This is a genomic window from Nostoc sp. (genome assembly GCF_036919595.1).
Lineage (GTDB): Bacteria > Cyanobacteriota > Cyanobacteriia > Cyanobacteriales > Nostocaceae > Nostoc.
In genome coordinates this window covers 1-57,671 of sequence record NZ_JBALCO010000106.1, presented here as the reverse complement: position 1 = coordinate 57,671, position 57,671 = coordinate 1, and the positions used below count along the sequence as shown (strand labels likewise).

Annotated in this window: 51 protein-coding genes and 1 pseudogene (1 of these 52 running past the window's edge); 28 read left to right on the top strand and 24 right to left on the bottom strand. The window is 43.7% G+C overall.

The genetic code is table 11. The features are described 5' to 3' along the window. Positions 1-1,624 carry the final stretch of an NB-ARC domain-containing protein gene (locus V7K21_RS16560; protein ID WP_335176002.1) on the top strand. It extends 1,844 nt beyond the left edge of the window, so 1,624 of the gene's 3,468 nt are visible here — the last part of the coding sequence; the start codon falls outside the window, past its left edge; it ends in the stop codon at positions 1,622-1,624. A gap of 210 nt (positions 1,625-1,834) precedes the next feature. On the opposite strand, the gene V7K21_RS16555 is transcribed toward V7K21_RS16560, so the two are convergent. Beyond that, positions 1,835-2,062 carry an antitoxin gene (locus V7K21_RS16555; RefSeq protein ID WP_335176011.1) on the bottom strand — a complete coding sequence of 76 codons (228 nt, stop codon included), beginning with the start codon at positions 2,060-2,062 and terminating at the stop codon, positions 1,835-1,837. A gap of 115 nt (positions 2,063-2,177) precedes the next feature. Continuing rightward, positions 2,178-3,050, bottom strand: a complete 873-nt coding sequence (locus tag V7K21_RS16550; RefSeq protein WP_335176000.1) for an Rpn family recombination-promoting nuclease/putative transposase — start codon at positions 3,048-3,050, stop codon at positions 2,178-2,180. Between the two features lie 653 nt (positions 3,051-3,703). Here V7K21_RS16550 and V7K21_RS16545 point away from each other — a divergent pair. The 4 genes from V7K21_RS16545 to V7K21_RS16530 all read left to right on the top strand — a co-directional run bounded on the left by V7K21_RS16545 (position 3,704) and on the right by V7K21_RS16530 (position 6,734). Further along, complete coding sequence (locus V7K21_RS16545; protein ID WP_335175998.1) at positions 3,704-4,099, top strand: hypothetical protein; 396 nt, start codon at positions 3,704-3,706, stop codon at positions 4,097-4,099. A gap of 325 nt (positions 4,100-4,424) precedes the next feature. Further along, the gene (locus V7K21_RS16540) at positions 4,425-5,183 is read left to right on the top strand and encodes an ATP-binding cassette domain-containing protein (RefSeq protein WP_335175996.1); all 759 of its coding nucleotides are present in this window, start codon (positions 4,425-4,427) and stop codon (positions 5,181-5,183) included. Further along, on the top strand, positions 5,180-5,812 hold the full coding sequence (locus V7K21_RS16535; RefSeq protein ID WP_335175994.1) for an ABC transporter permease: 633 nt from the start codon (positions 5,180-5,182) through the stop codon (positions 5,810-5,812). The genes V7K21_RS16540 and V7K21_RS16535 overlap by 4 nt, the downstream gene beginning before the upstream one ends. Before the next feature lie 7 nt (positions 5,813-5,819). Beyond that, positions 5,820-6,734 (top strand): glycine betaine ABC transporter substrate-binding protein, encoded by a 915-nt coding sequence (locus V7K21_RS16530; RefSeq protein WP_335175992.1) that lies wholly within the window; start codon positions 5,820-5,822, stop codon positions 6,732-6,734. Positions 6,735-6,784: 50 nt separating this feature from the next. Here the strand turns inward: V7K21_RS16530 and V7K21_RS16525 are convergent, their stop codons facing one another. Together V7K21_RS16525 and V7K21_RS16520 are read right to left on the bottom strand one after the other, a co-directional pair. Continuing rightward, a complete protein-coding gene (locus V7K21_RS16525; RefSeq protein ID WP_335176009.1) occupies positions 6,785-7,411 on the bottom strand; it encodes a Uma2 family endonuclease in 627 nt (208 codons plus the stop codon). A gap of 92 nt (positions 7,412-7,503) precedes the next feature. Beyond that, on the bottom strand, positions 7,504-8,244 hold the full coding sequence (locus tag V7K21_RS16520) for a phytochelatin synthase family protein (protein ID WP_442948895.1): 741 nt from the start codon (positions 8,242-8,244) through the stop codon (positions 7,504-7,506). A gap of 105 nt (positions 8,245-8,349) precedes the next feature. Between V7K21_RS16520 and ggt the strand changes: the two genes are divergently transcribed. After that, complete coding sequence (ggt, locus tag V7K21_RS16515; protein WP_335175988.1) at positions 8,350-10,161, top strand: gamma-glutamyltransferase; 1,812 nt, start codon at positions 8,350-8,352, stop codon at positions 10,159-10,161. 92 nt (positions 10,162-10,253) lie between these two features. Here the strand turns inward: ggt and V7K21_RS16510 are convergent, their stop codons facing one another. Continuing rightward, positions 10,254-10,514 (bottom strand): hypothetical protein, encoded by a 261-nt coding sequence (locus V7K21_RS16510; RefSeq protein WP_335175985.1) that lies wholly within the window; start codon positions 10,512-10,514, stop codon positions 10,254-10,256. Positions 10,515-11,086: 572 nt separating this feature from the next. Further along, positions 11,087-11,683, bottom strand: coding sequence for a DUF1802 family protein (locus V7K21_RS16505; protein WP_335175983.1), 597 nt, complete (start codon positions 11,681-11,683; stop codon positions 11,087-11,089). Positions 11,684-11,762: 79 nt separating this feature from the next. Here V7K21_RS16505 and V7K21_RS16500 point away from each other — a divergent pair, with 79 nt between their 5' ends. The 8 genes from V7K21_RS16500 (at position 11,763) to V7K21_RS16465 (ending at position 20,698) form a co-directional block, all read left to right on the top strand. Beyond that, positions 11,763-12,719 carry an aldo/keto reductase gene (locus V7K21_RS16500; RefSeq protein ID WP_335175981.1) on the top strand — a complete coding sequence of 319 codons (957 nt, stop codon included), beginning with the start codon at positions 11,763-11,765 and terminating at the stop codon, positions 12,717-12,719. A gap of 292 nt (positions 12,720-13,011) precedes the next feature. After that, the gene (locus V7K21_RS16495; protein WP_335115022.1) at positions 13,012-13,230 is read left to right on the top strand and encodes a hypothetical protein; all 219 of its coding nucleotides are present in this window, start codon (positions 13,012-13,014) and stop codon (positions 13,228-13,230) included. A 147-nt stretch (positions 13,231-13,377) separates the two neighbouring features. Continuing rightward, complete coding sequence (locus tag V7K21_RS16490; RefSeq protein WP_335175979.1) at positions 13,378-14,547, top strand: pyridoxal phosphate-dependent aminotransferase; 1,170 nt, start codon at positions 13,378-13,380, stop codon at positions 14,545-14,547. A gap of 110 nt (positions 14,548-14,657) precedes the next feature. Continuing rightward, entirely contained in the window at positions 14,658-15,095 is a 438-nt protein-coding gene (locus tag V7K21_RS16485; RefSeq protein ID WP_335175977.1) for a secondary thiamine-phosphate synthase enzyme YjbQ, read from the top strand. 184 nt (positions 15,096-15,279) lie between these two features. Next, positions 15,280-16,332 (top strand): aromatic ring-hydroxylating dioxygenase subunit alpha, encoded by a 1,053-nt coding sequence (locus V7K21_RS16480; protein ID WP_335175976.1) that lies wholly within the window; start codon positions 15,280-15,282, stop codon positions 16,330-16,332. A gap of 549 nt (positions 16,333-16,881) precedes the next feature. Next, the gene (locus V7K21_RS16475; RefSeq protein ID WP_335175974.1) at positions 16,882-17,595 is read left to right on the top strand and encodes a 2Fe-2S iron-sulfur cluster-binding protein; all 714 of its coding nucleotides are present in this window, start codon (positions 16,882-16,884) and stop codon (positions 17,593-17,595) included. Beyond that, the gene (locus V7K21_RS16470; protein ID WP_335175972.1) at positions 17,592-18,587 is read left to right on the top strand and encodes an FAD binding domain-containing protein; all 996 of its coding nucleotides are present in this window, start codon (positions 17,592-17,594) and stop codon (positions 18,585-18,587) included. Before V7K21_RS16475 ends, V7K21_RS16470 begins: the two co-directional genes overlap by 4 nt. Continuing rightward, on the top strand, positions 18,584-20,698 hold the full coding sequence (locus V7K21_RS16465; RefSeq protein WP_335175970.1) for a xanthine dehydrogenase family protein molybdopterin-binding subunit: 2,115 nt from the start codon (positions 18,584-18,586) through the stop codon (positions 20,696-20,698). The genes V7K21_RS16470 and V7K21_RS16465 overlap by 4 nt, the downstream gene beginning before the upstream one ends. Before the next feature lie 35 nt (positions 20,699-20,733). On the opposite strand, the gene V7K21_RS16460 is transcribed toward V7K21_RS16465, so the two are convergent. Genes V7K21_RS16460 through V7K21_RS16450 form a run of 3 tightly spaced genes read right to left on the bottom strand, consistent with a single transcriptional unit; the run spans position 20,734 to position 21,838 of the window. Next, on the bottom strand, positions 20,734-21,411 hold the full coding sequence (locus tag V7K21_RS16460; protein WP_335175968.1) for an SDR family oxidoreductase: 678 nt from the start codon (positions 21,409-21,411) through the stop codon (positions 20,734-20,736). 11 nt (positions 21,412-21,422) lie between these two features. Next, positions 21,423-21,545, bottom strand: coding sequence for a hypothetical protein (locus V7K21_RS16455; RefSeq protein WP_335175966.1), 123 nt, complete (start codon positions 21,543-21,545; stop codon positions 21,423-21,425). A 35-nt stretch (positions 21,546-21,580) separates the two neighbouring features. Beyond that, on the bottom strand, positions 21,581-21,838 hold the full coding sequence (locus V7K21_RS16450; RefSeq protein WP_335175964.1) for a hypothetical protein: 258 nt from the start codon (positions 21,836-21,838) through the stop codon (positions 21,581-21,583). A gap of 214 nt (positions 21,839-22,052) precedes the next feature. Here V7K21_RS16450 and V7K21_RS16445 point away from each other — a divergent pair, with 214 nt between their 5' ends. From V7K21_RS16445 to V7K21_RS16415, 7 genes are all read left to right on the top strand, one after another. Next, positions 22,053-22,448: a hypothetical protein gene (locus V7K21_RS16445; RefSeq protein ID WP_335175962.1), complete on the top strand. Its 396-nt coding sequence runs from the start codon at positions 22,053-22,055 to the stop codon at positions 22,446-22,448. A 411-nt stretch (positions 22,449-22,859) separates the two neighbouring features. Further along, entirely contained in the window at positions 22,860-24,623 is a 1,764-nt protein-coding gene (locus V7K21_RS16440; RefSeq protein WP_335175960.1) for a WD40 repeat domain-containing protein, read from the top strand. Between the two features lie 76 nt (positions 24,624-24,699). Further along, positions 24,700-25,065 carry a hypothetical protein gene (locus V7K21_RS16435; protein ID WP_335175958.1) on the top strand — a complete coding sequence of 122 codons (366 nt, stop codon included), beginning with the start codon at positions 24,700-24,702 and terminating at the stop codon, positions 25,063-25,065. After that, positions 25,062-25,622 carry a Uma2 family endonuclease gene (locus V7K21_RS16430; protein ID WP_335175956.1) on the top strand — a complete coding sequence of 187 codons (561 nt, stop codon included), beginning with the start codon at positions 25,062-25,064 and terminating at the stop codon, positions 25,620-25,622. Before V7K21_RS16435 ends, V7K21_RS16430 begins: the two co-directional genes overlap by 4 nt. Positions 25,623-25,741: 119 nt before the next feature. Beyond that, positions 25,742-25,933, top strand: a complete 192-nt coding sequence (locus V7K21_RS16425) for a hypothetical protein (RefSeq protein ID WP_335175954.1) — start codon at positions 25,742-25,744, stop codon at positions 25,931-25,933. Positions 25,934-26,023: 90 nt separating this feature from the next. Then, a complete protein-coding gene (locus V7K21_RS16420; RefSeq protein WP_335175952.1) occupies positions 26,024-27,175 on the top strand; it encodes an AI-2E family transporter in 1,152 nt (383 codons plus the stop codon). Between the two features lie 223 nt (positions 27,176-27,398). Next, positions 27,399-27,530 carry a hypothetical protein gene (locus V7K21_RS16415; protein WP_335175950.1) on the top strand — a complete coding sequence of 44 codons (132 nt, stop codon included), beginning with the start codon at positions 27,399-27,401 and terminating at the stop codon, positions 27,528-27,530. A gap of 66 nt (positions 27,531-27,596) precedes the next feature. On the opposite strand, the gene V7K21_RS16410 is transcribed toward V7K21_RS16415, so the two are convergent. From V7K21_RS16410 to V7K21_RS16390, 5 genes are all read right to left on the bottom strand, one after another. Then, the gene (locus V7K21_RS16410; protein ID WP_335175948.1) at positions 27,597-28,403 is read right to left on the bottom strand and encodes a DUF928 domain-containing protein; all 807 of its coding nucleotides are present in this window, start codon (positions 28,401-28,403) and stop codon (positions 27,597-27,599) included. A gap of 77 nt (positions 28,404-28,480) precedes the next feature. Further along, the gene (locus tag V7K21_RS16405) at positions 28,481-30,811 is read right to left on the bottom strand and encodes a CHASE2 domain-containing protein (RefSeq protein WP_335175946.1); all 2,331 of its coding nucleotides are present in this window, start codon (positions 30,809-30,811) and stop codon (positions 28,481-28,483) included. Between the two features lie 184 nt (positions 30,812-30,995). After that, positions 30,996-31,964, bottom strand: a complete 969-nt coding sequence (locus V7K21_RS16400) for a DUF1822 family protein (RefSeq protein ID WP_335175944.1) — start codon at positions 31,962-31,964, stop codon at positions 30,996-30,998. Between the two features lie 216 nt (positions 31,965-32,180). Then, positions 32,181-34,904: a CHAT domain-containing protein gene (locus V7K21_RS16395; protein WP_335175942.1), complete on the bottom strand. Its 2,724-nt coding sequence runs from the start codon at positions 34,902-34,904 to the stop codon at positions 32,181-32,183. 162 nt (positions 34,905-35,066) lie between these two features. Then, positions 35,067-35,618 carry a GNAT family N-acetyltransferase gene (locus tag V7K21_RS16390; protein ID WP_335175940.1) on the bottom strand — a complete coding sequence of 184 codons (552 nt, stop codon included), beginning with the start codon at positions 35,616-35,618 and terminating at the stop codon, positions 35,067-35,069. Positions 35,619-35,696: 78 nt separating this feature from the next. Here V7K21_RS16390 and V7K21_RS16385 point away from each other — a divergent pair, with 78 nt between their 5' ends. After that, positions 35,697-37,577: an ABC transporter ATP-binding protein gene (locus V7K21_RS16385; RefSeq protein WP_335175938.1), complete on the top strand. Its 1,881-nt coding sequence runs from the start codon at positions 35,697-35,699 to the stop codon at positions 37,575-37,577. A gap of 57 nt (positions 37,578-37,634) precedes the next feature. After that, positions 37,635-37,871, top strand: coding sequence for a WD40 repeat domain-containing protein (locus tag V7K21_RS30780; protein WP_442948896.1), 237 nt, complete (start codon positions 37,635-37,637; stop codon positions 37,869-37,871). 73 nt (positions 37,872-37,944) lie between these two features. Here the strand turns inward: V7K21_RS30780 and V7K21_RS16375 are convergent, their stop codons facing one another. The 3 genes from V7K21_RS16375 to V7K21_RS16365 form a co-directional block, all read right to left on the bottom strand. Further along, a complete protein-coding gene (locus V7K21_RS16375) occupies positions 37,945-38,580 on the bottom strand; it encodes an acetoacetate decarboxylase family protein (protein ID WP_335175935.1) in 636 nt (211 codons plus the stop codon). A 318-nt stretch (positions 38,581-38,898) separates the two neighbouring features. After that, positions 38,899-40,803 carry a molecular chaperone DnaK gene (gene dnaK / locus V7K21_RS16370; protein ID WP_298908348.1) on the bottom strand — a complete coding sequence of 635 codons (1,905 nt, stop codon included), beginning with the start codon at positions 40,801-40,803 and terminating at the stop codon, positions 38,899-38,901. A gap of 598 nt (positions 40,804-41,401) precedes the next feature. Beyond that, positions 41,402-42,223 (bottom strand): SDR family oxidoreductase, encoded by an 822-nt coding sequence (locus tag V7K21_RS16365; protein WP_335175933.1) that lies wholly within the window; start codon positions 42,221-42,223, stop codon positions 41,402-41,404. 110 nt (positions 42,224-42,333) lie between these two features. On the opposite strand from V7K21_RS16365, the pseudogene V7K21_RS16360 reads away from it, so the two are divergent. Beyond that, a pseudogene (locus tag V7K21_RS16360) lies at positions 42,334-42,705 on the top strand (sensor histidine kinase); the annotation flags it as partial. A 253-nt stretch (positions 42,706-42,958) separates the two neighbouring features. Further along, positions 42,959-44,437 carry a sensor histidine kinase gene (locus V7K21_RS16355; protein ID WP_335175929.1) on the top strand — a complete coding sequence of 493 codons (1,479 nt, stop codon included), beginning with the start codon at positions 42,959-42,961 and terminating at the stop codon, positions 44,435-44,437. A gap of 349 nt (positions 44,438-44,786) precedes the next feature. On the opposite strand, the gene V7K21_RS16350 is transcribed toward V7K21_RS16355, so the two are convergent. The 3 genes from V7K21_RS16350 to V7K21_RS16340 form a co-directional block, all read right to left on the bottom strand. After that, the gene (locus tag V7K21_RS16350; RefSeq protein WP_335175927.1) at positions 44,787-46,220 is read right to left on the bottom strand and encodes a DICT sensory domain-containing protein; all 1,434 of its coding nucleotides are present in this window, start codon (positions 46,218-46,220) and stop codon (positions 44,787-44,789) included. Between the two features lie 174 nt (positions 46,221-46,394). Beyond that, the gene (locus V7K21_RS16345; RefSeq protein ID WP_335175925.1) at positions 46,395-47,894 is read right to left on the bottom strand and encodes a UDP-N-acetylmuramoyl-L-alanyl-D-glutamate--2,6-diaminopimelate ligase; all 1,500 of its coding nucleotides are present in this window, start codon (positions 47,892-47,894) and stop codon (positions 46,395-46,397) included. A 52-nt stretch (positions 47,895-47,946) separates the two neighbouring features. Next, positions 47,947-48,282, bottom strand: coding sequence for a glutaredoxin family protein (locus V7K21_RS16340; protein ID WP_335175924.1), 336 nt, complete (start codon positions 48,280-48,282; stop codon positions 47,947-47,949). A 297-nt stretch (positions 48,283-48,579) separates the two neighbouring features. On the opposite strand from V7K21_RS16340, the gene V7K21_RS16335 reads away from it, so the two are divergent. Both V7K21_RS16335 and V7K21_RS16330 read left to right on the top strand, forming a co-directional pair. Continuing rightward, positions 48,580-49,596, top strand: coding sequence for an alcohol dehydrogenase catalytic domain-containing protein (locus V7K21_RS16335; protein ID WP_335175922.1), 1,017 nt, complete (start codon positions 48,580-48,582; stop codon positions 49,594-49,596). Between the two features lie 336 nt (positions 49,597-49,932). Next, complete coding sequence (locus V7K21_RS16330) at positions 49,933-50,121, top strand: DUF4089 domain-containing protein (protein ID WP_335175920.1); 189 nt, start codon at positions 49,933-49,935, stop codon at positions 50,119-50,121. Between the two features lie 51 nt (positions 50,122-50,172). Here the strand turns inward: V7K21_RS16330 and V7K21_RS16325 are convergent, their stop codons facing one another. After that, the gene (locus V7K21_RS16325; RefSeq protein WP_335176007.1) at positions 50,173-52,044 is read right to left on the bottom strand and encodes a bifunctional serine/threonine-protein kinase/formylglycine-generating enzyme family protein; all 1,872 of its coding nucleotides are present in this window, start codon (positions 52,042-52,044) and stop codon (positions 50,173-50,175) included. A 158-nt stretch (positions 52,045-52,202) separates the two neighbouring features. On the opposite strand from V7K21_RS16325, the gene V7K21_RS16320 reads away from it, so the two are divergent. Further along, on the top strand, positions 52,203-53,603 hold the full coding sequence (locus V7K21_RS16320; protein WP_335175918.1) for an AtzE family amidohydrolase: 1,401 nt from the start codon (positions 52,203-52,205) through the stop codon (positions 53,601-53,603). Positions 53,604-53,668: 65 nt separating this feature from the next. On the opposite strand, the gene gntT is transcribed toward V7K21_RS16320, so the two are convergent. From gntT to V7K21_RS16305, 3 genes are all read right to left on the bottom strand, one after another. Continuing rightward, positions 53,669-55,030: a guanitoxin biosynthesis MATE family efflux transporter GntT gene (gene gntT, locus V7K21_RS16315; protein ID WP_335175916.1), complete on the bottom strand. Its 1,362-nt coding sequence runs from the start codon at positions 55,028-55,030 to the stop codon at positions 53,669-53,671. 647 nt (positions 55,031-55,677) lie between these two features. Next, positions 55,678-56,385 (bottom strand): SGNH/GDSL hydrolase family protein, encoded by a 708-nt coding sequence (locus V7K21_RS16310; RefSeq protein ID WP_335175914.1) that lies wholly within the window; start codon positions 56,383-56,385, stop codon positions 55,678-55,680. Between the two features lie 77 nt (positions 56,386-56,462). Then, complete coding sequence (locus V7K21_RS16305) at positions 56,463-57,113, bottom strand: hypothetical protein (RefSeq protein ID WP_335175912.1); 651 nt, start codon at positions 57,111-57,113, stop codon at positions 56,463-56,465. Between the last annotated feature and the right edge of the window lie 558 nt (positions 57,114-57,671).

Sequence of the window (57,671 nt, the reverse complement as noted above, 5' to 3'; positions counted from 1 at the left end):
ATTAGCGGAAGCGAATTGGAATGAATCAACTCTGCCTCAAGTGGTCGGTTTGCAGTGTCGTTATGCTTTGATTACGGCTTCTCTTAATAGTCTGGCAGCTAATGTATCAGTAGAACTGCTGATTGCATTAGTAAAAAACAATTTCTGGACTCCTGAACAAGGACTAGCTTACGCTCTACAAAACCCAGATCTCAATCAGAAAGTTAACTCGCTGACAGAACTAGTCAACTATTTGCCACCAAATCTTCAAGACTTAGCACTGCAAAAGGCACTCGAAGCCGCCAGGGCAATTCCGGATGAGATATCTCGCGCCTTAGCCCTGAGAGCATTAGCCGATAAACTGCCAGAGGTATTGCCAGAAGCACTCGAAGCCGCCAGGGCAATTGAGTCTAAGTATTATCGCGCCTTAGCCCTGAGAGCATTAGCCGATAAACTGCCAGAGGTATTGCCAGAAGCACTCGAAGCCGCCAGGGCAATTGAGTCTGAGTATTATTGCGCCTTAGCCCTGAGAGCATTAGCCGACAAACTGCCACCAGAGTTGTTGCCAGAAGCACTCGAAGCCGCCAGGGCAATTGAGTCTGAGTATTATCGCGCCTTAGCCCTGAGTGCATTAGCCGATAAACTGCCAGAGTTGTTGCCAGAAGCACTCGAAGCCGCCAGGGCAATTCCGGATGAGACATTTCGCGCCGATGCCCTCGACAAACTGCCACCAGAGTTGTTGCCAGAAGCACTCGAAGCCGCCAGGACAATTCCGGATGAGACATTTCGCGCCGATGCCCTCGACAAACTACCACCAGAGTTGTTGCCAGAAGCACTCGAAGCCGCCAGGGCAATTTCGGATGAGACATTTCGCACCGATGCCCTCAGAGCATTAGCCGACAAACTGCCAGAGGTATTGCCAGAAGCACTCGAAACCGCCACGGCAATTCAGCACAAGACATATCGCGCCTTAGCCGACAAACTATCACCAGAGTTATTGCCAGAAGCACTTGAAGCCGCCACGCCAATTCCGGATGAGATATCTCGCGCCCATGCCCTGAGAGCATTAGCCGACAAACAGCCAGAGTTGTTGCCAAAAGCACTCGAAGCCGCCACGGCAATTCCGGATGAGAGATTTCGCGCCAATGCCCTGAGAGCATTAGCCGACAAACTACCACCAGAGTTGTTGCTAAAAGCACTCTCCGCTGCTAAAGCAATTGAGTCTAAGTATTATCGCGCCTTAGCCCTGAGTGCATTAGCCGATAAACTGCCAGAGGTATTGCCAGAAGCGCTCGAAGCCGCCAAGGCAATTCCGGATGAGATACTTCGCGTCAATGCCCTGAGAGCATTAGCCGATAAACTGCCAGAGGTATTGCCAGAAGCCCTTGCTGCTGCCAGGGCGATTCAGGATGAGTTGAATCGTGCCGATGCCTTGAGTGCCTTAGCTGAGAGTTTGTCACAAATGCCATCTACGGAACTTTTCCCCCTTTGGCAAGATACACTTCATGAGCTATCTCTTCGCACTCGCCCTGATTTGCTGCAAGATATCAAAGCATTGTTTCCAGTTATCTTTGCATTAGGTGGCGAAACAGCAACGGTAGAAATTGCTCGTGCGATTGAGGATGTGGGGCGATGGTGGAAATAATTTGTAATGCTTCGGCGTCGCTCAGCACAGGTTCGTAATACTTCGGCTACGCTCAGTACAAGTTCGTAATTCGTAATTTAAGAGAGTTAGATTTAACTTGCATCTGTAGCCTGATTTTGACAAATTGGTATAAGGGGATGCAGGATCTATAGTTTTAAGCGAAGTGCGATCGCCTTTTACAGCTACTCAACCATCAAGCACGTATCGCATTTACAAACTCTCTCTGGTGTCCATGAGTGGGCGATCGCTATTAGTCATAAAATCATCACAGAAATTGTCTAAACTGTCGATGAGCGATCGCCAGGGGTTATCTTTGGCAATGAGAACGATCGCGTTACCAATTTTTTTGATATAAACTTCTGTGCCAGTAAGTTGAAAATCTTCGGGCAAAATAACAACTTGGTGAGTGCCATCAGTGCTGAGTTTGGCGGTGTTCATGATATTACTTTTCGGCATTGCAGTTGCTCATCGTTAAACTATAGATGTAAGCGACTATCTAAAAGTTAAGCAATGCGATCGCTTCTATCTCAGCAACACCTACATAAGAGCGGGCTTATCGCCCTGCTAACCACGACTGCAAATCAGCCACACTGGTAAAATCTAACAGTGCTTCACTCAAGTCTTCCAGAACAGGTAAAGGTAAACCAGTGATGGCGGAACGCATTTCTGGAGTCAGTTCACCAAATCGCTTTTTTAGCTGTCGGTTAACTAGATTAACTGTTGCTTCCTCGCGCCCTTCTTCGCGTCCTTCTTCGCGCCCTTCCTCGCGTCCTTCTTGCTTAATTTCCCGATAAACTCGCGTTTCCTTGAGTGTGATTCCCAGCATCGACTCTACCTCCCTTCTACTTAATTGCTCAAACTTGTACACCATAATCGTTGTGATCATCTCTATTATGGCGCGACTTGTGGGTGATGATAGTTCTTGCCGAGTTCTGGTTAATAAATACCTGGCTTGTTCTGGTGCTTGTTCTTCTGTTACTGTCGTTAATACCATCAGCGCTACCCATAAAGGTAAGGTACGAATATCCCCCAATTCATCTAAATATATTCGATGCACTTGTTCGCCATTGAGAAATGAGCGATGGGGATGAATCTGGCTTTGTTCCAGACTGCGAGATGGGTAAATTATGACTACTTGCCAATCGCTAAATCTTTCACGGTTGCGGTAAAAATATAGTGATGACTCAGCAAATACTCTTTCGTAAAGCTGTTCATCTTTCTGGAATTGCACTTCACAAAAATACACTACTCCTGCACCTGCATTTTCTGGTGGGAGAAATACGCCGTCTATTTCAAATTTGGGTTCTTTGACTGCTACTGAGTCAAATCGATAGGACTTAGCATTTGTCGGCGGATTGGTCAATAATTCAAATAATAACGTGGGAGATTGTTGAAATAGTTTGTAAAATATCGAGTCTCGCCGCATGAAGTATTCTTATTTTGCTGAACCGAGTCCACACTACCATAGAAATCTTGAGTGATTTTGAAAGTTCTAACTTCGTATGGTAATGGCGATCGCCCTTCCACAATAAACGATCACACCATCTCTCACAAATTGCGATCGCCTATATTGGTTTTTCCTACAGAATACTAAGCGATCACCCTTCTATAAACTGCGATCGCCTAAGTTGTTGCTCTGCCTACGCAGCGATATCTAACAAGAAATCGCTTTGCCTCTACGCACTCCCCAACAAACGCGAGCGGTCTGACTCGTGACGGGAGCGGTCTGCCTCGCGCCGGGAGCGGTCTGCCTCGCGCCGGGAGCGGTCTGCCTCGCGCCGGGAGCGGTCTGCCTCGCGCCGGGAGCGGTCTGACTCGCGCCGGGAGCGGTCTGACTCGCGCCGGGAGCGGTCTGCCTCGCGCCGGGAGCGGTCTGCCTCGCGCCGGGAGTGGTCTTCCTTAAAACTTTTATGAAACTTAGACAATTATTTGTACAAAAATCAACATCTGATGATTAAATACCGAAAAATTACTGGTATCACCTAAAAATATTATGAGAAAAATTGCGAGTTATGCTGAACCGGAATGCGGTTTCATTAAGGCAAGCTAGCTAGATAAGCATTTTAAAGGAATAAATTTATGTCTCGTCAAAAACGTACATCCCGCGTTTTAGAAAAAGCTCAGTTAAGATCCGCTGGACTGAAATCGATTGTTCCAAACATCAAATATGATGAAGATTATAGTCTAGAAAAACTGATTGAGTCAATTGACCAGTTACGTAACAAAATTGATGTTTATAATACCGCTCTGTCTGTGGTTGACTCTTCTATAACTGAAATTGAAGAGATGGAAAAAAACTTGAGTCAGCTTTCTGAGAAGATGCTAATGGTGGTTGCTATCAAGTATGGCAAAGACAGCCGCGAATATGAGATGGCGGGTGGTGTTCGCAATAGCGATCGCGCCCGCAAAATCAGGTCGAGCCGCTTGAAAAATGTTGCAGAACAAGTCTTAGATGAAAATGCTAAAACTGCATAGTAGGGTGTGTTATGCCAAAGGCTAACGCACCGTTTTTATGAGCTATTGTGGTGCGTTAGGCTAAGGCCATAACGCACTTTACATATATAAATTCTATCTGAGTTGTAAAAATTATTTTTTTAACGTAGACGCAAAGCGGCTTGCCGTAAGCTACTGCAAAGGGTGCAAAGTGTAAGAAGAGAAAATTTCACAAATGATTTAGGATTACTATATACTAAAATCCTCTAAACCAATTAGGAAAGACAAATTAGGCGTTAGCACGCTAGCAAAATCAGCACATAATACATATAGCCAGTAACAAGCTAGCGTCCACCGAAAGCTACTCATGCCGCAAAATAACCAAACTGCCGTCGAATTCCGTGATGTCACCTTTAGCCGCAATCATCGCCCCTTGGTGTCAAATCTCAATTTCACCATTCACCAAGGAGAAGCACTCGTATTACTCGGACGCAGTGGAAGTGGCAAAACCACAACAATGAAGTTAATTAATCGCCTATTTACACCCACACAAGGCGAAGTTTTCTTTAATGGCATTCCCACAACTGAATGGGATGAAATTAAACTGCGGCGAAAAATTGGTTACGTAATTCAAGAAATTGGTTTATTTCCCCATTTCACTGTAGAACGCAATGTGGGTTTAGTCCCGGCTTTGGAAGGTTGGCAACCGAAACAAATAAAAACGCGGGTTTATGAATTGTTGCAAATAGTAGGTTTAGAACCAGCACAATTCGCAGGGCGTTACCCGCACGAACTTTCGGGAGGACAAAGGCAAAGAGTCGGTGTAGCGAGGGCTTTAGCAGCAGATCCGCCAGTGTTGTTGATGGATGAACCCTTTGGCGCACTCGATCCAATTACGCGGCTAGAACTTCAACAAGAGTTTCGGCGTTTGCAGCAAGAGTTAGGCAAGACAGTTGTGTTTGTCACCCACGATATTCAAGAAGCCTTGGTTTTGGCATCGAGAATTGGTTTAATGTATGGGGGAGAATTGGTAGTATTGGGGACAACAGATGAATTTATGCGATCGCAACACCCAGAAAGCCTAGCTTTTCTTCAATGTCTGCGTTCCTTCCAAGACAACTTATGAAAAATTTCTTCCTCGTTAAGTATGCCCCAGAAATTCTTCAGCATACTCTAGAACACTTATTTTTGGTAGGAATAGCGATCGGAATTGCCATACTTGTAGGCATTCCTTTAGGTATTTTGATTACACGCAAAACCTATCTTCGCCAACCAATTCTCGGCATAGCAAATATTTTGCAAACTATTCCTAGTTTGGCACTGTTTGGCTTACTGATTCCGGTTCCTATAATTGGCGGAATTGGCGCAGTACCAGCAATTGTTGCCCTGATTGTATATTCCTTGCTGCCAATAATTCGTAATACTTACACAGGGATTACTGGCGTCGATCCAGCTATTCAAGAAGCTGGCAGAGGGATGGGGATGACAGATAGACAATTGTTATTGCAAGTTGAAATTCCCTTGGCAATGGGAGTGATTTTAGCAGGAGTACGGGTAGCAACGGTAATTGCCATTGGGATTGCAACCATTGCAGCAGCAATTGGTGCAGGTGGTTTAGGAGTGTTTATTTTCCGCGGCATATCAGTAGTGAATGATCAGTTAATTTTAGCTGGTGCAGTTCCGGCGGCGGGAATTGCATTACTGGCTGACTTTGCAATTGGCTGGTTAGAGAATAAATTAAAAATTAAAAATTAAGCTAATAATGAAAAGATTTTTAGCATTGTGCTTTTTAACTTTTGCTTTGTTACTGGTAATCACTAGCTGCACGCCGAATTTAAATAGTAGCAGCGATGGCAATATTATCATTGCTTCCAAAGATTTTACTGAACAAGATATTTTGGGTGAACTTCTAGCACAGCAAATTGAGACAACAACTAATTTAAAAGTAGCTCGTCGCCCCCGTCTGGGTGGTTCTTTTGTTTGTCATAGCGCTATTACTGCTGGCAAAATTGACGCATATATTGAGTATACAGGCACAGCTTTTACTGGAATTCTGAAGCAAAAAGCAGTTAATGATCCTAAAGAAGTTTATCAAAGATTAAAACAAGCATATGCCCAGCAATTCAATCTGGAAGTGATGCCAAGCTTGGGTTTTGAAAACACTTTTGCGATGATTGTCCGGGGTAATGATGCCAAACGCTACAATATTCAAACTCTCTCCCAAGCTACTGAATATACACCGCAGTGGCGTGGCGGTTTTGGCTACGAATTTTTAGAACGGGAAGATGGTTTTCCCGGATTAGCGAAAACTTACGATTTACGTTTTGCTAAACCACCCCAAATTATGGACTTGGGTTTAATATATCGTGCTTTGATTCAAAAACAGGTGGATATGGTAGCAGGTAATTCCACTGACGGACAGATTGCTCGCTTGGGTTTAGTTGTACTCAAGGACGATAAAAAATATTTTCCTCCTTATGAAGCTACACCAATTGTTCGACAAGAAACTTTAAAAAAATATCCCGAATTAAGAAAAGCGATCGCCTCACTTGCCGGAAAGATTTCGGCAGATGAAATGCGACAATTAAACTATTTAGTTGAGGGGGAATTACGTAATATTAAAGATGTTGTCCAAGAGTTTCGTAAGTCCAAGGGACTAGGTTCATCTCAAGGATAGACGAGGAGCGATCGCTTATACCAGTTTCCTGTTTCCCCATTAACGTCTGTCTACTGTTGTCCACGCAAAAAGTTCTTTAACCAGCTAATGATCTCACTTGTTGTTTGCTCGTTTGCAATTTGGAGGCATTGCTGCACAATTTCTCTGACATTAGGAAAGTAGCTGCTTTCTGTAAGCACATAACTTTCTAAGAGCAATCTATAAATTAATAACCGATTACTTTTTAATATCCACACCTCTGGCACTCGAGAAGGCAAGTAATCATTAATATTGGTGTAGCTTGTAACATCTATTTCAATTGCTAAATCTGGTGGTGCTGATTGCCAATCCATTCTTTTTTTGCCTACTACTGCTCTCCAATTTTCAATGTAAAAGCAATAGTCTGGTTCAATACCACTAATCTCTGGCAAGTTCATGGTAATGGGCGTAAATGAGTCATATCTTTGCTCCAAACGATCCAGCAAAACCTTGGCAATATCTGCTAGCAAGCTCGCATCTCTTCCATGCTCAGGTAGAGGTGCCATCAGCAAAATCTCTCCAGGTCGATATTTTATCCGAGGCGAGGAGCGATCGCCTAGTTGCTGACTCAATACTTGATAGTTTTGCCAGTCTCCCAACAGTTTCAACACCGCGCCAGGTGGCAACTCAATTCTTTCTGGGGTAATTACGGTATCCATATTAGCTGACATTTTAGATGTTGCCGATCGCATTGTTTACATGGAGGATGGGCGGTTAGAGAATTCATAAATTCAATGAACAGATTGTTATATCAAGGGCTTTTGCTTACAAATACAAAGCCACGGCTTTTATTTGATGAGGGATCATTTGTGAGCATTGCTTTCCATAAATCTGTTGTTTTTACCCAAACTGGTGGATACTTGTAACGAGAAACATCAAGAATTAAAAATCTATCTGTTTGCTCATTATATGCTGCTAAAGGAGAAATATGCCCACCTTTCTCTTGACCAATTTCTTTGCGTAAATAGTTTACTAAAATAAAATTCTGCGGTTGTTTTAAATTTTCTGCTGCTTGTTTGCGGAACTCCTCTAAACTAGTGTCAGCAGCGTGGTAAACATTAACTTTAACGCCGTAGCTGGCTAGTAATTTCCCTAACTGGTCTAGAGTCATACCTTGATGAGACACAGTTTCAGATGTTAACACTTTTTTTGTATTATCATTGCTAAAAAAGTTTTCTTGAGTAAATACTCGATATGGCTTGTACTGGGGTACTTCTGGTGCTGGAATTTGTAGACTATTCAGGATCATAACCATACTAGCAACACCACAATATGCTTGATTATTTTGAGTGGTGAACTGCATACTCAGTGGAAAGAAGTCTTCTTTTGATTTGCTCTGAAATAATAATTTTTCACCTTCAGGCGTATTAAAACCTACTAAGTTAGAGGAAAGCGGTAATGTCTGAGAGAGAACGCTTCCGCTAGAAATACATAATCCAATAGTTAAAGCTTTTAAAAATGTCTTACTTGTTTTGATTAACATAGCATTCATGAGGACTGTAGATTTCTTAAATCATATAAATAATCTCACACCAAGATGCTAAACAAGTATAATATTTTAGTAAAAAATTGTATCGCCTCAATAACTAAACTAAAAATGCTTACTGTCGTCAAACCAAAGCGAGTTGCGCTGGTAATATTTTCCTTCAGCGTCTTACTTTATAGCCAAGTTGCATCAGCCGCCTTAACTTTACCCCTACGCAGCAAAAAGGGAATGGTAGTTTCGGCCCATCCCCTAGCAAGTGAAGCGGGAATTTTGATGTTACGCAAAGGTGGTAATGCAGTAGATGCAGCTGTAGCCACAACCTTTGCAATCTCGGTAGTTGAGCCTTTTTCGGCAGGAATCGGCGGCGGCGGATTTTTGCTGATGCATTCTGAGAAAACTGGGGAGATGAAAGCGCTAGATTTTCGCGAACGCGCACCCCTGAAAGCTACAAAAAATATGTATCTGGATGCAGAAGGAAAGGTGCGTCCGAATGCAAGTATCAATGGTTATTTAGCAGTAGGCACACCAGGAACGGTAGCGGGACTTTATGAAGTGCATCGTCGCTATGGTAAGCTACCTTGGCAAGAGGTGGTGAAGCCTGCGATCGCACTCGCTGCATCTGGCTTTATTCTTCGTACTGGGGAAACTTGGCGTTCTCTGCAAACCAACGACTCTCGCAAGCAAGCAATTCTCAACAATCCAGCAGCGCGGGAAATTTTCACTCGCAACGGCGAATTTTACAAATCTGGGGACAAGCTAGTGCAGAGTGATTTGGCCCGCACCTTAACAGCAATTGCCCAAAATCCCCAAAGTTTTTACACCGGAAGTATTGCTCGGGCGATCGCTTCTGATATGAGAAAAAATGGTGGTTTAATTACTCTAGAAGACCTGAAAGCCTATAAACCAATCTGGCGCACTCCCGTTTGTGGCAATTTTCGTAAAGCTAAAATTTGCTCAATGCCACCACCATCATCGGGAGGTGTTCATCTATTGCAGATTTTAAATATTATCGGTGACACTGATTTAAAATCTTTAGGATGGCATCATCCCGATGCTATACATTTAATGGTAGAGGCAATGAAGATTGCTTACGCCGATCGCTCAGAATATTTAGGCGATCCAGATTTTGTCAAAGTCCCTGTACAAGAACTGCTTAGTCTAGCTTACGCCAAAAAACGCCGTCAAGAAATTAATATGCAAGTGGCTCGACCCTCGACCGAGGTCAAGCCAGTAGATAAAGAGACACTACAACGTTTTAGTCAAGCTAATAATCAGAGTTTAGGAGAAAATATCATTCCGTTATCTGCTCAATCTCTGAAAATGCACGCCACTCGGTATGAATCTCCCCAAACCACTCATCTTACTGTTGTGGATGAAGAACGCAACGCCGTGAGTCTGACTTTCACGGTTAATCTGATTTTTGGTGCTAGTGTGGTGACACCGGGAACTGGAATTGTCCTCAACAATGAGATGGATGATTTTGCTTCTGCGCCAGGAGTGCCTAATGCCTTTGGTTTGGTTGGTAACGATGCCAACAGCATTGCCCCCCGTAAAACTCCTCTATCCAGCATGACTCCCACAATTGTCACAGAAAATGGTCATTTCCGCATGGCAGCAGGTGCGCCTGGTGGTAGCACCATTATCACCCAGGTTTTACAAGTGATCCTGAATGTGCTGGAATACAACATGGATGTTGGTGCGGCTGTTTCTGTTCCACGCATACATCATCAATGGCTTCCCGATGAATTGCGCGTGGAATCTTGGGGTTTGGATGCTCTCACTGTGCAAGACTTACGCCGTCGAGGACACAAAATTAAGGAAACTACTCCTTGGGGTAATGGTAACGCGATCGCTGTTACAGCTGATGGAACTTTAGAAGGGGCGGCTGATCCTCGCGGTGAAGGTTCCCCAAAAGGATTGTGAGCCAGATAAGGAGAATAATGACTCCTTGTACAGACGCGATTAATCGCGTCTCTACTCTTAACTCCTGTACAGACGCGATTAATCGCGTCTCTCTATTGATTTTGAGCTGTTGACTCTGCGTAGCTGCCGCCAAACTCGTTTGCCCGTGTGCTAGGTACTAGTGTCCAACCTGCTTTGAGAAGTTTTTGATAAGTTGCCCAACCTTTAGAACCACCTGGTATTTGATAATCTGGGACTGCAAAATGTCCAAAAGCTGTGTAGGGACGCCAAGGCTGATTGGGTTCTGTCTGCAAATACAAAATTTTCTCTCCGTCACCACCAGACTTAGATAACCAGCACATTTGTCGATGCATTGCAAACTCCTTTGCTTTGAGCTAATAACTAACGCATAATGGCAGACTTTTGTCAAGCTAAATATCACCCTTGTGGAGTACTTTTTTGCCTAATACTTTAGACAAAGTGTAATTAAGTTCTATCCACTACAGGATAATTACTTAACAAGTCATACCCTGAGAAAGCTGCTGTAGGACACAAAGATCAACAGCTTTCTTTCACCTTTCTTCTAGGGGAGATTTTTCTAATGTTATCCGCGCTTTTAATGAGTGTGTGTAACAATAACTACTATTTTAGCTAGAGCTTACAATCCGACTATTTGTATTTCTGGTTACATAAGCGCAGATTTTAGAAATAATTTCTAAAATTCTGCTGATTAAACACTATGAGCAAACAATATAAAATCTAACAGCAATGCTTGTTGTTTGAATCGTCCGTTTGATGACCATACACAATCCCGTATTTATCTAGAAGCAAGATCATTTATCAAGTAAAAATCAAATTAACTGTAGGGTAGAATGGCGTTACTTAACCTAGATTTAGATCCCCGACTTCTTGAAGAAGTCGGGGATCTAGGCAGCAAGTTGGGTTATTAGAAAGATGGAGCATACAACTTATCGCCGATAATCTGGCGAATTGTCTCTACTAATTGGGTGTATGCAAAGTCAGACAAAACTGGTTTTGCTCCTTGCAAGTGAATTGGTTGATCTAAATCAATCCATGACTTGCAACCGCCGTATTTGGGGTGGTAGGGAATTTCTTGTTCAGGTAGTTGATATGTCCGCAGGAGGAGAATATAAAGCGGCTGGCGTGGTTTCCATTTGAGGCGATCGCTAATAAAATGCTCGTTCCAAATACGGAAGGGAAGCAAGGCGTTGACAAGAAATTCGTCACTAACTGGCAAAATATCTGTAATTTCAGCCCAACTGCCGATGCGAACTGTCTCTGGATGCCAACCTGATGTTACTGGATATACACTATTGGCATACTCTGCTTTGAGCATGAAAGCTTGTTGATGTTCATAAGTAGGGTAAAGCAAAATTTGCTTGTGGGCAACTTGGAAATGTCCATTTCGTTCATGGATACCGCCTTTGCGGAGCAACATAATTGTTTTGCCATTTTCCAAGGCATTTATGGCGACTGCCCATTCTTTGAGAGCATGAAAAGTTGTAGTCAATTCCATCAGCATCTACTGTAACTCTGATTTAATTTCAACCTAAAACCGATAAAGTGTGAAACTATCTAGGGAAATGAATTAGGAAGCAGTTATGGAAAAGCGAGCGCTAGGTACGACTGAAGTCCAAATTACACCTATCCTTATGGGAACTTGGCAAGCTGGTAAAAAAATGTGGGTGGGAATTGAGGATGCTGACTCGATTAAAACCATCCGAGCCGCATTTGAAGCTGGTATCACCACAATTGATACTGCTGAAGTTTATGGTGAAGGACACTCTGAGCGAATTGTCGCTGAAGCTTTATCTGATGTGCGAACTCGCGTGGAGTATGCCACGAAAGTTTTTGCTAACCATCTCAAGTATGAACAAGTGATTGAAGCTTGCGATCGTTCCCTAACTAACCTGAAAACTGATTACATTGATCTTTACCAAATACATTGGCCCTCCGGTGCTTTCAATAGTGAAATAGTACCTATCGAAGAAACTATGAGCGCTCTAAACTTCCTCAAACAGCAAGGTAAAATTCGAGCGATTGGTGTTTCCAATTTTTCCCACGCCCAATTAGCAGAAGCATCAAGTTATGGACGTATTGATAGTTTACAACCACCTTATTCTTTATTCTGGAGACAGGTAGAACAAGATGCATTACCCTATTGTATCGAAAACAATATTTCTATCCTTGCTTATTCGCCTTTAGCACAGGGGTTGTTAACAGGAAAATTTGCTCTCGGTCATAAATTTGACCCAACAGATAACCGTGCTAAAAATAAACTGTTTCAAGGCGAAAACTTTGAACATGCTCAACAAGCGCTAGAAAAACTGCGTCCTATAGCCCTTCTTCATAATTGTACCCTTGCTCAGTTAGCTTTAGCCTGGTTAATTGCTCAACCGCAAACAAATGCCATCGCCGGAGCGCGTTATCCCGAACAAGCACTAGACAACACATTAGCCGCCCAAATTCAACTTTCTGCTGCCCAATTGGCAGAGATTGATGCGATCGGCCGTATTGTCACCGACCATCTTGATAACAGTTCAATTATGTGGAATTGATCATAATGCAGTTTGGTAAGCCATGCTAATCTCTCTCTTTTGGAGACACTATACGTAGTTGACTTTGACTAAACAAAAATGTAATAATCAGCACATTAGTATCAAATACGAACCGTCGATTATTTGTGATCATTCAAAATCGATTCTAATATTTAGCTATTTCTTTCATCTTTACTCTCAGTTCATGGCAGACAAAATTTGTATCTTTCACTACCGCTAACCATATATTGCTCAACAGGTTACGATCAATTAAGAAGTAATAATTTTTTACGGCACCGCCAGGAGTCTTTTAATGTTCATTAATGAATTGTCACCTATATTCAGAGAATTTATCCAGCATCCAGTCTCATTTGTGGGTGGGTTATTCTCTGGTGTGCTTCGGCTGAATCTTGCAGACGATCCCGTTAAAAGCTGGCTGGATCAACAGATCCGCTCAAATAGTTACACCAGCACCACAATAGACGCACATAACGGCAAAGCAAGTGGCCCTCAACAGATTTCGATTGACTAAATTTTTGGGTAATCGCAAATCTGGTTAATCATTTTGGTGACAGACTCTCACACTGTATGCTTGCATCAATCTGGGAGTTTGTCACAGAGAAACTTTCCATGTCTTCCATATTAAGAGATACTAAAGCTAGGTAAGTAGTAAGGAAATATGGAATCCCTAACCTCTCGTATGCAGGCGGTACAGTCGCCAATTATTCCTGTGGTTGGGGAACTGATTAAAAACTCCCCTGGAACAATCTCTCTAGGACAAGGTGTTGTTTATTATAACCCACCACCGGAAGCCAGAGAATTTTTACCCAAATTCTTCGTCGAACCCACTAATAATTTATACAAATCAGTTGAAGGAATTCCGCCATTGTTGACAGCACTTGCAGGAAAATTGCAAGCTTTCAACAACATTGAAATCAATGGGGAAAACTGCATCGTCGTGACAGCGGGAAGCAACATGGGATTTATGAATGCCATTCTTGCTATCACTAACCCAGGCGATGAAATTATTCTGAATACGCCCTACTATTTCAACCACGAAATGGCGATCGCAATGGCTGGTTGTCGTGCAGTGTTAGTGGCGACGGATGAAAATTATCAATTGCGTCCAGAAACGACAGCGAAAGCAATTACTTCTAAAACGCGGGCTGTGGTCACAATTTCCCCGAATAATCCGACTGGAGTTGTCTATTCAGAAGCAGCATTGCGCCAAGTAAATCAAATTTGTGGCGATCGCGGCATTTACCATATCAGCGATGAAGCCTATGAATACTTTACCTATAACGGGGTAAAACACGTTTCCCCTGGTGCATTTGGGAATAGTAGCAAGTACACCATTTCTCTGTTTAGCCTTTCCAAAGCATACGGTTTTGCCAGTTGGCGCATTGGCTATATGGTGATTCCCAAACACTTATTTGTTGCTGTTAAAAAAGTCCAGGATACGATTTTGATTTGTCCGCCAGTAATTTCTCAATATGCAGCTTTAGGGGCATTACAAGCAAAAGCGGAGTATTTGCAGAGTAATATAGGTGCGATCGCTCAAGTGCGGCAATTAGTATTAGACTCCCTTAACCGCTTACAAGGTTTATATAGCATTACACCCGCTAATGGCGCTTTCTATTTTTTCCTCAAGGTTAATACTCAGATGGATGCTTTTGAGTTAGTTAAAAGACTAATCCAGGAACATAAAGTAGCAGTCATTCCAGGTACAACCTTTGGTATGGATGATGGATGCTACCTACGCGTTGCCTATGGGGCGCTACAAAAAGAGACGGCAAAAGAAGGTATAGAAAGATTAGTGCAAGGTTTGGAAACTATAGTTAGGAGTTAGGAGTAGAGACGCGATTAATCGCGTCTGTACAGGAGTTGATATTTAATTTATGAGGGCGTTAAACTGTGTTGGCGTACCTTTTTTGCAATTACAAATATAAAATTGAACAGATGCCAATTATTAATAAGTTAATTGAAATTGAAACTGAGCAAAAAATTAATATTTATAATGTTACACCACAAATTCAAGACTTTCTGGCTTCAACATCAATTAAAAATGGACAAATTTTAGTATTTTCTCGACACACAACAACAGCTTTAGCTATCAATGAAAATGAAGTCAGATTGTTAGAAGACATAAAAATGTTCTTGCGAAAATTAGCACCTGAATCAGACCGTTACTTGCATAATGACTTGCATTTAAGAGATGTCCCGGAAGATGAGCCGATTAATGCTCACTCTCACTTAATGGCAATGATGCTGACTACTAGTGAGATAATTCCCGTTGTGGATGGTAAATTAGCTTTGGGAACCTGGCAATCTGTGTTGTTTTTTGAGTTGGATGGGCCGCGCAAAAGAACGGTATTTGTGCAAATTTCTGGCGAATAATGCAACTTCACACCTGGAGCGGATCGCAGATTATCCCAAATCTGAGAGAATTACGAACACGACCAACAAGTGTATCAGTTGAATTTACTTACAGCAATTAAAAATCTGAAAGAATGTTTTCAAGCATAACCTTCCTTTCCACAAACCAGGACTTTCGTTGTGTCAAAGGCAGACGCAATTAGCTATGAAAAATAACGATAACTTTGTATTACGTAATACTTGGTACTATGCTCTGCCTAGTAATCAGATCAAGCCAGGTATGATGATCAGCCGCATTTTCTTGGGAGAACCGGTGCTGCTAGTCCGTGACCAGGATGGCAAAGTCTCTGCTATGCGGGACATATGTCCTCATCGGGCCGTGCCCTTAAGTTGTGGTAGATTCGATGGGCAGGAAGTGGAATGCTGCTACCACGGTTGGCGCTTTAACTCCGGTGGGCGCTGTACTGCGATCCCGTCTCTTGTAGAAGAACAGCAGATGGATTTGAGTCGCTTCGACGTCCAGTCCTATGCAATTCGGGAAGCCCAAGGGAATATCTGGATATATATGACTGATCCGGATAACCCTCAGCCTGCTTCTGAGATGGAGATTCCGGTAATTCCAGGATTTGATGAGCGATCGCCACAGTTTGTAGAGATCATGAAATTCCCCTGTTTTGTAGATCATGCAGTAGTAGGTCTGATGGACCCTGCTCATTCACCCTATGTTCATCGTGCTTGGTGGTGGCGAAATGAGCAACTGCACGAGGAAGTAAAGCAATTCGACGCTTCGCCCTACGGCTTCACGATGCGACGACACCGATTACCAGCGAATGGAGGTCGATTATATTGGCTGATTGGCGGTGGTATACCGGAAACGGAAATTTCTTTTCGTTTACCTGGAGTCAGAATTGAAGAAACTACCATTGGCAACCATCGAGTCGTTAATTTAACGGCAGTTACACCCATTTCAGACACAGAAACCGAGGTAACTTTTGCTCTTTACTGGACACTCCCTTGGGCAGGATTTTTCAAGCCATTGATGCACGTACTAACACAAACCTTTCTGGGTCAAGACCGAACGGTTGTGGAAAAGCAGCAGATTGGTCTGAAATATAATCCTGTGCTGCGACTGATTAAGGACTCAGATATGCAGGCGCAGTGGTACTACCAGTTAAAGCGGGAGTATGCTCGGTCTGTCACTGAAGGACGAGAATTTGTGAACCCTGTCAAGGGTCAAATACTCCGGTGGCGTGCTTAAAATTGAGATTTACGGCGTTGCATATTTGCGGGATGTAGCAGCAACTAAGGCTGATCTCTCCTGCTTGCCCAAATTCATCCCACTGTCTGCAACGCCAGATTTACTTCTGTTGCCACGTCAAGAATACTGATGAATGACGCTCTAATACTGGGTACTGCGTATTGGGAATATATTTTCCTAAAGAGGCAGTCCAACTGAAGTTCTAATGCGTAGGCGTAGCCCGTCGTAGACATCGCCTAAAAACCAAAACTGAGAATTTAGCCTCAAATAGACATTTTAACCCAATACAAAATATTTCGTTTTGTCAACAAATACTTAGTCAACTATCGCTCTAGTCAATAAAGGTGGGACAAACAGCAATATCATCCTAAATCCACGGCTGAGAAGATGAGTCGGCTATTTGGAGAAGCGTACTTTGTTTAATTTTTTCCTTATTTCCCCAGACTCTTCACCTGCACTCGACCTTAAATTATGTACACAATACTAAATAGCTATGCATATCCCTAAGTTCTCAAAATTACCGAATTATTCAATCTAGAAGTACGAATTATGGAACACAAAAAAGGGGTGGAAAAAACATCCCAAGGCGGTTTTTTGGGACAGGCACTGACTGCTGCCGGAACAGCTATAACCCCTCCCTCATTACTTAATCAGGCAACTATAGCAAAGGAAGCTAGCCAAAGTAACCCAGGTGAGATAAACGTGAAACTTACTGTTAACGGTGACCAGCAAACCCTCGACCTTGAGCCGCGTGTCACACTCTTAGATGCCCTGCGCGATCGCTTGGGGCTAGTGGGCAGCAAAAAGGGGTGTGATCATGGGCAGTGTGGGGCCTGTACTGTTCTGATCGATGGTGAGCGAGTTTATTCCTGCCTGGCTCTGGCAGTGATGCAGGAAGACAAGGCGATCGTCACCATTGAAGGGCTGGCAAAGGGCGATACTCTTCATCCAGTGCAGGCAGCATTCATTGATAACGATGGCTTCCAATGCGGCTATTGTACCCCAGGACAGATTTGTGCTTCTGTTGCCTTACTTGATGAAGTCAAACGCGGCTGTGCCAGCGTTGTCACACCAGATTTGGCTAGTCCCCCACAGTTGGCTGAACTCTCTGAAGCTGAAATCAAGGAGCGACTAAGTGGTAATCTCTGTCGATGTAGCGCTTACAACGGCATTGTGGCAGCAGTCCAGCAGGTAACGGGACAAAAACCGCCCTCTGCTGCCGCAGCTGTGATGGTCAATGAACCCCAAAAGATGCTCAGATGAACAACTTCGCTTACACCCGTGCTACCTCTGTGAAAGATGCAGTTCAACGGGCAACAAATGACCAAAATGCGATATTGATTGCAGGCGGTACGAATTTGGTTGACCGTCTCAAAGTCTTCCTAGATGAGCCATCGCAACTTATCGACATCTCTCGATTAGAGATGAAACGCATTGAACGCACAAGTGAAGGTGGTCTGAGCATTGGAGCGCTGGTAACTAACACAGCAGTGGCAGACCATCCTGATGTTCGCCGCGATTATCCAATCCTGTCCCGGGCGATTCTTTCTGGTGCGTCTCAGCAAATTCGCAATATGGCAACCGTAGGAGGCAACCTACTGCAACGCACTCGCTGTCCCTACTACTACGATACAGCCTTCCCTTGCAACAAACGGCAACCGGGAAGCGGCTGTCCGGCAGCAACGGGCATCAACCGGATGCACGCCATCCTTGGGGCCAGTGACCAATGCGTGGCAGTTCAACCCTCGGATATGTGTGTCCCTCTTGCGGCTCTGGATGCTGTTGTTGTTGTGGAAGGTCCTAAGGGTAAGCGGCAGATACCATTGACAGACTTTCACCGACTACCAGGGAACACACCCCAGCGAGATACAAACTTAGAGCCAGGTGAGTTGATTACCTCTGTGATTGTTCCGCCAGTGCCGTTTGCCAGATCAGGGGTTTACCTAAAGTTACGCGATCGCACTTCCTATGCCTTTGCGTTAGTCTCCGTCGCAGCTGCGATTGACTTAGCGGGTGAGCAGATTCAGAATGTACGCTTGGCAATGGGTGGCGTAGCCCATAAACCTTGGCGCTCAAAGGAAGCAGAAAAGTTTTTGCTCGGCAAGAGTGCCAATACTGCAACGTTTCAACAGGCGGCAGAAATTGCACTTCAAAAAGCGAAACCATTAACTCATAACAGTTTCAAAGTTGACTTGGCAAAGCGGGCAATTCGTCGCGCACTTGCGGTATCAGCCAAAGGAGGAGGCGTAGTATGAACAAAGTAATTGGGACTGCCGTCAACCGCAAGGATGGACGGGCAAAGGTTACGGGCACGGCAACCTACGCCGCAGAACATGAAATTCCAGGTCTGGTTCACGGTTATCTTGTCACCGCCAGCATTGCCAATGGGCAAATTAAAAGCATCGACACCAGGGCGGCAGAAAAGGCAGTAGGTGTCATAGATGTTTTCACGCATAAAAACTCGCCGAAAGTGTTTACGCCAGCCAACGACTTTATGACCTCGAAAATCTACGAGGCTCGTCTGCCGTTGTCAGATGGCAAAATTCACTACGCAGGACAAATTATCGGTTTGGTAGTAGCAGATACCTTCGAGCGGGCGCGTGATGCGGCGCATTTGCTCAAGGTAGAATACACAAGCCAAAAGCCAGTCGTGGAAGCTGCGAAAGCCACCTTCAAGGAGGCACCACCACAGATGGGTCAAGAGCTAAAGTTTGAAAAGGGGAATTTTGCGGCAGGGGTGGCAAATGCAACAACGAAACTTACAGCCACCTACAAGACTTCCACGGAACTGCACGCGCCGATGGAACCCCATGCGATCATTGCCCACTGGGAAGATGCAAACTCACTTACTGTTTACGAAGCGTCCCAGTGGGTGTTGGGAAGCCAGCGCACCTATGCAGAACTATTTGGAGTGCCAACTGAACAGGTTCGTGTCGTCACACCATTCCTGGGTGGAGGTTTCGGCTCTAAAGCCTTTCCCTGGCCCCACGGTATTCTGTGTGCTGCGGCTGCCCGTGAACTTCAGCGTCCTCTCAGAGTCGTCCTCAGCCGACGGCAAATGACAGCGAACGCCGGACACCGCTCCGAAACCGAGCAAACTATGCGCTTGGGAGCAACTGCTGATGGTAGTTTAACTGCGATCGCCCATGAGGTTAAATCCTGTACCTCACCAGTGGATATGTTTACAGAACCCTGTACCGCGGTCACGCCAGTTATGTACACAGCGCCGAATTTGCAACTGAAGCAGGAACTAGCGGTGCTGAACATCGGTACACCAACATTCATGCGCGGGCCAGGAGAGAATCCTGGAATGTGGGCGATGGAGTCGGCAATGGACGAGCTGGCCTGGATGCTAAAGATTGACCCGGTAGAACTGCGCCTGAAAAATGAAACTAAAGGACACCAACGCGAAGGTCAGCCATTCTCAGCCAAACATTTTGCTGACTGTTTGCTCTTGGGTGCGGAGCAATTTGGCTGGAAAGACAGACCAAAACAGCCCCGTTCTTTAACATCCGATGGTAAACTCCTTGGTTGGGGGATGGCGGCAGCAACCTACCCTGGCAGGCGGGGGAAAGCATCAGTCAAGGTACGGCTGCTACCAGATGGTACTGCCCATGTTCTCACCGCCGGGAATGACATGGGCACTGGCACATATACCGTTGTTGCAGCCACAGCAGCAGATGCATTGGGGCTACCCGTCGAACAGATATACGTAGAGTTAGGCGACTCCTTACTACCAGATGGAGGCATGGCGGGTGGTTCCATGATGACAGCATCTCTGGTTCCGGCGGTCATATCAGCTTGTGAGCAAGTTCTGAAAACTGCTAATGTTAAGACCGCACAGGAGGCGTTTGCAAATCTGAGTCAGTCCGGCCAAGTAGCAATTGAAGTCACAGCATCCTCTGCTCCTGGCGATGAAACCAAGAAATGGGCATTTCAATCTTGGGGCGCACATTTTTGCGAAGTCAGCGTGGATGAAGAAATCGGACGTTTGCGGGTGACGCGTTGGGTGTCAGTGATGGATATCGGGCGAATCATCAACTCTAAAACAGTAGCCAGTCAAGTCCGTGGTGGCGTGATCATGGGTATTGGGCAAGCCTTAATGGAGGATTGCCAAGTCGATCCAAACATCGGCTACCCCGTGGTTTATGACCTTGCTACCTATCACTTCCCAGCCCATGCAGATATTCCTCGCATTCAGGTGGCCTTCGTCGGCGAACCTGACTTCAACTTCAACCCAGCAGGTGTACGAGGTGTAGGTGAAATTGGGATCACAGGTGTTTCAGCTGCGATCGCCAATGCAGTTTACCATGCCACAGGTAAGCGCATCCGTGATTTACCCATTACACCTGACAAGTTGATCTAAAAGGCATTGGGCATTGAAAAGAAGTTCCAGGGGCACTAAGCCAAACTAAATTCTGCAAATTCTTTTTGCCCAAACAGCATATTTCGGTCTACCGCTGACAAAATTTTATTATTGGCACGTTGGCTATTTAAACAGCGACCAACTAACTGCGCGACATCTGCACGATTGATGCTACCAATAATCTGCGGATCTTCTGTCAAAACGCCATTACCCGTTGCTGGTTCTGACTTTAGTCCACCAGGACGGATGATTGTATAAGTGAGTCCACTGGCAATTAAGTGTTGTTCAGCTTTGTCTTTCTCAGCTAAAACTTTTCCCAGTACCTCTAAAACTTGGGGTGACGCAGCAACAACACTATTGCCAGCACCAATGGAAGATACAAGAATAAACTTTTGCACCCTAGCTTTAACTGCTGCATCGATCAGATTTCTATTACCAGGGTAATCTGGCCTTTCTACATCTGATGGTAAACCGCCAATTGTACTGATAACAGTGTCAATAGATTCATCTGTCAGCATGGCGCGTTCTACATCGCCAACATTCAAGGCATCTCCCTGAACTACCTCAATACCGATTCCTTCTAGTTGAGCAGCAACTGCTGATGTTCTCAGGAGTGCTTTGACCTTTAGCTGTTGTCCTGTGAGGGATTGGGCAATTTCTCGACCAACTCCACGACTTGCTCCAGCCAGAAAAATATAAGATGCACTTGTCATAATCAGCCTAACTACTTACGCTCAAAGGATTTTATCAGAGGATTGGCAGTATTTAATAATTGCTCAAGCAACTGAGATGCTTCTGGTTGATGGCGAACATAACTGTCAATAAATAGACTAATAATTTCGCTCATCAGCAAATGCAAGTTTTCTTGGGGTTGAGTAGCTTCTAAGTCGAGAGAGGGTCTAACTGTTCGCTGATTGGGATTTTATGTTCAGGACTTACGCACGGGTTATGAAAGAACGAACCACAGAGACACAGAGAAGCCAGTGCGCCCTTCTCCCAAGGGGAGACGCCAAGGGCGATAGCGAAGCGGTAGCGAGTCATCGAGCGAGCGTCTGCGGTTCCCCGACTTGTCCCTTGCGCGTCTCCCCGAATCACATTGGGAGAGGCTAGCGCCTGCCGTAGGATGCCCGTTCGCCGCAAGGCGTCCCGTTAGGGAAGGGCTGTAGGGAGAAGCAACTGGCGCAACACGGAGGAATGATTTGAGAGGTTTTTTGCGTAAGTCCTAACGTTGAATTCTGTTTACCTATTGGTAATTAAAAATATTAGTACAATAATTATACTTAACCCAATTGTAGGAAGTATTTTAGTAAACAATTGTGCCAATCTAGCAAATAACTTTTCAAGGGATTTACTTATGGCTAAAAAATATCAACCTAATCTAGAACAATATCAAGATGTCAGATTATCAGCCACCACAAGAATTTGGGTAATTACAGTCGCCATTCTGGGAGTTTGTGTCCCACTGTCAGCAGTTACCAGAAGCGGTGCTATTCTTCCTTTAGTTGCTATTGGTGGCGCAGCTGTTGGTACAGTTGCTGTTTGGCGTTCTGATGAGCAAAAATCTAAAACTAATTATTTGCAACAACAGCAAATAGAACTGTTAGAGCAAAGATTAGCGAATTTAGAAACAATTGTTAGCAGTGATGACTTAAACTTGCAAATGAAAATTAAACAGATCGAGGCAAAGGATGCTTTTGGCGACTCCTCTAATGTAAGTACTAGACCCAGACAACCAAAACGCAAAGGTTAAAATTAACCAATCTTCACCATTTATACTTATTTCAGATGATCTCCCCTAGAATCAGCGCTACTAGGTTATTTTTATGTAAATATTTATTGACTTAGCGTTACTGCAACCTTTGAAATCCCTCTCAGATTAAATTTTTTTTGCAGCTAGAACTGTTTCTAGGGAAACAGTATCTCGTTCTCCATCTCCGTTAGAATTAACTGACATCAACTAATTTTATATACTTCAGTTGCATCAGTTAATGAAATGTCTAAGTGCTATCCATCTATCTCTTTCCCGCAAACATCTGCCAATGGCTGTGTTTTATTAGACTGCTAACATTACTGAATTTTTAATTAACTAAGGTTATAAACTTGAGTAATTGCATTGGTATAGCTTACCTTAGGTATGCAATAGTTTGCCACAGGAATGCAGATGGATTGGATTAGCTTACTCAAAGCTCAACAAACTGACTTCCTTCAACGTGTGAAAAAACCTAAAACTTATGACTTATCTTTGCTGGAAAGTCAAGTTAAAGGTTCTCACACTGAAATAATCGGATTTCGGGGTGAGCCTTTGGCAAAACTCCAAGAACTTTCTCGCCAACAAGCAGAAGTTCTCGCCAAAAATCCGCCACCGACGCCGCCTGAATATCCTGAACCTCCCGACTGGACGATACCTTTTCCCAAATACTTCCAACGACAAGCGGAAGATTATTTTTTGCGGGAGCAAATCGTTGACAGGGTGATAACTGAACGCTTGGGGAAGTTATTAAAAAAGGTATCACAAGATACCTTGCAAAACATGATTTTAGATGATGAGGGAAATTTGTGTGGCGAAAGTAAATTTCCTTATGTCCTAAAAGATGATCCTCAGTTAAGTATTCAAGTTTATGTTGCTGATGGAGAAAGTTTTAATGGTATTAAGAAAGACAAAATTAAGTGGTCAGTTACTCAAGAAGATTTAAGAAGTCACCAAGGATTAATTTTTCTGTGTTTGTTTTATCCATCTATAGGTAAATTAGGTTACGAGAAGCAAAGTATAATAACAGGTTTTTTACCTACAAATATCCTTGAACTTACTGAACCAAAACTGGATATCAATCCGAGTAATTTGTTGTATGCGGGGGGGTTGAGTTGGTATTTAGAATCACTTATTGCTAAAAAAGACACGTCACCAGTAATTAATCAGAAAGCGATCGCAGAGACAATACAAACTCTACCATCAGAGCATTGCCTTAAGGGTATAGTCGGTGACTGGGAATGTTGGCAGACTTTGCAAGGGCACAACAGAGGGATTAATTGTCTAGCTTTCAGTTCAGCGTGTAATAATGGCAAAGCCTTACCGATATTGGCAAGTGGTAGTCGGGGAGAGACGAAGCTCTGGGATTTAAGCAAGGGTGAATTAATAGATACATTATCAGAGTATCCTTGGGTGATATCTGGGCTAGTGGATGAAGTGAATTCTCTGGCTTTTAGTTCAGATGGGCAGACTTTAGTGAGTTGCGGTGCAGATTCCACAATTAAGCTTTGGCACGTCGGCGCTTTAGACTTGATAGATATTTTGCACAAACATAATGGGGTAGTGCGGTGTGCTGCCTTCACCCCAGATGGCAGAATGTTAGCTACAGGCGGAGATGATCGGAAAATTCTGTTTTGGGATTTGATGCAACGTCAGGTTGCGATCGCCCTCTCTTTAGATGATACAGCTGCTCATTCCCTGGTTTTAAGTCGGGATGGGGAAACTCTGGTGACAGGTAGCTATCGCAAAATCAAAGTTTGGCGCACCTTACCCAAGACGGGGATAAAAAGTTTAAAGGACGCACAACCACTGCATACCCTCATGGGTCACTCTCACATCGTTCGTTCCTTGGCGATTAGTACAGATGGTAAAATACTCGTCAGTGGTAGCTGGGATCAAACGATTAAAATTTGGCATTTGGAGACTGTGGAATTACTTCATACTCTTAAAGGACATAGAGATAGAGTATATGCGATCGCTTTAAGTCCCGATGGTCAAATTATCGCTAGCGGTAGTGCTGATAAAACTATCAAATTGTGGCATCTACAAACCGGGGAATTGCTGGGTACGTTTACAGGTCATGGAAATATAGTCACAGCATTAGCTTTCACAGCTTCCGGGGAGATGTTAGTTAGCGGGAGTTTGGATAAGACTATTAAAATTTGGCAACGGAATTGAAGTTAAGACAGACGCGATTAATCGCGTTTGTTAATAAAACTCTGTTCATCCACCTTTAATACTCGTTAACGAGTCTTTGAACTGGATTCATCCACCTTTGAACTCCGTTAACGAGTCTTTGAACTGGATTCATCCACCTTTAATACTCGTTAATGAGTCTTTGAACTGGATTCATCCACCTCTGAACTCCGTTAACGAGTCTTTGAACTGGATTCATCCACCTTTAATACTCGTTAACGAGTCTTTGAACTGGATTCATCCACCTTTGAACTCCGTTAACGAGACTTTGAACTTTCCCCCTTCCCGACGCGAGAAGGGGGTTAGGTTTTTCGTGGGCTTTTTCAGATGCTGTGAAAAGTCAGTGCGAGACGTAGCAAGCTTTAAGAGTAGGCGATCGCTAACGCACATAATTAAATCATCCCCTCTATTTCACTCACTATGACTATTGCCAGTCAACCTCAACTAACTTTGGACGACTTCCTCAAACTGCCGGAAACTGAACCAGCATCAGACTTTATTAACAGGGAAATCATTCAAAAACCTATGCCTCAAGGTGAACATGGTCTGATCCAGACAATTCTATCTGAAGTGATTAACGGCGTAGCAAGAAATCAAAAAATTGCTGTAGCTATCACAGAACTGCGCTGTACCTTCGGCGGCGCTTCTATCGTCCCTGATGTGTCTCTGTTTCGCTGGGATAGAATTCCTAAAACTTCAACTGGCAGAATTGCCAATCGCTTTGAAATTCATCCCGACTGGGCAATTGAGATTCTTTCCCCAGATCAAAGGTTAAAAAAAGTATTGAGTAAATTATTGCATTGTTCACGCAATGGTACTGACCTCGGCTGGTTGCTAGACCCAGAGGATGAAACTATTTTGGCAGTATTTCCTGGACAGCGAGTGGAATTATACGAAGCTGCTGATAAATTACCCATCCTTGAAGGTATTCCGTTGGAACTAACCGTGGAACAAGTTTTTGGCTGGTTGAGTTTGACATAAAAAAGCGAACGCATTTCCTAGAGAAAGTTGCAAAGGATTGTATCTGTAGGTTTATTGTAGAAACTGGACGGTACAGCGCAAATTCGTATGTACCATAAAAATTTGTCTGCCGTGCTTTTATGGAAAATCAACTAGGATTTGTTCTGAAACTGCTTTTACTCTCGGCCTTGTTATCGTTGTTAATTAAATATGCAGGGCCAAGTCTATCAATTTTGCCGACAGCAACCAACGCGCTGATTATAGTATTGTTGCCAATTGTGATTATGGCGATCGCGCTACTGTGGCGATTCCAAGCACAGAAACAAAATTAACTCAAACCATTTACGTACAAGTGACTAAAATCAGCTAACCTAGCTGAATTACAACAAAATTGCATCTCGCCAACCGTTGGAAGTCAGCCTGTGAAACTCGGTCAATGGATCGGCTTAATCGCCATTGTTCTTTCTTTATACATCCTGTGGCAAATTCGGGAAGTACTTTTGCTCGTGTTTGCCGCAGTTGTGTTAGCCACCACCTTAAATCGGCTAGCGAAACGCTTCCAACGCTCAGGTATGAAGCGTGGATTCGCTGTCGTTCTCTCAGTAGCTATCTTTTTTGCCGGAATCGTGGGTTTTTTCTGGCTAATTGTGCCACCTTTTGCCCAGCAGTTTCAAGAACTAACCTATCGGGTTCCCCAAGGATTTGGACGCTTTAATAGTTGGCTTGACGGTCTGAGAAGCCGCATTCCTACTGAATTGATTCCTTACATCCCAGATTTAAACAGCCTGATCCAACAAGCACAGCCTATCGCCAATCGGGTATTAGGAAACTCCTTCGCCTTTGTATCTGGCTCGTTGGAAATTGTCCTCAAGGTTTTACTAGTGCTAGTTTTAACAGGAATGACATTAGCCAATCCTGTGGCTTACCGTAAAGTCTTTGTGCGGCTTTTCCCCTCATTTTATCGGCGACGAGTCGAAGGGATTTTAGATCAATGCGAAGTCTCCTTGGGGGGATGGGTAATAGGCGCTCTCATTGCTATGGGTGTAGTCGGGTTGATGAGTGTAATTGGCTTATCTATTTTGGCTGTAAAAGCAGCACTTGCTTTAGGGGTTTTGGCAGGATTTTTGAACTTAATTCCCAACCTCGGTCCAACGCTGAGTGTAGTACCAGCAATGGCGATCGCTCTGTTGGATGAACCCTGGAAAGCACTTGCTGTCTTGATTCTCTACTTTTTTATTCAACAGATTGAAAGTAATTTTATCACGCCGATTGTCATGGCGCATCAAGTTTCATTGCTACCTGCTGTAACTTTAATTTCCCAGTTATTTTTCGTGACTTTCTTTGGCTTTTTAGGATTATTTCTAGCACTACCTCTAACTGTCGTCGCTAAAATTTGGGTGCAAGAGGTATTAATTAAAGATGTTTTGGATCAATGGGGAAATAACCATAGAAAAGAGACTGAGTTTGTGATGGTTTCTGAATCTCCTGAAGTAGATGATTATTGGACATCAGAAAGTCCTGATATTAAAAAGGAGCGACCGATTGATCATGATATCTTGCAAAAAGAAGATTAGTTATATAGCAATCCGATTTGATTTGTGAGAATTGCAACCTTTAGATCCCCGATTTTTCTAAGAAGTCGGGGATCTTGTTTCTGCGCGTTTGATATCATGTCCGGTAAATTACTTGTGATTCCTACCTCACCTCTCAACAGCAGTCCCTCCCCTAATGGCTACCGTGTACATATAAGTCGGAAAACCTTCCTTACATATTGGCTTGGATCTCGTAGGGTGCATTATGGACATTAGTCCTAACGCACCGAAAATCTGTGATGGTGCAGTATCTTCAGGAATAACACTAATTAGCGATCGCTTTCCTACTCTTGGGGTAAACCGAAAATCTGGGATAGTGCCGTACCCTCAGGAATAACACACCCTAAAAAACTAGGTTTTTAGGACTTGTGTGTACACCCTAGTATTTCTTGTGTTTCTTAGTTTAAGGTTGCTCTAAGAGAATCGGTTCTGCTGCAATATCATCTAAATGGATCTGATCTAACAAATGCCGCCACTCTGCTTGCAGTGCTGCATCTTTAGGATTTTTCTGACGCAGTTGAGCCAGTATCGTCAGTGCGTCGTACCATATCCCGTTTTCAGCATAGATAGCATACTGCTTTAGAAGTTCTGGTGTTTGTAGCTTTTTGACTACGGTTGGATTTAGTTCGACTCGGACAATCACTCCTTCGACGAAAGTCGGAGGGGAAATCGTTTGCTTGTTACAGTTAATGGTGAAAAACCAGCGATATTGTTTGTTTAGTGCTAACGCAGGAGCAGTGGAAGGTAGAGAAACGCGGATGACTCCTGGTTTATCTGGTAGAGCGATCAGTGGGCGGTAAATATCGTTAGAGTCCTGATCTTGCAGCACAAATTCAACTTCATAGGGAGAATTTTTGGTATAAGGCACATAGAATAACCAACTTGGCCGTTCTAGGGTTGTCTGTCCCCAGACATTGATCACTTTAGCTGACTCAGTAAAGGGCACTAAAGCAGTCAGGTTGGGTTTAGTAAGTGGACATGCCGATTCCCCACGCTTCGCTCCACCACGAACGCGACCTCCAGGAGGGGGGCCAGGTGGAAGTGGAGGTTGATTAAAGGTTGTGGCTTGGGCAAGGGTCGTTTTAGCATTACGATCGCTAAGTGAAGAACTAAGAGTTGGTTTTGCAAGGACTGGAGTCAGGCTAACTAGTAAACTGGTGCAGCTAAAAGCTACTACAAACAGTTTTATCAGTTGTGAATTTGACTTCATAAAAACCTTACCTTAAGTATGTAAACCTTGTAGATTTATCTGCTGATTATCCAAAAATTTAATCAAAAAATCTTTTCCTATTCCCTATTCGTCACCCGAACTTTTGTTTTTGAATTATAAATTGACATCAAAGCAACCGTAGCTACCAACGACAAAGCCGAAGGTATAAACGGCACCCAAGCACCCGAAATTAACAGATTAAAGCAAATTATATACAGAATACTAGAGGTAATACTGATTGCCAATGCCAACCAAGGGAACGAAAGCCTTCGCCAAGCCAGGACTCCCCCCACCAAAGACCAGCCCCAAATCCAGACCACCTCAACCCACAGTGACCAAACCCGCAGCAACGGCCGCCCATCCTGGACAGCACTGAGGAGCTGGCTGACCATATGCGCTTGTACCAACACTCCTGGCATTTTCTTTAAAGCAGCGCCATAGGGTGTAGCCCAGGCGTCTGGAGAATCGCCCTTTGCCACCACACCAATCAAAACAATCTTGTCTTTGATAACACTGGGGTCAATCGGATTAGAAGATAAAAATTTGGTTAGCTTTATCTGTTGGGCTATCTCTTTTGAGGAACGGTAGTTGAGCAAGATTTGACCGCCATTAGCATCAATATTTTGATAGCCACCAGTACGAGATTTCAGATTTAGAAAAATAGTTTTACCCAGCTGCAAATTCCCTTGAGTGATCTTTCGTTCAATTCCTAAGGGTTGTAGATAGAGAGAGGCCAGTTCTACACTGAATGCATAACGAGCAGGACACAACGATGTCGGCTCTGGGTTCATGAACAGGAGATGCCGACGGATAACTTCATCATTATCATTAATAAAGTCACTGAATCCCAGATTTGTTGTGGGGATTTCTGGTGGCGGCTTAATGCCTGGGATATTTACTGTGCCATCGCTCCCCTTACATGCGCCAATCAAATTCTGAGTTTTTTGGAGACGAGTAATTAAATCTTTGTCTTTAGCGGGAAAATCACGGATGATATCCAAGCCGATCACGCGGGGTTGGTATTGATTCAGTTTTTCCAGGAGTTTGTTGAGAGATTTTTCGGAAATGGAAGCGCCGATCAAGGACTCGCCATTTTGTCTTTGAGTTGCTATATCGTCATCATCAATTGTGATTACTAGCAGGCGCGAATCTAGTCCTTCTGCAGGGCGCGATCGCATCATTTGGTCAAAGGCTTGCATCTCGGTACTTTCCACCAATCCTAGCCATCTCACTCCACAAACCAAGGCTGTAATCGCCAAACTCGATAACAAGGTTATCGTAAATCTGCGTTTGTGAGATAAAGCTAAATTCGGTATATCTTCAGTTTTTGTAGACCTTAATTCATCCCAAGTGGGTGGTATCTGGGCTGGATTTTGGCAAATCATTGGTAGCCAAGTTGCACAGGGAAATCGATCCTCAAGTCCTTGCAATCGTTCCCGCCCTTGGCGTACCGCTTGATATAAAGACTTCCCATTGGCAAAGCCTTTGAGAAAATACTGTAAAAACTCCTTAGCAACCTGGTCTGGAACCGGTTCGCGCATAACGATCATTTGAGGAATTTGCAAATCAGCTAATTCTCGCGCCAATCCCAATCCATCACAGGAGTTGAATATAGCTAGTTGCAAACCGTTTTCAATGGCTTTCCTAAGAGCGTACTTTAACTCGCCAATGGTAAGGCTATCAGTTTTATTCAGGTAAATTCGTCCGCTTTCTCCATTTTTATTACTGGAACTGTGCCCAGCAAAGAAGAGAATATCCCAGTTTTTTCCCCAGAGATGGTCAGTCAATTCCTTACGTTGTGGTTCTACCAGAAAGCTGACGTCTGCATTAGCACACTGTTGCAGTAAAGCTAGATCAGCCTGGGTGTCAATCCCTTGACTATTGCCCACAATTGCTAAAATGTTGACTAATTTATTTGGAGTGCGTGGCTTATGAATGCGATCATAGGATGGTGAAGAAAGGGCGATTTCAGCCTTGGGGTAGCGTTCTAACAAATCCCACAGATGCCAGGGTAATAGTTGCAATTGCCTATTTTCTGTTTGCAGAATCACCCGCACTTCTTCCGTGGACGACAATCTTTCTAACCATTTTTCCCTCAAAGGGCGAAACTCCTCTGCTCGCAGCCAGGTATTAAAACGTGCCCGCAAAATATGGGAAGTGTTTTCGCAGTCTTGAATCATCGATACATTCGTCACCTGCATTTGGTCAGCATGGAGGCGATAACGATTGCCTATCTGCCGATAACAAGACTGCCAATGACTGTAATAGAGCGGCATTTCAGGGAATGAAGGTAGCCTCCCCGTGATTTCTGTTGCAGCACGCTCGTGTTCTTCACCAATTTGGAGAGTTACAGCAAACCCCTGCTCAAAACTACCCTCTCCGAATTTCAGAACCACTAACTTACCCATGACTGTCACTAATCTCCCTGTGCAAAATCATGCCCTGTTCTAATGTTTCATAACAAGCTCCACAATCTTTTACAGACCTTTTTAAAAATCTCCAAAAGTCGGCTTGAATTTTTCACCTTTAATTTTTAATGAACCAATTACCACTTAATAAATTACCAACAAAGAAGGAAGATAGCTATATGTTTCAAATCCGAAAATATTCGGTAATGCTAATATCATTGATAGCTACCTTAACGCTAAATTGCTCTGTAGGTTCCCCGCGAAACTGCAACTGAATATAATTGTCTAATTTTCTCGATTGAGCATTTAGAAATACTGCTCCCGAACTATCTAGAACGGTGAGATTAACTCCTGAGGGCAAATAGATTTGATTCCCAGTGGCGTGCAATTGGAGACGAATACTGGTTTGTTGATTTTCTTCTAGGCTGATTTCCACAATTAACATGACGGGTTGGTTGAGAATTTGGATACCCAAATCAATCAGTTTTGCCCGTTTAGTAATTGATTCTGGTTCGTTAAGGGTATTTAGTTCCAAAGTTTCAGTACTGCGAAAGGCATAAGCTGGTCTGAGTTCCGGCACGTTCCACAGGGATTCAATAGTCTGCCAACCTGTCTCAAATATACCAGCAAACCACTGATTTAAATTCACCAGTAAACTAACTGGGGATTGGCGCAGTTGACTCAGGTGGTCGATAAACGCTTCCAATGGTTGCAATTGTTCTAAAAGCAGTGTTTCAGTTGCGACACTAGGCATAAAACCAAGCAGCCTCGCTTCTTGGAGCGATTCATCAACTTGAACTGCTAAATAACCTACCCGTTCTTCCCAGGTTTCTGGAGGGATGGAACATATCTGCTGGTGTTCCTGCACAGGGCGACACTCTAGACGACCAACTGAGGGCACCTCTAAGTCAGCTATATTCCCACAGAGGCGCATGATGGAATTCCAGCTGTCACTAGCTTGCAGGTCAGTAGGAATATCCATCATTTCCAAGTAGTCATTCACCACCCACACAGCCAGCGTATTCAGCCGAACTTGTTCTGCTTTTTCAGGATTTGGCTGCTGGTTAGCAAATTGCTGGGCAGTTATGCGAGCTGATTGGGAAATCGGTAATGTTAAAGAGAAGTCGTCTAGCTGATAGGTGGAGTTATTCATAAGTCAATCTTTAGGGATCAATGCTGCTATATACATATCATCCGCATTCACTAAATTTATGCCACAAAATAGAGAATGATTATTGGAAAATTGGGGATTGAGAGGTTTGAGGTTCTGAGGTGGATGAAGGGAGTTCTCAAAGAGATGAACGAAGGAAGTTCTTAAAGAGATGAATGAGTCTCTAATTTTCTTTGTTCCCAGTCCCCAATCCCCAAATCACAACCAATTGCCAATCAACACATAGGCAGACCAAAAGCTTGGCGCTCTGTAGTTGGGATGGTTCACCAGTTGTAACTGGGCAAGTTGGACAGCTTTAGCTTTGGTGATTTTGCCACTGTTGAGTTTTTGATAGAAGGCACTAACAAACATTGCTGTCGATTCATCATCAATCTGCCACAGCGAGGCTATGGTGCTGCGTGCCCCAGCTCGGACAGCTGCTCCTGCAAGACCCAGTGCTGCACGCTTGTCTCCTGTTGCTGTTTGGCAAGCACTCAAAACTAATAGTTCTACTATGGTTTTACCCTGACTGCTGAAGAGAGTATCAAAATCCTTGACATTGATCTCACCATCAAAATCCAAAATAAAAGTGTCTTCAAGGCGGGAACTAAACTGACCGTGGGTTGCTAAATGCACTATGTTGAATGGAGCAGCACCAATTTTACTCTCTAAATTCTTTTTCTTAAAATCTTTATCTAGTAGGCTAGTTGTCGAGATTCCGGCTTTGCTAATCCCGTCGAATTCAGATTCGATCGCAAGCAACGGTGCAAAGTTGGAAAAACCTGGTGGCGGCTTAGTCAGTCCTGCGGTTAGCGCTTTTAGTTGCTGTTTTACCAGTGGTTTAGGGCTGAGGAGTTGCAGACCGACGCTCAGAGCAATTGCATATTTCTCTACTAAGTATTTCTTGCCATCATAGAGAGCTGCCATTGGTAAATTGCGTAACGGGCCATCTAAGACGAACACTAGGGTATCTACCCGACTTTTTTGCAATTCTAACTCAATCGGTTTGAGTAGCCAGTTATAAACTTGGTGCGAGTGGGTTTGGACGGCTTTGGTAGCGGTGGGATCAACAAGATTTTTTTGCAGTTCTACTAAGAGTTTCTCTACTTCTGGGCGGGAAATCTGAGTAGTGTAGCTTTGCAGGGGTTGTTTGGGAATTTTGACAATTACCTGGAGTTCTTTTTGAAGAATAATTGGATAGAGGATGGCGGCTCTGGCATTTTCTTTTTCTACCACTTGATCAAGGGCTACTCTCTGACCTTGCAGGCAAGCTTCCTGGAAGAAGTTGTCCAATTCTGCTAGTTGGAGTGCTTCAATCCGCTCTCGTGCTTTCTCCAATATTTTTTCATCTGATTTTTCTTTTTGGGATTTCAGTAGTAACTCTACTGACTCTCGGTAGACGGGTTCTACGCTGTCCCGGAAGGTGAATTGCACATCCTGATTCACTACATTACTAACTATTAAATCTCTGCGGAGAGACTCAAGAGTTTCCACAGCAAGATCATATGCCCTAATCGCACCATTAATATCTTTTTGTGCCCGAAGCAATCTACCTAACTGCCACTCCAAGGTATAGATAATTTCTGGTGCATTGCTGCTCTGTGCCAAAGCTAATCCTTGCAGGGTCAGGTCTTGCGCCTTTGACCACTGTCCGGTTTCTTCGTACAAACCGCCTAAACTTTTCAGAGCATAGGCTTCTGCCCGCTTGTCCCCTAAACTACGGGATTGCTGGATGGCCCTGGTGAGTAATACTATTGAGTCTTTTATGCTGAATTCAGAGTAGTAATTCTGACTAGATATTGGTAACACACCACTCTTGATTTTTAAGATACTTTGTGAATAATTAATTTGAGCGTAAATACTAGCACGGCTGAGGGGGAGTTGATCGAGTTGGGACTCAATCAATGGTGAGAGAGTGTGAACTTCTGCCCATCGTTGATCTTCAATGAGTAGGCTCAGGTGATTGAGTTGCGCTTGCACTTTTGTCAGAGGTGAAGGAGATGCAGCAACTGTTTGTTGATAATAGGCGATCGCCTGTATATTGTCTTGTTTTTTACGGGCATGATTCCCCAAACTGAACAGACTTGCCGCAATATCAGTGCTTGATTGCAGATGTTGAGCAATCATCAGACTTTCTTCTAGCGCCTGGTATGAGTCTTTCAAATTCCCCACTACCAAAAGGGCATCACCGAGCGATCGCAAACTCACTGTCTTTTCTCTAGAGTCTGGTTGAGACTTTAACGTCTGACTTATCTCTTCGAGTGTTTTCACAGCCCGAGGGTAAAGTCCTTGGCTTCGCAACGCCTGTGCTTGATTGATTAGCGATCGCACCACACCGCTTTGATCATCTGCTTGCCTGTAAATTTTTTCCGTCTGCCGCCAAGTTTCTAAAGCCTCCTCGACCTGTCCCATTGTTAGTTGGAGACGACCTTGAATATCTAGTGATTGGGCAAATATTTTTTGCAGATTTTGGTTTTCATCCTGTTGTTTTAGCAAATTTAAGCTCTCTGTAATTGCCTGCTGTGCCTGACTCCATGCACCCAGTTGCTGGTAAGCTAGGGAAAGATTACTTAGTGTTACTGCCAGGCTGAGGCTGTTATTTTGCTGCTTAGATGCTTGGACAGCCTGTTGTAACACTTCTACCGCCTTGGCAAAGTTTCCAGCCTTATATAAAATTTGGCCCTGCTCTAATAGTGAGGCGGGGTCAGCGGCCACAGCCAACGATATAAGACTATTAATTGGTAGTTGGGATGAGGAATTAATTGAGCCAGGAACTTTTGCCAGTACGGGTGAACTAAGGATGCATAGCAAAGCTATTAGGAAGTGCAAAGGCAAACGTAAAAAGTGAGCTAGCGTGGTTTTCTGCCAACACCCTGGCTGCTTTTGCCTTTTAACTTTTACAGAATTCGCGCCAAAAATCGTAGTTGGTTTAGTCATAAGCATGACAAAAGATAAGTGATAACCAAGAACGCACAGGATTAACTGTAGGTGTTTGGGCTACCAGGGTAATGTTACCATTGACATCCATTACTTATCCCTGACCCTTCCACAATCTTATTTTTCGTGGGTTGGATGAGGTTTTACTGGCGGCATAATTACCCCAATTTAAATTTGCAAAATGTAAAGAGAATCATCCGATCGCCATTCTGAACGAGCCAGAGTATAATACACTACATCTAAGTTATAAAACTGAGCATTTCTCTGGTATTTCAAGCCGCATTTCTCCATCACACGACGCGAAGCTATATTTTCTGGTGCAGTGATGGCGACGATATGATCTAGCTTGGCTTCCTCAAAGCCATACCTCAAACTTACCTTTGCGGCTTCGGTGGCAATTCCTTGATTCCAGTAAGCTTCGTCTAACCGATAGAGAACTTCGACTTCAGGGCTATTTGGTAAAAAATTCAGCCCCCAATGACCAATTAATTTGGCGGTGGCTTTTTCCATTACAGCCCAGACACCAAAACCGTGCTGTTGCCAGTGTGTAATAAAAAATTTTAATATTTCCTGTGTTACTTCTTTGACCTGATCTTTTGGTATCGGCCCTCTGGGTGAATACCTCATAACTGCTGGATTGCTCAAAATGGGAGCAAGTTCATCCAGCTCTTGAGGAGTACATGGTCTCAGTAGCAGTCTCGCAGTTTCTATCTCAGGCATGATATCAGAGCAGGAGGCCAAACACTACTTTAAACAAGCGTATTTTTTTTTTGCAAACATTAATATAATGCTCTTACTATGAGCATCTACCAATCTCTGAAAAAATCTTATACGCAACATCGTCGGAGTGAAAATGACTGGCGGTTGTTTTTGCGTCTAGTGCCTTATGCCCGTCGTAGCGGAGGACTGTTGACGCTGTCGATGTGCCTACTCATACCGATCGCGCTAGCTAATGCCATACAACCACTGTTGATTGGCCAAACTATCTCCCTAATTCGCAATGAACCAAGCACTTACGAATTTCTCAGGAATCGCCCCTTGTCGCAAGGGCTAAATATCCTGGAGGGATTATTGGTAATTGCGATTGCAATCCGATTGATTTTGACAGGCTACCAGGGTTATCTAGTCCAGAAGTTAGGGCAACAAATCACCGCAGCAATTCGCCAAGACTTATTTCAGCATGTGACATCTTTAGCAGTACGCTTTTTTGACCGCACGCCCGTAGGTAAATTAATCACCAGAATCACCAGCGATGTGGAAGTGTTAGGCGATGTCTTTTCTACTGGGGCAATTGGCATTGTGTCCAATTTGTTTTCCATGCTGGTGATTTTGGGTTTAATGTTTTCCATCCAATGGCAACTCACTTGCTTGCTGCTATTGATGTTGTTACCAGTAACCTGGTTAATTGTTTACATTCAGCAACAGTACCGCAAAGCCAATTACAAAGGGCGGGAAGAACTTTCTACCCTGAACTCACAGCTACAAGAAAATGTCCTCGGCATTAACGTGGTGCAGCTGTTCCGCAGGGAAAAATTCAATGCCGAATTGTTTCGCGCCACAAACAGTCACTACACTCAGCAAATGGATCAAACCATCTTTTATGATTCATTTATTTCAGCAACCTTGGAATGGATTGGTCTGATTGCGATCGCAGGTGTTTTGTTGGTAGGTGGTTGGTTACTATTGGGAAAAGGCTTGACTTTTGGAACTTTATCCGCATTTGTATTGTATGCCCAGCGATTATTTGACCCTTTAAGGGATTTTGCGGAAAAATTTACGGTAATTCAAGCTGGTTTCACTGCCATTGAACGCGTAGGCGATATATTAGATGAACCGATAGAAATCCGCGATCGCGCCAATGTGCGCTTCTCAATATTTGATGCTAAATTCGGCTACATAGATGAGATAGTTGCAAATCAAGAATCCCCAGACCTGACTTCCCCGCCGGAACTGGGAGAAATTCGCTTTGATCACGTCTGGTTTGCTTACAAAAATGATGATTACGTAATTAAAGACTTAGATTTCACCATTCATCCTGGTGAAAAAGTGGCATTAGTCGGCCCCACAGGTGCGGGTAAAACATCGATCATCCGTCTTTTGTGCCGCCTCTACGAACCCACCCAAGGACGCATTCTCATCGATGGTATCGATATTCGGGAAGTACCACAGGCAGAACTGCGGCGCTACATGGCAGTAATTCTACAAGAAGGCTTTTTGTTTGCTGGCGATGTTAAAAGCAACATTTCTTTAGGAGATGGCTATACCGTTGAACAGATTCAACAAGCAGCAGAGCAAACCAATATTGCCCAGTTTATAGAAGAACTACCCCAAGGGTATAATACTCAACTTCGAGAACGGGGTACAAATATTTCTAGTGGTCAAAAGCAACTTTTAGCCTTTGCACGGGCTGCCATTCGCAACCCTCAAATTTTGGTATTAGATGAAGCTACTGCGAGTTTAGATGTTGGCACAGAAGCTTTAGTTCAAGAGGCATTAAACGAGCTTTTGCTCAGACGTACCGCGATTATTATCGCTCACCGCCTGTCTACGATTCGCAATGTAGATCGGATTTTTGTTCTCAAGCGTGGCGAATTAATCGAGCAGGGAAGTCATGATCAACTACTGCAACAGGGAGGACTTTACGCTACTTTACATAACTTGCAGATGTTGGGAACTTAGATTGGGAAAGGTCGTATCATTGGGGTTGGTATTTGTTTGCGTTAGCGCGATCGCAATCTGCACTCAATCAACCAGAAGCAGCACTGCCCAGATGGTAAAACTATTGCCTCAGTTAGTCAAGACAACACCATAAAACTCTGGAGTCTAAATAGCAAAAATAATAAAAGTTTAGCAACTTTAAGCGGTGATGAGCCGATTACCAACGTGAGTTTTAGCCCAGATGGCAAGATGATTGCTTCAGCTGGGGTGACAAAAGTGAAACTCTGGAGCATTGATAGTACTTTACAGTTTTGATCTTTCAATTAACTAGACAAGCCAAAGGGCAAAATCCCCTTGTTAAAGATAGGCAAACTGACGCCACAATATACTAAATACACATTTGACCTACCACTTTTGGCGCATCCACCCGTAGACTCATCTGCTCACAACGCACAGTTAACCAAGGCTGACCTAAACCTATTCCAGAAAAAGGACTTTCGGTGGGGATTTCTAACTTAGAACTAATCAAACCCAATACAGACTCAAATGCAGCAGGGAATATCAGCAAATCAGCACCCTTGGCGCTGAAAGCAGAGGCACTTAACCATTGTCGCCATGCCAAGTTCTGCCGATTATAGTTAAGACTACACAGCTTCCGGTTTTCCTGATGCACACTAACACGCTCTCCTTGTTCCCAGGTAAACTCAGCTAGTTCCTTCGGTAGTCCCCAAATTTCTCGACCACCAGCCACTGAATCAGCATTATCTACATAAATGTGAGAAATCCAAGCGCCGATTTTGCTCTGGTAATTAACCAAAGCGGGGGCAATAATTAACTCACTGTACTCCAGTACCGAGCCTGACCGATAATTAGATAAATACACGCTAGCGAGAGTTTTACCAGGCCATACAGAAAAAATTTTTAACTCTAAGGGAATCAAGGGGCGCACTCGGTCAATATTTACCAAATGCAGAGTTTGGATAGCGTAGCCTTGAAGTGTCCAAGGTGCTTGTGGATATGGCATAGAACAATTTTAGATTTTAAATTTTGGATTTTGGATTGAGAAAGTAAAAAGTACAAATTTTTACTTTTGCTTTTTATGTTTTAACTTTTGATCTACTTATCATCCATAGGACTTACGCAGACTCTACGATTTATTGGCGTTCTTCTTTGCCAGACGCTACGCGATGGCGGTTCGAGAAATTAATTAAGAGCGATTTTTGTGTAAGTTGTAACCTATTATCTATTAGCAAATGACATATAAAAAATCCCCACCCAGGCATTTGTCTGGATGGGAAGTATGAGGTGGGACAAAATAATCTTCCTAAAAGAGGTAGGGGAATTATTTGCTCTCTGTAAAATCAGCGTCAATCACATCGTCGCCGCTACCAGAGCTAGATGTGGAACCGCTATCTTGAGGTTCAGTACCTGGTGTAGCACCGCCACCAGCTTGTTGATAGATATTGCTACCAACAGCGAATAGCGCTTGTTGCAATTCTGGAGTGAGCTTCTTGATTTGCTCATCGTCGTCTTTAGCAACTGCTTCCCGCAGTTCTTTCACCAAACCTTCGACTTTGGTCTTGTCAGCAGCGGGAACTTTATCGCCCAATTCTTGTAGCTGCTTCTCAGCTTGGTATGCTAAGGAGTCGGCTTGGTTCTTGCGTTCAATCTTCTCACGCCGTTCTTTGTCAGATGAAGCGTTTTGTTCAGCTTCTCTCACCATCCGGTCAACGTCAGTTTTATCCAGGGTGGAAGCACCAGTTATACTGATAGACTGTTCTTTAGCAGTACCCTTGTCCTTAGCTGTGACGTTAAGGATACCGTTGGCATCAATGTCGAACACCACTTCAATTTGAGGAACACCGCGTGGTGCAGCAGGAATACCATCGAGGCGGAAGGTTCCCAAGCTCTTGTTATCGTTAGAGAATTCACGTTCACCTTGAAGGACATGAATTTCTACGTTGGTTTGACCATCCACTGCCGTGGAGAAGACTTCCGATTTTTTGGTAGGAATTGTCGTGTTGCGGGGGATAATTTTGGTCATCACGCCGCCTAAGGTTTCTACACCCAAAGATAACGGTGTCACATCTAACAGCAAGATGCCAGTTACATCACCAGCCAGTACCCCGGCTTGAATGGCTGCACCAACTGCTACGACTTCATCAGGGTTGACGCTCTGGTTAGGGTCTTTACCCAATACCTGCTTCACAATCTGTTGGACTGCGGGAATGCGGGTAGAACCACCAACTAACACCACTTCATCAATATCGCCTTTGTTTAACTTGGCATCCCGGAGGGCGTTTTGCACAGGAATACGGCAACGGTCGATTAAGTCAGAGCAAAGTTCTTCAAACTGGGCGCGAGTTAGGGTTGTATCCAGGTGCTTGGGGCCATCCTGGGTAGCAGTGATAAATGGCAGGTTCATTTCTGCTTGGCTGACGCTAGAAAGCTCAATTTTGGCTTTTTCTGCGGCTTCCGTCAGACGCTGTAAGGCTTGTTTGTCTTTCCGCAGCTCAATGCCTTCGGCTTTCTTGAACTTCTCAGCTAAGAAGTCAACTATTTTTTTATCGAAGTCGTCACCGCCGAGGTGGGTATCACCAGATGTGGCTAATACTTCAAAAACTCCATCTCCTACTTCCAGCACAGAAACGTCGAAGGTACCACCACCAAGGTCAAATACGAGAATGGTTTCGTTACTCTTCTTGTCAAATCCATATGCCAGAGAAGCAGCGGTAGGCTCGTTGATAATCCGCAGAACTTCAATACCTGCAATTTTACCAGCGTCTTTTGTCGCTTGCCGTTGGGAGTCGTTAAAGTATGCCGGAACGGTGATTACAGCTTGGGTTACGGTTTCGCCCAGGTATTTGCTGGCATCTTCAACTAGTTTACGAAGAACTTTTGCAGAAATTTCTTCCGGAGCAAACGGTTTACCAACTATAGGACAATCTAATTTAACATTGCCGTTGCTGCTGAGGACTTTGTAAGAAACTTCTGTAGCTTCGTTACTAACTTCGTCGTAGCGGCGTCCGATAAAGCGTTTGACTGAGTAAAACGTATTTTCGGGGTTCATCACCGCTTGGCGTTTGGCGATTTGACCAACCAAGTTGTCACCATTTTTCGCAAATGCGACCACTGATGGCGTTGTCCGAAAACCTTCAGCATTAGCAATTACTGTGGGTTTACCACCTTCCATCACTGCCACGCAGGAGTTCGTTGTTCCTAAGTCAATTCCAACTACTTTTGCCATTTTTAGGTGCTGGCTCCGTATAACTACAAATGAATGAATGAGAATATAAAGGACTAAATTTTGAACCAACAGGGTCAATAAATCAGCCAGTTCAGCATGAAGACCTTTGGTTTGGCTTTCCTGGGGTTAAAACTCCAGACTATGCTGATATATATACTGAAGCTTAGTGGTAGCCAGTCCATGAAGGGTGGTTTCCCGAACCTTGCTTAGGACGGTTATACTAACTAAATAGTTTTTTTAGTTGGTTCATGGATTGATTTCCTTTTCTTTGTCTAATGTATGAGAATTAATACTTTCAGTAATTAGGGTGAACCGTAACGGCAGAGTGGTGTTTGCCGTCTTTAGAGCTAATAAATTACAAAAGCACTGAGGATAGAACGAGATTAAAAGGGGCGATCGCTTCCGTAATTACGTATAATCGGCAATATTTGGGGATTGGGCACTTGTACTGAGCTATCTCGACTTCTCTATGAGACGCTACGCGAACGCTCGCTCGATGGAGCCGTAGCTGTTGGCGCAGCCTCTCCAAGAGTTGTATGGGGCATTGAATAAAATATTACTCAGTACGGACTGAACCATAGCTATCCGCTAACAGCACTCACTCAAGCCTAGAGAAAAGAGTTTCCCAATCAATCACAGGTGGTCTTTGTCCTTGGTTGACGAGTTCAAAAATTTTCCTAGCACTACTTGGCTGAAAAAGGCATTCCACACAAGCACTGGCTACGTCAATCCGGCTGGCATCACCCGAAAGTGTATCCCCTGTACCTACTACCACACCGTATTTACCCCCTGTTTTTGCCTTCAGGAGGGTATTGAGATCGGATGAGGTATAGGGCCCGTCAATAAGGCGTCCGGCGCGGATAACAGTGTAGGGTAATCCGGAATTAATAATGGACTCCTCGCCCTTTTGTTTGGCATCCAAGACGCCAAAAGCATTAAGAATACTAAAAGGAAACTTATCTTTACGGAGAATTCCACAAGAAGAGACGAAAACGAATCGCTTCAAATTCCGGGGTGCTGCTGCCACTAGGTTGCTTACACCTTGGGCATCGACCTTTGCCGGACTATTCTTTGCCTTTGCCTGACTAGATTGGGGGTTAAGAAAAATTGTTCCCCATTTAAGCAAGTTCGGGGATTGGTCAAACTCCCATTTCGTAGAGGGAAAGGCAGTGGTTCCAGTACAATTTATGATGTGGGTGACATCTGGCATTGCGGCTGGCAGTGTAGCTGGCTGGCGGATGTCACCAACGGCAATTTCCACTCTTTGGTTAAACATCTCTTCAGCTTTTGCAGCATTGCGTGTCAGAACGCGAACTTTCAAACCCTTTTCTAGCAGCTTGCCTACCACCAGTTGCCCCACTCCACCAGTGGCACCAGCAACTAGTACCAAATCTTTAACTGAAGTTTCAAAAGAAGTCATAAAGTGCCTTTGAGATAGTCTATTGCTAATCTACTAAAAAATGCGATGTCTACAACGGGCACAGTTGCGGCACATCGCAAAAATAGATCCAGATTAAAAATTTTGCTAATGGTGAAATTTCTCAAATCCAGTGTTTTACAGGGCAAATGAATCAGGTATTTACGAACCTCTTGGCAAATGCAATCGATGCTTTAGAAGAGGGTTTCCAAAAAGAACTTTGTCAAAATCCCTTGATTTGTATTTCTTGTGAACAGGTAAATGAAAATGCCGTGATTCGGATTGCTGATAATGGAGCAGGAATTCCAGAAGAAATCCAGTCGCGTTTATTTGACCCTTTTTTCACCACGAAACCAATTGGTAAAGGGACTGGTATGGGATTATCGATCAGCTACCAGATAATTACTGAAAAGCATGGTGGATCTTTGCAATGCATTTCATCACCGGGACAGGGTGCAGAGTCTGTAATTGCAATCCCGATTTGAGTCGAAAAATCAGTACAATTATCAATAAAAGATCGCCATGATCGGGTAACAGGGTAAGTACAAATGTTTTTCAGCCTATAAATAACTGCGTAGGCGTAGCCCGTCGTAGACATCGCACTTAGAGGGGAAATTGCGCTCGAATTGTTCGGTTCTACCACTGTCATCAGTACACAAATAGATATAACCTCTTAAGTAGTAGTCAAATGTCTACCTAGACGCTGTTAGTCGCTCTTGAATTAAGGGGTGAAAACCTGTGTACGAATGGATATTGCCAAGTCTGAGCGAAATCTTGGCTGAAAATCAATCAAGTGTAGCTGAATGTTCACCTGTTAAAGCAGAGCGGCAGTGGCGTGTCAGCCTCGCAGCGACAGAACATTTGCTATCAAATACTCTAGCAGGTGGTTCAAAAAACATAACCCAAGGATTAGTTTTAGCTGCACCAGTGCCCTTATTTAGTCAGCCAAAACTGACTCAAAGCTTACAGACAGTAACTTTTACGGCAAAACCATTTAACCCCTTGGCGCTGATGCCATTTCAGATGCCAGATGGGATGTTTGCGGCAAACTACGCCAACGCATCTGTAAATGAAGAAATTGCTCCCCATGAATCAGTACTTCCCTTATTACCTGCCGATCCGCTAGGGGCAGAACAGTTTTGCTTAGTTTTCACAGATAAATTTAGATTAGTGCTAGTTTTAGCGACACACAAAAACGGTAAAAAAACCTTTTCATTTTCTTTTGAGCCAGAAGTAGTGCAGCAGGCTTGGCGATCGCTAGGAGCAAGGGTAATGCTGGCTAATCCAGAATTTTTTGCCCACCTGGATGCATTAGTCCAACAGTATTCCCCGGTAGCACCAGATTGCCGCATCGTACTTGAGTTTAGCCAATTGTTGCTTCAGGAATTAACAGAAGTAGAAGAGACTAGGGACTCCTTACTAAGGACTGGGGAAGAAGCTCTTGAGCAGGGGAGCAGAGTTTTCCCCAATGCCCAATCCCCAAATCCTGATGTGGAATTGCTCCAAGCCTTCGCTCACGAAGTCCGCACCCCTTTAACAACTATTCGTACCATGACTCGCTTGCTGTTGAAGCGGCGAGACTTAGATGCCAGCGTGATTAATCGCTTAAAAATTATCGATCACGAGTGTACCGAGCAAATTGACCGCATGGAGTTGCTGTTTAAGGCAGCAGAACTGGAAACTACTGCCTCAGTAAAATATTCAAAAACTCAACTCACGCCGATGTCTTTAGATCAGGTGTTGCAGCAGAGTATTCCCCGTTGGGAACAAGCAGCGCATCGGCGGAACTTAACTTTAAATGTTATTTTACCCCAACAACTACCAACAGTGGTAAGCAATCCCACGATGCTGGATCAGGTACTCAGTGGGTTGATAGAAAATTTCACTCGCAGCTTACCTGCTGGTAGCCATATTCAAGTACAAGTTATTCCGGCTGGAGATCAACTGAAGTTACAATTATCGCCCCAATTCAGGTGCAAAGATTCCAATAAAGCTGCCACACCTGGAACGCCACCAATTCGCAAAGCACTTGGTCAATTACTGATGTTCCAACCAGAAACGGGTACGATTAGTTTGAATATCGCCGCAACCAAGCATTTGTTTCAGGCGATCGGTGGCAAACTGATTGTACGCCAGCGTCCACACTATGGGGAAGTTTTGACGATTTTCCTGCCTTTAGAAGTTAGCAATAAGCATAAGTCAGGAGCTAAAAGTTAGGAGTCAATACAATTTTGGATTTTGGATGGCAACTCTTAGAGACGCTCTTGCCGCTCAGTCGAAGATTTTAGATACCTTATTGGCAAGTCATAATGCTCCGCCAAATTTCTGCCGCGCTACCAAAAACTTTTAGTTAAGAATCATCAGTAAGCTTGGGAAAACAAGGAATTAAAAATTAATTATTCACAATTTAACTAATTATATTTTTCTTAAAATTTTAATTCCTTTTATTAACTTTTTGAGCCAGATAGATTATGCCACAGTTTGTGATGCTGTTTTCTGGTTAATTTTAAATAAAGGTAAAATTAGATAGCACCACAAAGTTAACTTAGGGGATAATCATAACTGATCACTCATTTTCTATTGCGATCGCTCTTGGGGTATTGCCAACAGTTGCCAGTTGCACTGTAAATGTGGAACCTTCATATAATTTACTTTTTACAGAAATAGATCCGCCACAGCGCAGCAGCAATTGCTGTACAATTGTTAATCCCAACCCAGCACCTCCATAATTTTCAGTTGCTGCTGTACGCACACGATAAAATCGGTCAAAGATTTTGGGAATTTCGTTTTCGGCAATACCGATACCTGTGTCGCGAAATTCTAATTGGACATAATCGCCTTGAATCCGGGCACGCACCCATACTTGACCCCCATTCGGAGTAAACTTAATGCTGTTGTGCAGCAGATTAATCACAATCTGCCTCAGCCCACCACTCACACACCAAATAGATGGAAGTTCAGTGGGTACGGTGTAGGCTAGCATGATCCCTTTTTCTTGGGCTACAGGTTGGTAGGTACTGACTACTCCAGGTACAATATCTGAGAGCCGCACTGACTCTAAAGCCGTCCCTTCTAAATTACGTTCTATCTGCACCAGTTCCAGTAAACCAGTAATTAGGGAATTTTGCTGATCGCACTGGGTATTTAACATCTGTAAATAACGTTGTCGCTGCGGGGGTTTGAGATTAGGGGAATTCAATAACGAAAGTGCTGTTTTCATATGCGTCAGGGGTGTACGCAGTTCGTGACATAGATTATTCAGATATTCATCTTGGAGTTGGTCTTTGTTGTGCAGTTCTTGATTTAGCTGCTGCAACTTGGTAGTGCGGGCTGTGATGATTTGACGATTAATTTCATCTTGTCGCAGGAGTTGTTTTGTAAACAGTTGATTTATCAGTGCGGCTTGGGGCGCAGTTGGACAAGTAAAATCAATCGGTATTGGGGATGATTCTGGCGCAATCGCTTGTTGGATACCATTTAATACTTGCTGAATTACTCTTCCCTCAACAGTAGTTATAATCAGCAACGGCTGGTTTTTATTAGTATTTACCTTCCCCGATGTCTGATTTTTGCGTTTTTTAAGTGGTCGATGAGCCAAAATTAAACTGCAAAACTGGGGCGATAACACCATCAGAAAGTTTTCCCGTCGCAGTTGGCTATCTGGTGGTAGGTGAACGGGGACATCATAAGGAGATGAGGGGATATTTTCTTCCCCTGTTCCCCCATCTCCCCCTTTCCCACTCTCGTCAATCTGGCAAGTATAAATGAAACTAGATGCACCTACGGAGGATTGATAACGCGCTAATTCTGATTGCCAAATTTTTTCTGGTGGTAGCTTCACCCATAAAGTGGCTGCAATTTGCTGTTCAATTAGTAAGTCAATTTGCGCTCTCACCAGTGATAGCAGAGTAGCAGGACTGAGGGACAATGGTTTAGGAGGCACTTGCACTCCCATAACCAGTTGATAAACAGACAGATCCTTAGCCAGAGAAACATTCATGAGTCAAGCACAACAAGGATGAAGCAAGAAATAATTCTGTCTTCGATTTTCACCTTTATATGCGTATTTTTTACAAAATTCCTACGGAAAGAAACATGAACATGAATTATGGGTGATTTTTGTTGTGTAGAATACGCATTTTCGGGTAGCACAGCTGTGCTACCCTACTTGGAATTAGGCTTGTATGTTCAGTCTTTGGTGTAAAGCGTCGCGTGCGTGTTCTCTGTCGTCAAAATGGATTTTCTCAGTACCGAGAATTTGATAGTCTTCATGACCTTTACCAGCAAGCAAAACTCCATCACCTGGTTGTGCTTGTAAAATAGCGGTACGAATTGCGATCGCTCGATCGCAAATTACAGTTGGCTGCACTGTGTCAGCAATTCCCGCCAAAACATCTTTCAAAATCCGTTCTGGGTCTTCAGTCCGGGGATTATCCGATGTCACCACGGCTATGTCTGCTAATTCAGCAGCAATTTTACCCATTTTTGGGCGCTTGGTGCGATCGCGATCGCCGCCACAACCAAACACGCAAATCACTTTACCAGGTACAAACGGACGTGCTGCTTTCAGCAAATTTTCCAAACTATCAGGTGTGTGAGCATAATCCACAATCACGCTAATATCTTGGTCAGGACTAATCTCTACTCGTTCCATCCGTCCAGGAACTCCCGGAAACTCAGGGATCACAGATCCGAGTAACTGCAAATCTAGCCCTAAGTATAAAACTGCTCCTGCGGCTGCTAGAAGATTTTCTAAATTATATTGACCAACTAAGGGCGATCGAAAAGCCACGTCACCTTTTGGTGTATGTAATGTACCACTGACACCATTCGGCTGGTAACTTAAATCACTCATCCATAAATCAGCGCTGTTATCGTTGACACTGTAACTCCAAACCCGTTCGGAATCTAACGAGGCAATTAACCGCTTCCCGTAGGAATCATCAGCATTAATTATTGCGCGTCCCTTGAGATAATCAGGGCTAAATAACAACGCTTTGGCAGCAAAGTAATCTTCCATGTCGCTGTGATAGTCGAGATGGTCTTGAGTAAGATTACTGAACACCGCCACCTCAAATTGACAACCCAACACTCTACCTTGGGCCAAAGCGTGGGAACTTACTTCCATCACCCCGAACTCACTACCAGCATTTATAGCTTCTCTTAGCTGCTGTTGCAGTTCCACTGCAAAGGGCGTAGTGTAGGCAGCAGTTTGCTTAAAACCTGCCCAACGAGTGTAGAGAGTTCCCATCAAAGCTGTAGCTAGATTAGCTTTGATCAGCAGAAATTCGATTAAATGAGTAGTTGTAGTTTTGCCATTTGTACCAGTTACACCCACCAGCTTGAGTTTTTGTCCCGGATAACCGTAAAAAGCACTGGCTATCTGGGCACAAGCTTGAGTTATGTTACTTGCACTGATTACCACACCCTGATTTGTGGGAGGATTTTTCTGTGCAGCTTCCGGGGAGACGATCGCAGCTACAGCCCCTGATGCGATCGCACTTTGCCAAAAATCCCCACCATCAACCCGCTCTCCTGGCATCCCAATAAACAAATCTCCCACAATACAAGCATGGGAATTCGTCTTCAAACCCCTAACTTCCACATCCTCCATCAGATGGCTAGGCAATTGCTCAACACTATCTACCGCTGTTAGTAATTCCCGCAATTTCATCTTGTGAACCTCGTCAGATGCATATCTTGCGCTTATTCTGCATTATTTTTTTCTAATTGGCTAAATACTTACGCAACATTTGCTCCAATTGCTGCACACTAGCACGAGGAGAAGGACGCGGCAATGGTGCTTCTATAATTTCTTTCTCTGCGCCACGGACACTTTGCTCAACGGGGGGGAACCCCCGCACGCAAGTGTCCTCCTCTGCGTCTGTGTGGTTCGATAAATAAAGTACTGGCACCTCATATTGATACGCAGCAAACCAATCTTCACGAGTCGTAATATCCCTAATTTCCAACTCGAAACTGAGATTTTGGATTTGTTCTAGCTTTTCCTGCAAGCCTTCACATAAATGACAGCCGGGTTTACTGTATAAAATTAATCGCATTTGTTAATTAATTACCATGAACACTATTCTACACATTCATAGTCGCAGAACTTTTCGGTCTACGAAGTTGTGCTGGCGTTGTAGTATCATGCAATGAAAACGCACGTCTTTCTGTTAGACACGGCGGAAGCAGTTTCTAAAGCTGCAACGTTGAGGTGTCTTGAGTATTATATTGTTGTTCCGATCTCTAATAGTTTTTTACAAAGGAGCATTGTAGATAGGAGTTGCAACCGAGGAAGAATTCAACATGAGCAGTAGTTCGTATGTGTACATGAGAAATTTTTAGGAGAATATAGCATGAAAGCTGCAGTTTTAACCAATTATCACCAACCTCTGGAACTTCGTGATGTATCTATACCGGACATCGGTCCATTGGATGTCCTAATTAAAGTCCATGCCTGCGGAGTTTGCGGTTCGGATGTGCATTTGGTTGACGAGGATTTTAAGGGAATGTCAACATTACCAGTGATTCCTGGTCACGAGGTTGCTGGAGTTATTGAACAAGTCGGCGAACAAGTCAACTATCTCAAAAAGGGCGATCGCGTTGGCGTTCCTTGGGCTCAACACACCTGTGGCCATTGCCGTTACTGCGTAAGCGGTGAATCAATTTTATGTCCAGAGCAACTGGTGACCGGTGTTAGCCTTAATGGAGGATATGCAGAATATACTAAAGCCCCCGCTCGTGACGTGACTGTTATCCCCGATGAAATTTCCTTTGAGGAAGCAGCACCCCTATTTTGTGCAGGACTTACTGTTTACACCCCCTTCAATTACGTCGGCTTCAAACCAGGACAAACTGTTGTTGTGATGGGTATAGGAGGACTGGGACATTTGGCGCTGCAGTTTGCCCATGCTTTAGGAGCACGGACAATTGCAGTCAGCAGAGGCGAAGATAAACTCCAACTTGCGAAGGAAAAACTGGGAGCAGATGAAGTGATCGACTCTAGCACTGACGAATGGGTGCAAAAGGTGCAGCAGATGGGTGGTGCTGATGTCATTCTCTCAACTGCCAATTCATCCAAGCTGATGGGACAGGCGATCCACGCCCTTGCTCCGAATGGAACGTTAGTACTGCTAGCTGTGGAAAATAAAGAAATCCTCTTTCCGCCGGCAATGGATTTGATCGGTGGCCGTCGCCGGGTAATGGGCAGTCCGAGTGGCTCTATAAAAGATATGCGCGAAACATTAGAAGTCGCTGCCAAACACGGCGTTCGCCCGATGATTGAAACTCATCCTCTAGAAAATGCCCAACAGGCTCTTGAGCATGTGCGCGATGGCAAGCCGCGTTTTCGAGCAGTACTGACGATGAATTAAAAAAGCCTCATCTAATTCTTGATAGATTCTGGCGGCTTGCGATGGCGTACCCGCCCTTTCCGGTGGGTGGTTACGCCATCGTAAAAACTCTTTCACCTTCGACCAACAGTTTTCAATCGGTGAAAAATCAGGAGAATTAAGGAGACAAGTACACTAGTCTTGCTCCAACGGCAACAAAAAGCTTCCTTTCAGAAAAATTAGCTCAAGTTCACTAGACCGAAAAGTTCTGCGTTAGTGTACCCCTACAAAGAAGCAAGCTACGCCTAGCCTCTGGTAGAGAAGGTATCGCTCTGAAGGACTACCAAAAAATAAACCCAAGGACGCACAGGAGGAAAAATGAGAACAGAAGGGTTTAATGTGGGTGAGTATGTTGATCAAATAGCGTTATTGTTGGATTTGCAGCTAAGAGATGAGTATCGAGATAGTGTGGTGGCAAATTTTGAGAGAATTAGGGCGATCGCTAATCTTGTTAATGAGTTTCCTTTGGCTGAAGAAATTGAAGCTGCACCTATATTTGAACCATAATAGCTAACTTTAGTTGAAATGCTAGTCTGTGAAGGGTTTGAGGTTCCTTTGCTAATTGGGTGCAGCAAAACCTTTTAGAAGTGTGCAAACCACTCGAAAACCGAAGTCGTAAACCGCTACATCCGAATTGCTTCCGTCTAAACGGGCAGATGAACGGCAAACGCTTGACTGACTGAACCATGAACCACCCCGTAGTAGCCAAGGATTATTATTTCCACTTACCCAAGGACTTCCATCAGCAGGCATTCCCCGGTAATTATTGTGGTATTTGTCTCGGCACCATTCCCAAACATTGCCATGCATCTCATACAAACCAAAAGCATTCGCAGGTAAACTACCAACATCCACAGTCTCCTGACGATTTTCACCTTGGGGAGCAGAACCATAAGTATACTCGCCATTATAGTTAGCTATTTTAGTCGTAATCGTCTCACCAAAATAGAACGGGGTAGTCGTTCCAGCACGAGCTGCATACTCCCACTCTGCCTCGGTGGGTAAACGATAACTCTTGCTAGTCATGAGCGACAGCTTTTGACAAAAATCGACTGCATCATTCCAACTTACTTGTTCGACAGGTCGTTTAGCCCCTTGGAAGTAAGAGGGGTTGATGTCCATAACTGCTTGATACTGTTCTTGAGTGACCGTAAATTTACCCATGAAAAAAGGTTTAACGGTCATAGGATGCTGCGGCCCCTCATTGGAGTTTCGCTCTTTTTCTGTTAGTGGTGAACCCATGAGAAATTGACCGCCAGGAATTTCTACCATCTCCAGTGTGTTATTGTTACCAAGGTCTTCTACAAAAAAATTTGCCTGACCAGGACTGATTGTGGTGCTGTTTCCTTGCTGATCTACCTTCATGACTTCAAATTGGAAGGTTTTTAAAGCAAATTCCTTAGGATTTACACTTTTCTTCGGTAATGCTGGAGTCTCCTTCGGGGACGGTACTGGAATATTATTTGTGGGAATAGATGAGATTGATGGCAAAGTTTTTTTCTCGCCAGAGTTGTTGAGCAAGAGTTTCTCAACCACAATTGCAAAGCTAAAGCTAGCTCCCATTAACCCCACGGTTTGAATAACTCTGCGCCGCGACCAGTTAACTGGTTGTTGTGGTAGTGGTGGCGGTGGAGGCAGTTTTTTTGAAAGGTCTTGTAGCACTTCGGTTGCGTTAGCGTAACGTAAACTGTAATGACGACGCACCATCTTGGTTAACACATTAGCTAGATGCTTACTTACCTGTGCTTTATGACGCCAGAGAATTTCACCTGTTTTGGCATCCTCTTCAAAGTCCACTGCCGAAATACCCGTCAATGCTTGAATCACCGTCACTCCCAAGGCATATATATCACTAGCAAATATGGGTTTAGCATTCTTTTGCTCATTAGGCATATAGCCAGGAGTACCTATGATCACACTAGAAGTCACTTTACCTTCTACATTTACTATCAGAGCGCCAAGTTCCTTGACTGCCCCAAAGTCAATCAGAAAAATCTTCCCGTCCCGATGCCGTCGCATCAAATTCTCCGGCTTGATGTCGCGGTGAATTACCTGCTCATTATGTACGAAGGACAGAACTTCCAAAACATCTTGTAATAGCTTAATGACATAACCTTCACTTAACTGCTTACCTGGAATGATTTCTTGCTTTAGATCATGTCCTTCGATGAACTCTTGAACAATATAAAGGTTCTTATTTTCTCTAAAATGCGCTAATAATTGAGGAATTTGGGAATATTTACCCAACTTTTCCAGAACAGTCGCTTCTGTTTCAAAAAACTCCACAATCCGAGGCTCATTATGTTCAGGACGCAATTGCTTGACAACACATAACGGCTGACTGGGTTGTAGATAATCTTTTGCTAGAAAGGTAATTGCAAAGCCGCCGCCACCCAATTCCCGAATAATTTCGTAGCGTCCAACCAGCATGCCCACAACAATCTTAGACTCCTAGAAATCTGATGAATTTGAGCATAATTGTTACTAACTGCATTTTACAAATCAACTTGACGTATTATACCAATTTTTCTGTATAATACCCTTCTTTAGATGTAATCAGCTAAATGCACATCTCTTAATATTCCAGCATGAATTTTGATTCAGCCGATGCCATAACAATAGCTGCTGCTGTACGCGAAGCTAAAGTAAGCGCAGTGGAAGTTACCAAGGCTGCGTTAGCACGTATAGCAGCGCAAGATAATCAACTCAACTGTTTTACGGCTGTGACTGTTGAAACAGCTTTAACAGATGCAGCACGCATTGGCAGGGAAATTGCCCAAGGTAATAATCCGGGAACGCTTGCTGGTGTGCCTTTTGCAGTGAAAAATCTCTTCGATATCACTGGTTTAACGACTCTGGCGGGGTCGAAAATCAATACAGAAAACCCAGCAGCTACCCAAGATGCAACCGCAATAACGAAGCTGAAACAAGCGGGTGCTGTGCTGGTTGGCGCTTTGAATATGGATGAGTACGCCTATGGGTTTGTGACGGAAAATTCCCATTACGGTGCTACTCATAACCCCCATGATTTACAGCGAGTTGCTGGTGGTTCTTCGGGTGGTTCGGCGGCGGCGGTTGCTGCTGGGTTAGTACCGCTGACGCTGGGTTCTGATACTAATGGTTCAATTCGCGTTCCGGCGGCATTGTGTGGCGTTTTTGGTTTTAAACCAACTTATGGACGCTTGTCTCGGGCTGGGGTAGCTTTATTTTCTAGCAGTTTTGACCACATTGGCCCTTTTGCGCGTTCGGTGCAGGATATTGCTACGGTGTTTGATGTGCTTCAGGGAGAAGACGATCGCGATCCAGTTTGCACAAAGCGTCCGCCGGAATTGGTTTTATCACAACTTAAGCAAGATATTTCTGGTATCAGAATTGCCATTGCTGCTGATTATTTCACTAAAGGCGCAGAATCGGAAGCTTTAGCAGCAGTTCAAAAGGTAGCTGATGCAATAGATGTCACTGAATACGTAACAATACCAGAAGCACACCGCGCCCGGGCAGCAGCTTTTGTGATTACAGCTAGCGAAGGCGCAAATCTGCATTTGGAAAAATTGCGATCGCGTCCCCAGGATTTTGATCCAGCTACACGTGATCGCTTTTTGGCTGGGGCGTTAATTCCAAGTAACTGGTATCTCCAAGCCCAACGCTTTAGAAAATGGTATCGCGATCGCGTTCGGGAAGTCTTGCAAAATGTCGATGTAATTCTTGCCCCAACTACACCAATTTCCGCACCGCTAATTGGTCAACAAACCATGATTTTGGATGGTGAAGAAATTCTTGTCCGTCCTCATTTAGGATTATTTACTCAACCATTATCTTTTATTGGCTTACCAGTTTTATCAGTACCAATTCAGCGCCCAAATGCCTTACCTTTGGGTGTGCAATTGATAGCAGCACCATATAATGAAGCGTTAATTTTACGGGTTGCAGCTGCGTTAGAGTCCAAAGGTGTAGTTTCAGCACCAGTGATTTTCAACGCTCTCAACTAAAGCTAATCATTTCCGATGTTGTGAATGAAGTGATTGTAAAATGGAAAAATTACGCCTTCGATTTACTAAGATTGAGTTTTTTCAGCAGGAGAAATATCCTCTACCGCTAGTTTCAAGGTTCTAGGGATCTGAATTCCTTGGACTGCAATTCTAGTTACTATAAACAAAGACATCGCTAACCATAACAGATGAACACTTTGCAACTTCCAAGCAAGGGCTGCTGTGGGAATAAACCCTAGCCCAGTTGCGATAAAAGCCGCATTGCGGAGGATTAATCCTTCTGCCAAACCAAAGAAATAAGCTTCAATTGAGACGGCAAACGCATACAGCCCCAGCACGCTCATTAGCCAGGGAATGTAGGGATCGATTTGGGTGGTTATTTCCGTATGATTTGTGAGTAGTCCAAATACGGTTTGAGGAAATAGGATGCAGGTAAGGGACATGATGACTGCAAACATCAGAGTTACGCCTATAGAAACGCCAAGCAGTGGCACCATCTGCCCCTGCTCCTTTGTGCCATGAAAGTTGCCCGTTAAGGTTTCGGTTGCATAAGACAAGCCATTGAGTATTTGAATCCCTAGCGTCATGAACTCAATCAGCAAGACATTTTCTGCAAAGGCGATTCTTCCCATCCCAGCAAACAGATTGGTAAAAGCCCAAAAAGTAAACCCGATCGCCAGTGTCCGTATAAAGAGATCCCGACTCAGGGCAAAAGTCTCATTCCAGGCAGATTTGTCCCAAAGCTGAGGCGCGACGGCACGGATTTCCTGCCACTGGATTTCACTCTTCACCCAAATTAGTCCTAGCATCATCATCAGAAATTGGCTCAAAGCTTGTGCCAAACCTGCTCCCATGCTTTCCAAACCTGCTCGTAGAATCATCTGGTAACTCAAGATGATGTTGACGACGTTGCCAAAAACCGACAAGACTAAGACTTTCTGGCTCTGTTCACGCCCCATCAGCCAGCCGAACAGCACCATATTCACCAGGACCGCAGGTACACCCCAAATCCTCGTGTTGAAGTAGTCCACCGCAGCCGCTTTCACGTCTGGAGTATTGTTCAAGACAATAAACCCCAACTCTCGCAGTGGGTATTGCAGGAGCAAAACAACAAATCCCAAGCCGAGGGCAATTAAAACATTCCGTAAGCCTAGCAGCAGCACTTCCTCTTGATCATTTCTTCCAATCGCCTGGGCAGTCGTGCCAGTGACAGAGAGACGCAAAAAATTCAATGCTCGATAGAAGTAATTAAACACAACCGTCGCCAGTGCAACGCCAGCTAAATGACGAATGTCTTGCAAGTGTCCTAAAAAGGAAACGCTAACCATTCCAGACAGCGGTATCATTAAATTGGAGAGCATATTGGCGATCGCTAATCTGAAATAGCGAGGAATCCATCGGTCTTGCAAATCATTATTTACTAACATTTGGAATCGGTTAGCTGATGCGATTGAGCTATTTAACTAATTACTAATTCCGAATAGGCTACACCCCGCTACGTACCCCTACGGGGATCTTGCTACGCAAAGCGTCTTGTAGAGAAGACCACGCTGCCTCACTCAATTATCAAATTGGTGGTCTTGAATTAGTTGTAAATAAATCCTAAACTAATTTAATTACGAATTATGTAGCTTACTTCTCATTTTTGGCGAGTATTATCAATTACGAATTATTTTAAGGAACTCCAAAAATTAAATTATCCAAATTATTGTATCCAATGCAACTATTAGATTCTTTTTCCCTTGCTCAAGAACTGCTTCCACAGCGACTGGATATTTTTTTATTTGAAAGTTCCTTAACCCCTGTCAAGTCGCTTATCGAAATTAAAAATTAAAAATTATTAATTAAAAATTTAATAAATCTTAATAGACTTTAAATCTTACTCCCCAACGTTACAAGGGTTGGGGCTGTTCTTGTTAGGTCTGTATTGCGCTCAATTGAGAAGCGCTATATTTCAATCAATATGCGAATTAAAATCTACGCTAAACTCAAGGGGACTTTCCACGGGGTTTGGGAGGAACAGCAGGTATCCCAATTGCCGCGAAAACTTCTCCAGTTTATATTATCCGCCTATTTACTTAAGTAGCGGCCCAATAGCCTTGGCCCACTCATCAGCCATCTTATCGTAGCCGTGCTGCGTAGGATGTATTTTATCAGAGCGAATATCATTCTTTGTAAGTACGCGATTCATGTCAACCAACTTAATACTATGACCATGCGCTTGCTCATAGCTGACAATGTTCGGAATCCCTGCATTTATTTTTTGAATTCCGGCATTATATTTGTCATTAGTAGAAAGCCCAATTTTGGCAACTAATAAATGTACTTTTGGAGTATCGTGAAATATCTGATTAATCAGCGATTGTAGTCGGACATGTGCATTGATTAGATCGTAGTTTTGTACTCCATCATTAGTCCCGATGTACAATAGAATTATATCTGGATTGTAAGTAGCAAGCGCATGATCCACCAATGCGGCAATCTGATCAATGCGATAACCCGGATGGCCCTCATGGTGTTTGTCGCCGAGGCTTTTGGGGCCATTAGATTGGGAGCCGACAAAATGAATGTTCCATTTGTTTGCCAGCGCTATATTCCACAACTTAATGCGATAGCCACCTCCGTTAGGAACGCCAGCAGTGATGGACGCCCCCAGTGGCATAATTCTATGGCCGTTAAGTGCTGCCTGAACTGGTAGATGGGGTGACAGGTTCTCAACGGTCAAATTGATTATAATTGCAAGCAAAACTCCTGTTAATATACGAAGTACAAATTTTGTCATCTTTTGTCATCATTAAACATTTAGTATAAATTGATTTAGATTACATAATTATAAGTTACGCACTACCGTTTAGTAGCTCAAAGGTAACGCCGACGCAATATCGAATTAATCCCAATTACACATATACCGAATAGTGTTGCTGCCGTTTTTGGTTCTGGAATTTGCTGTGGTGTCTGGAAAGAACCACTCAAAAAAGCTTGACCTCTCAACAGAGCAGTTGGATCAACATTGAGTGACTCAATTTCACTAAAGTTAAATATCCCTGTAGCACCATTGAACCTACCTGCACCACCAGTGATAGTTATAGTACCAGAACCTACTAATTTGCGGTTAATAAAGTCAAATGCAGCAGTCGCACTACTCCTGCCAAATAATTTATCACCACTGCCAAAAAACTCATCTCTGCCGATTGGCAAGCCTTGTAAACCAAATTTTGTTGCGTCTTGAACAAATACGAGATTACCAGTATTGGGGTCAATTCGGCTGTAGTTATTTATGCTAGAAAAGTTCCTCAGACCATACGGAGCATCAGAATTTAAACCTGAGACAAATGCTTTAGATACGTCGGTCGATAGAATAGGTATGAGAGTAACTTCCGTGTCGTATACTACGTCAAATGGATAAATCGTCTGGGCGTTCGCTTTTGCTGTATTCGCACCGACACTGAGTAAACAGAAAACTAGCGGCACAAGACATATACTATGCGATCGCATATTAATTTTTATCACCTAAAACCCCTAATATTAATTTCTAACTTATCAGAGATTGTTATAAGCTTTATGCAATTTTAAGAAGAAATTAGAAAACTCGCTATTTTGCTTGAGAGCGATCGCCTGAGCATATACCCCCTACTTCGCTGTATCGGCTTACCAGTTTTAAGACAATATATTAGGAACACTCAATTTTTTATAACTAAACTTGAAGCGGTAGTTAATACAACTTAAGCTGTGGTTACAAATGCTCATGATGTTATAAGTAAACTTGAAGCGTGAGTTAATACGGCTTAAGCATTATTTATAAATACTCATGATGTTATAAGTAAACTTGAAGCTGTAGTTAATACAGCTTAAGCTGTGGTTATAAATGTTGAAGCTGTAGTTAATACAGCTTCAGTTGTGGTTATGAATGTTGAAGCTGTAGTTAATACAGTTTCATCTGTGGTTATGAATGCTCAAATTGCACTTAATTATTAGGTATCCGCTCAGAAAACCGGGGCAGGGAGAAAAAAGTAAGTAAGTGCGTCGTAGAATATGAAACATGACGCAACAATCATCACCAGATCAAGA

Coding starts and splice junctions, on each gene's coding strand:
- V7K21_RS16490 (WP_335175979.1), top strand. CDS start 13,378: ATGGAATCCCTAACCTCTCGTATGCAGGCGGTACAGTCGCCAATTATT.
- V7K21_RS16375 (WP_335175935.1), bottom strand. CDS start 38,580: ATGCCATATCCACAAGCACCTTGGACACTTCAAGGCTACGCTATCCAA.
- V7K21_RS16430 (WP_335175956.1), top strand. CDS start 25,062: ATGACTATTGCCAGTCAACCTCAACTAACTTTGGACGACTTCCTCAAA.
- V7K21_RS16510 (WP_335175985.1), bottom strand. CDS start 10,514: ATGCATCGACAAATGTGCTGGTTATCTAAGTCTGGTGGTGACGGAGAG.
- V7K21_RS16365 (WP_335175933.1), bottom strand. CDS start 42,223: ATGACTTCTTTTGAAACTTCAGTTAAAGATTTGGTACTAGTTGCTGGT.
- V7K21_RS16455 (WP_335175966.1), bottom strand. CDS start 21,545: ATGAGCGAAATTATTAGTCTATTTATTGACAGTTATGTTCGCCATCAA.
- V7K21_RS16460 (WP_335175968.1), bottom strand. CDS start 21,411: ATGACAAGTGCATCTTATATTTTTCTGGCTGGAGCAAGTCGTGGAGTT.
- V7K21_RS16520 (WP_442948895.1), bottom strand. CDS start 8,244: ATGAATGCTATGTTAATCAAAACAAGTAAGACATTTTTAAAAGCTTTA.
- V7K21_RS16350 (WP_335175927.1), bottom strand. CDS start 46,220: ATGAATGTTTCTCTGGCTAAGGATCTGTCTGTTTATCAACTGGTTATG.
- gntT (WP_335175916.1), bottom strand. CDS start 55,030: ATGTTAGTAAATAATGATTTGCAAGACCGATGGATTCCTCGCTATTTC.
- V7K21_RS16500 (WP_335175981.1), top strand. CDS start 11,763: ATGGAAAAGCGAGCGCTAGGTACGACTGAAGTCCAAATTACACCTATC.
- V7K21_RS16445 (WP_335175962.1), top strand. CDS start 22,053: ATGGCTAAAAAATATCAACCTAATCTAGAACAATATCAAGATGTCAGA.
- V7K21_RS16550 (WP_335176000.1), bottom strand. CDS start 3,050: ATGCGGCGAGACTCGATATTTTACAAACTATTTCAACAATCTCCCACG.
- V7K21_RS16480 (WP_335175976.1), top strand. CDS start 15,280: ATGAAAAATAACGATAACTTTGTATTACGTAATACTTGGTACTATGCT.
- V7K21_RS16390 (WP_335175940.1), bottom strand. CDS start 35,618: ATGCCTGAGATAGAAACTGCGAGACTGCTACTGAGACCATGTACTCCT.
- V7K21_RS16425 (WP_335175954.1), top strand. CDS start 25,742: ATGGAAAATCAACTAGGATTTGTTCTGAAACTGCTTTTACTCTCGGCC.
- V7K21_RS16335 (WP_335175922.1), top strand. CDS start 48,580: ATGAAAGCTGCAGTTTTAACCAATTATCACCAACCTCTGGAACTTCGT.
- V7K21_RS16505 (WP_335175983.1), bottom strand. CDS start 11,683: ATGCTGATGGAATTGACTACAACTTTTCATGCTCTCAAAGAATGGGCA.
- V7K21_RS16410 (WP_335175948.1), bottom strand. CDS start 28,403: ATGAAGTCAAATTCACAACTGATAAAACTGTTTGTAGTAGCTTTTAGC.
- ggt (WP_335175988.1), top strand. CDS start 8,350: ATGCTTACTGTCGTCAAACCAAAGCGAGTTGCGCTGGTAATATTTTCC.
- V7K21_RS16485 (WP_335175977.1), top strand. CDS start 14,658: ATGCCAATTATTAATAAGTTAATTGAAATTGAAACTGAGCAAAAAATT.
- dnaK (WP_298908348.1), bottom strand. CDS start 40,803: ATGGCAAAAGTAGTTGGAATTGACTTAGGAACAACGAACTCCTGCGTG.
- V7K21_RS16395 (WP_335175942.1), bottom strand. CDS start 34,904: ATGCTTATGACTAAACCAACTACGATTTTTGGCGCGAATTCTGTAAAA.
- V7K21_RS16330 (WP_335175920.1), top strand. CDS start 49,933: ATGAGAACAGAAGGGTTTAATGTGGGTGAGTATGTTGATCAAATAGCG.
- V7K21_RS16540 (WP_335175996.1), top strand. CDS start 4,425: ATGCCGCAAAATAACCAAACTGCCGTCGAATTCCGTGATGTCACCTTT.
- V7K21_RS16400 (WP_335175944.1), bottom strand. CDS start 31,964: ATGAATAACTCCACCTATCAGCTAGACGACTTCTCTTTAACATTACCG.
- V7K21_RS16385 (WP_335175938.1), top strand. CDS start 35,697: ATGAGCATCTACCAATCTCTGAAAAAATCTTATACGCAACATCGTCGG.
- V7K21_RS16320 (WP_335175918.1), top strand. CDS start 52,203: ATGAATTTTGATTCAGCCGATGCCATAACAATAGCTGCTGCTGTACGC.
- V7K21_RS16340 (WP_335175924.1), bottom strand. CDS start 48,282: ATGCGATTAATTTTATACAGTAAACCCGGCTGTCATTTATGTGAAGGC.
- V7K21_RS16465 (WP_335175970.1), top strand. CDS start 18,584: ATGAACAAAGTAATTGGGACTGCCGTCAACCGCAAGGATGGACGGGCA.
- V7K21_RS16325 (WP_335176007.1), bottom strand. CDS start 52,044: ATGCTGGTTGGACGCTACGAAATTATTCGGGAATTGGGTGGCGGCGGC.
- V7K21_RS16470 (WP_335175972.1), top strand. CDS start 17,592: ATGAACAACTTCGCTTACACCCGTGCTACCTCTGTGAAAGATGCAGTT.
- V7K21_RS16555 (WP_335176011.1), bottom strand. CDS start 2,062: ATGAACACCGCCAAACTCAGCACTGATGGCACTCACCAAGTTGTTATT.
- V7K21_RS16345 (WP_335175925.1), bottom strand. CDS start 47,894: ATGAAATTGCGGGAATTACTAACAGCGGTAGATAGTGTTGAGCAATTG.
- V7K21_RS16405 (WP_335175946.1), bottom strand. CDS start 30,811: ATGGGTAAGTTAGTGGTTCTGAAATTCGGAGAGGGTAGTTTTGAGCAG.
- V7K21_RS16525 (WP_335176009.1), bottom strand. CDS start 7,411: ATGGATACCGTAATTACCCCAGAAAGAATTGAGTTGCCACCTGGCGCG.
- V7K21_RS16530 (WP_335175992.1), top strand. CDS start 5,820: ATGAAAAGATTTTTAGCATTGTGCTTTTTAACTTTTGCTTTGTTACTG.
- V7K21_RS16495 (WP_335115022.1), top strand. CDS start 13,012: ATGTTCATTAATGAATTGTCACCTATATTCAGAGAATTTATCCAGCAT.
- V7K21_RS16440 (WP_335175960.1), top strand. CDS start 22,860: ATGGATTGGATTAGCTTACTCAAAGCTCAACAAACTGACTTCCTTCAA.
- V7K21_RS16545 (WP_335175998.1), top strand. CDS start 3,704: ATGTCTCGTCAAAAACGTACATCCCGCGTTTTAGAAAAAGCTCAGTTA.
- V7K21_RS16415 (WP_335175950.1), top strand. CDS start 27,399: ATGGACATTAGTCCTAACGCACCGAAAATCTGTGATGGTGCAGTATCT.
- V7K21_RS16310 (WP_335175914.1), bottom strand. CDS start 56,385: ATGACAAAATTTGTACTTCGTATATTAACAGGAGTTTTGCTTGCAATT.
- V7K21_RS16535 (WP_335175994.1), top strand. CDS start 5,180: ATGAAAAATTTCTTCCTCGTTAAGTATGCCCCAGAAATTCTTCAGCAT.
- V7K21_RS16475 (WP_335175974.1), top strand. CDS start 16,882: ATGGAACACAAAAAAGGGGTGGAAAAAACATCCCAAGGCGGTTTTTTG.